The sequence below is a fragment of the Actinomycetota bacterium genome, assembly GCA_030017835.1.
Classification (GTDB): Bacteria; Actinomycetota; Aquicultoria; order UBA3085; family Oleimmundimicrobiaceae; genus Yes70-04.
Genome location: JASEGU010000011.1, coordinates 1 through 44,434, shown reverse-complemented (window position 1 = coordinate 44,434; position 44,434 = coordinate 1). Strand labels below are relative to the sequence as shown.

At 51.4% G+C, this 44,434-nt stretch carries 43 protein-coding genes, 1 tRNA gene and 1 pseudogene; 9 read left to right on the top strand and 36 right to left on the bottom strand.

Annotated elements, in window-relative coordinates; all coding sequences use genetic code 11:
- Together QMD53_04260 and QMD53_04255 are read left to right on the top strand one after the other, a co-directional pair.
- Positions 1 to 308, top strand: a 308-nt coding sequence (locus tag QMD53_04260) for a 2,3-bisphosphoglycerate-independent phosphoglycerate mutase (GenBank protein MDI6799871.1), incomplete at its 5' end; no start/stop codon positions are given.
- A 152-nt stretch (positions 309 to 460) separates the two neighbouring features.
- On the top strand, positions 461 to 1,171 hold the full coding sequence (locus QMD53_04255) for a hypothetical protein (protein MDI6799870.1): 711 nt from the start codon (positions 461 to 463) through the stop codon (positions 1,169 to 1,171).
- Between the two features lie 62 nt (positions 1,172 to 1,233).
- On the opposite strand, the gene QMD53_04250 is transcribed toward QMD53_04255, so the two are convergent.
- From QMD53_04250 to QMD53_04195, 12 genes are all read right to left on the bottom strand, one after another.
- On the bottom strand, positions 1,234 to 1,944 hold the full coding sequence (locus QMD53_04250) for a hypothetical protein (GenBank protein MDI6799869.1): 711 nt from the start codon (positions 1,942 to 1,944) through the stop codon (positions 1,234 to 1,236).
- A gap of 152 nt (positions 1,945 to 2,096) precedes the next feature.
- Positions 2,097 to 3,626: a 2,3-bisphosphoglycerate-independent phosphoglycerate mutase gene (gene gpmI / locus QMD53_04245; protein ID MDI6799868.1), complete on the bottom strand. Its 1,530-nt coding sequence runs from the start codon at positions 3,624 to 3,626 to the stop codon at positions 2,097 to 2,099.
- Positions 3,627 to 3,656: 30 nt separating this feature from the next.
- Positions 3,657 to 4,421 carry a triose-phosphate isomerase gene (gene tpiA / locus QMD53_04240; protein ID MDI6799867.1) on the bottom strand — a complete coding sequence of 255 codons (765 nt, stop codon included), beginning with the start codon at positions 4,419 to 4,421 and terminating at the stop codon, positions 3,657 to 3,659.
- 35 nt (positions 4,422 to 4,456) lie between these two features.
- Positions 4,457 to 5,644: a phosphoglycerate kinase gene (locus QMD53_04235; protein MDI6799866.1), complete on the bottom strand. Its 1,188-nt coding sequence runs from the start codon at positions 5,642 to 5,644 to the stop codon at positions 4,457 to 4,459.
- A 49-nt stretch (positions 5,645 to 5,693) separates the two neighbouring features.
- Positions 5,694 to 6,692, bottom strand: a complete 999-nt coding sequence (gene gap / locus QMD53_04230; protein ID MDI6799865.1) for a type I glyceraldehyde-3-phosphate dehydrogenase — start codon at positions 6,690 to 6,692, stop codon at positions 5,694 to 5,696.
- A gap of 43 nt (positions 6,693 to 6,735) precedes the next feature.
- Positions 6,736 to 7,668, bottom strand: a complete 933-nt coding sequence (gene whiA / locus QMD53_04225; protein MDI6799864.1) for a DNA-binding protein WhiA — start codon at positions 7,666 to 7,668, stop codon at positions 6,736 to 6,738.
- Positions 7,669 to 7,708: 40 nt separating this feature from the next.
- Positions 7,709 to 8,653 carry a YvcK family protein gene (locus tag QMD53_04220; GenBank protein MDI6799863.1) on the bottom strand — a complete coding sequence of 315 codons (945 nt, stop codon included), beginning with the start codon at positions 8,651 to 8,653 and terminating at the stop codon, positions 7,709 to 7,711.
- Positions 8,640 to 9,530, bottom strand: a complete 891-nt coding sequence (gene rapZ, locus QMD53_04215) for an RNase adapter RapZ (protein ID MDI6799862.1) — start codon at positions 9,528 to 9,530, stop codon at positions 8,640 to 8,642. The genes QMD53_04220 and rapZ overlap by 14 nt, the downstream gene beginning before the upstream one ends.
- 10 nt (positions 9,531 to 9,540) lie before the next feature.
- A complete protein-coding gene (locus QMD53_04210) occupies positions 9,541 to 9,894 on the bottom strand; it encodes a phage holin family protein (GenBank protein MDI6799861.1) in 354 nt (117 codons plus the stop codon).
- A gap of 60 nt (positions 9,895 to 9,954) precedes the next feature.
- Entirely contained in the window at positions 9,955 to 10,494 is a 540-nt protein-coding gene (locus QMD53_04205) for a methylated-DNA--[protein]-cysteine S-methyltransferase (protein ID MDI6799860.1), read from the bottom strand.
- Positions 10,487 to 12,334 (bottom strand): excinuclease ABC subunit UvrC, encoded by a 1,848-nt coding sequence (gene uvrC, locus QMD53_04200; protein MDI6799859.1) that lies wholly within the window; start codon positions 12,332 to 12,334, stop codon positions 10,487 to 10,489. The genes QMD53_04205 and uvrC overlap by 8 nt, the downstream gene beginning before the upstream one ends.
- Positions 12,335 to 12,453: 119 nt before the next feature.
- On the bottom strand, positions 12,454 to 12,741 hold the full coding sequence (locus QMD53_04195) for a YHS domain-containing protein (protein MDI6799858.1): 288 nt from the start codon (positions 12,739 to 12,741) through the stop codon (positions 12,454 to 12,456).
- A 201-nt stretch (positions 12,742 to 12,942) separates the two neighbouring features.
- Between QMD53_04195 and QMD53_04190 the strand changes: the two genes are divergently transcribed.
- The 3 genes from QMD53_04190 to QMD53_04180 all read left to right on the top strand — a co-directional run bounded on the left by QMD53_04190 (position 12,943) and on the right by QMD53_04180 (position 15,068).
- On the top strand, positions 12,943 to 13,299 hold the full coding sequence (locus QMD53_04190) for a hypothetical protein (GenBank protein MDI6799857.1): 357 nt from the start codon (positions 12,943 to 12,945) through the stop codon (positions 13,297 to 13,299).
- 91 nt (positions 13,300 to 13,390) lie between these two features.
- On the top strand, positions 13,391 to 14,077 hold the full coding sequence (locus QMD53_04185) for a response regulator transcription factor (GenBank protein MDI6799856.1): 687 nt from the start codon (positions 13,391 to 13,393) through the stop codon (positions 14,075 to 14,077).
- Entirely contained in the window at positions 14,070 to 15,068 is a 999-nt protein-coding gene (locus QMD53_04180) for a HAMP domain-containing sensor histidine kinase (protein MDI6799855.1), read from the top strand. The genes QMD53_04185 and QMD53_04180 overlap by 8 nt, the downstream gene beginning before the upstream one ends.
- An 18-nt stretch (positions 15,069 to 15,086) precedes the next feature.
- Here QMD53_04180 and QMD53_04175 read toward each other — a convergent pair whose 3' ends face one another.
- Positions 15,087 to 15,767: a cytochrome c biogenesis protein CcdA gene (locus QMD53_04175; GenBank protein ID MDI6799854.1), complete on the bottom strand. Its 681-nt coding sequence runs from the start codon at positions 15,765 to 15,767 to the stop codon at positions 15,087 to 15,089.
- Positions 15,768 to 15,879: 112 nt separating this feature from the next.
- On the opposite strand from QMD53_04175, the gene QMD53_04170 reads away from it, so the two are divergent.
- On the top strand, positions 15,880 to 16,506 hold the full coding sequence (locus QMD53_04170; protein ID MDI6799853.1) for a haloacid dehalogenase: 627 nt from the start codon (positions 15,880 to 15,882) through the stop codon (positions 16,504 to 16,506).
- A 12-nt stretch (positions 16,507 to 16,518) separates the two neighbouring features.
- Here the strand turns inward: QMD53_04170 and QMD53_04165 are convergent, their stop codons facing one another.
- Both QMD53_04165 and uvrA read right to left on the bottom strand, forming a co-directional pair.
- Positions 16,519 to 17,184 (bottom strand): AzlC family ABC transporter permease, encoded by a 666-nt coding sequence (locus tag QMD53_04165; GenBank protein MDI6799852.1) that lies wholly within the window; start codon positions 17,182 to 17,184, stop codon positions 16,519 to 16,521.
- A gap of 48 nt (positions 17,185 to 17,232) precedes the next feature.
- Positions 17,233 to 20,046 (bottom strand): excinuclease ABC subunit UvrA, encoded by a 2,814-nt coding sequence (gene uvrA, locus QMD53_04160; GenBank protein ID MDI6799851.1) that lies wholly within the window; start codon positions 20,044 to 20,046, stop codon positions 17,233 to 17,235.
- Positions 20,047 to 20,215: 169 nt separating this feature from the next.
- On the opposite strand from uvrA, the gene QMD53_04155 reads away from it, so the two are divergent.
- Positions 20,216 to 20,563: a hypothetical protein gene (locus tag QMD53_04155; GenBank protein ID MDI6799850.1), complete on the top strand. Its 348-nt coding sequence runs from the start codon at positions 20,216 to 20,218 to the stop codon at positions 20,561 to 20,563.
- Here QMD53_04155 and uvrB read toward each other — a convergent pair.
- The 7 genes from uvrB to QMD53_04120 all read right to left on the bottom strand — a co-directional run bounded on the left by uvrB (position 20,560) and on the right by QMD53_04120 (position 30,826).
- Positions 20,560 to 22,560: an excinuclease ABC subunit UvrB gene (uvrB, locus tag QMD53_04150; protein ID MDI6799849.1), complete on the bottom strand. Its 2,001-nt coding sequence runs from the start codon at positions 22,558 to 22,560 to the stop codon at positions 20,560 to 20,562. The genes QMD53_04155 and uvrB overlap by 4 nt on opposite strands.
- Positions 22,561 to 22,594: 34 nt before the next feature.
- A complete protein-coding gene (coaE, locus tag QMD53_04145) occupies positions 22,595 to 23,191 on the bottom strand; it encodes a dephospho-CoA kinase (GenBank protein ID MDI6799848.1) in 597 nt (198 codons plus the stop codon).
- A gap of 165 nt (positions 23,192 to 23,356) precedes the next feature.
- On the bottom strand, positions 23,357 to 24,694 hold the full coding sequence (gene rpsA / locus QMD53_04140) for a 30S ribosomal protein S1 (GenBank protein MDI6799847.1): 1,338 nt from the start codon (positions 24,692 to 24,694) through the stop codon (positions 23,357 to 23,359).
- Positions 24,695 to 24,809: 115 nt separating this feature from the next.
- The gene (gene polA / locus QMD53_04135; protein MDI6799846.1) at positions 24,810 to 27,416 is read right to left on the bottom strand and encodes a DNA polymerase I; all 2,607 of its coding nucleotides are present in this window, start codon (positions 27,414 to 27,416) and stop codon (positions 24,810 to 24,812) included.
- Between the two features lie 188 nt (positions 27,417 to 27,604).
- Entirely contained in the window at positions 27,605 to 27,844 is a 240-nt protein-coding gene (locus QMD53_04130; protein MDI6799845.1) for a hypothetical protein, read from the bottom strand.
- Positions 27,845 to 28,157: 313 nt separating this feature from the next.
- Positions 28,158 to 29,747, bottom strand: coding sequence for an FMN-binding glutamate synthase family protein (locus tag QMD53_04125; protein MDI6799844.1), 1,590 nt, complete (start codon positions 29,745 to 29,747; stop codon positions 28,158 to 28,160).
- A 92-nt stretch (positions 29,748 to 29,839) separates the two neighbouring features.
- Complete coding sequence (locus QMD53_04120) at positions 29,840 to 30,826, bottom strand: NrpR regulatory domain-containing protein (GenBank protein MDI6799843.1); 987 nt, start codon at positions 30,824 to 30,826, stop codon at positions 29,840 to 29,842.
- 159 nt (positions 30,827 to 30,985) lie between these two features.
- Here QMD53_04120 and QMD53_04115 point away from each other — a divergent pair, with 159 nt between their 5' ends.
- The gene (locus QMD53_04115) at positions 30,986 to 32,314 is read left to right on the top strand and encodes a glutamine synthetase family protein (protein ID MDI6799842.1); all 1,329 of its coding nucleotides are present in this window, start codon (positions 30,986 to 30,988) and stop codon (positions 32,312 to 32,314) included.
- A gap of 95 nt (positions 32,315 to 32,409) precedes the next feature.
- Positions 32,410 to 32,495, top strand: a tRNA-Leu gene (locus QMD53_04110).
- 83 nt (positions 32,496 to 32,578) lie between these two features.
- Here QMD53_04110 and pfkA read toward each other — a convergent pair.
- The 14 genes and pseudogenes from pfkA to QMD53_04040 all read right to left on the bottom strand — a co-directional run bounded on the left by pfkA (position 32,579) and on the right by QMD53_04040 (position 44,297).
- Positions 32,579 to 33,538, bottom strand: coding sequence for a 6-phosphofructokinase (gene pfkA / locus QMD53_04105; GenBank protein MDI6799841.1), 960 nt, complete (start codon positions 33,536 to 33,538; stop codon positions 32,579 to 32,581).
- Between the two features lie 25 nt (positions 33,539 to 33,563).
- Entirely contained in the window at positions 33,564 to 34,508 is a 945-nt protein-coding gene (locus QMD53_04100) for an acetyl-CoA carboxylase carboxyltransferase subunit alpha (GenBank protein ID MDI6799840.1), read from the bottom strand.
- Positions 34,509 to 34,519: 11 nt separating this feature from the next.
- Entirely contained in the window at positions 34,520 to 35,386 is an 867-nt protein-coding gene (gene accD, locus QMD53_04095) for an acetyl-CoA carboxylase, carboxyltransferase subunit beta (GenBank protein ID MDI6799839.1), read from the bottom strand.
- 27 nt (positions 35,387 to 35,413) lie between these two features.
- The gene (trpA, locus tag QMD53_04090) at positions 35,414 to 36,202 is read right to left on the bottom strand and encodes a tryptophan synthase subunit alpha (GenBank protein MDI6799838.1); all 789 of its coding nucleotides are present in this window, start codon (positions 36,200 to 36,202) and stop codon (positions 35,414 to 35,416) included.
- Positions 36,199 to 37,377, bottom strand: coding sequence for a tryptophan synthase subunit beta (gene trpB, locus QMD53_04085; GenBank protein ID MDI6799837.1), 1,179 nt, complete (start codon positions 37,375 to 37,377; stop codon positions 36,199 to 36,201). Before trpB ends, trpA begins: the two co-directional genes overlap by 4 nt.
- Positions 37,378 to 37,395: 18 nt before the next feature.
- Positions 37,396 to 38,025 carry a phosphoribosylanthranilate isomerase gene (locus QMD53_04080; protein ID MDI6799836.1) on the bottom strand — a complete coding sequence of 210 codons (630 nt, stop codon included), beginning with the start codon at positions 38,023 to 38,025 and terminating at the stop codon, positions 37,396 to 37,398.
- Between the two features lie 129 nt (positions 38,026 to 38,154).
- Positions 38,155 to 38,364 (bottom strand): annotated as a pseudogene (locus tag QMD53_04075) (TrpB-like pyridoxal-phosphate dependent enzyme).
- 4 nt (positions 38,365 to 38,368) lie between these two features.
- Positions 38,369 to 39,157, bottom strand: coding sequence for an indole-3-glycerol phosphate synthase TrpC (gene trpC, locus QMD53_04070; GenBank protein MDI6799835.1), 789 nt, complete (start codon positions 39,155 to 39,157; stop codon positions 38,369 to 38,371).
- A 3-nt stretch (positions 39,158 to 39,160) separates the two neighbouring features.
- Complete coding sequence (trpD, locus tag QMD53_04065; GenBank protein MDI6799834.1) at positions 39,161 to 40,192, bottom strand: anthranilate phosphoribosyltransferase; 1,032 nt, start codon at positions 40,190 to 40,192, stop codon at positions 39,161 to 39,163.
- A complete protein-coding gene (locus QMD53_04060) occupies positions 40,189 to 40,785 on the bottom strand; it encodes an aminodeoxychorismate/anthranilate synthase component II (GenBank protein ID MDI6799833.1) in 597 nt (198 codons plus the stop codon). The genes trpD and QMD53_04060 overlap by 4 nt, the downstream gene beginning before the upstream one ends.
- A gap of 24 nt (positions 40,786 to 40,809) precedes the next feature.
- A complete protein-coding gene (trpE, locus tag QMD53_04055; GenBank protein MDI6799832.1) occupies positions 40,810 to 42,285 on the bottom strand; it encodes an anthranilate synthase component I in 1,476 nt (491 codons plus the stop codon).
- A 520-nt stretch (positions 42,286 to 42,805) separates the two neighbouring features.
- Positions 42,806 to 43,015 carry a hypothetical protein gene (locus tag QMD53_04050; GenBank protein MDI6799831.1) on the bottom strand — a complete coding sequence of 70 codons (210 nt, stop codon included), beginning with the start codon at positions 43,013 to 43,015 and terminating at the stop codon, positions 42,806 to 42,808.
- Positions 43,016 to 43,020: 5 nt separating this feature from the next.
- Positions 43,021 to 43,332 carry a hypothetical protein gene (locus QMD53_04045; protein ID MDI6799830.1) on the bottom strand — a complete coding sequence of 104 codons (312 nt, stop codon included), beginning with the start codon at positions 43,330 to 43,332 and terminating at the stop codon, positions 43,021 to 43,023.
- 179 nt (positions 43,333 to 43,511) lie between these two features.
- On the bottom strand, positions 43,512 to 44,297 hold the full coding sequence (locus QMD53_04040; protein ID MDI6799829.1) for a prepilin peptidase: 786 nt from the start codon (positions 44,295 to 44,297) through the stop codon (positions 43,512 to 43,514).
- Positions 44,298 to 44,434 lie beyond the last annotated feature (137 nt).

Genomic DNA, 44,434 nt, shown 5'->3' with positions numbered 1-44,434 from the left:
CGGCCAAAAAGGCCATAGAGGTGGTCGACGACTCTTTTGGCCAGGTGGTCGAAGCGGTCAGAAAGGCTGGTGGCGAAGCGCTGATTTTGGCCGATCACGGCAACGCGGAGAAAATGATGGACTACGAGACCAAAGACCATTTCACCGCCCACACGACCAACCCCGTTCCGCTTATCTATGTGACCGATCGAAAGGTATCTCTTGCTCCGGGCGGCATCCTGGCCGATATTGCCCCAACTGTCTTGGATATTCTGCTCATCCCCAAATCTGCCGAGATGACCGGAGAGAGCCTGATTCGAACGGAATAAAGGCAATCATCCGGACACCCAAGCTTCGATGCGAAGCCAAGCCAAATTGGTTATGTAAATCCGATTAATTTAAATCATCAAAAAAGCTCTTGCACTAATCATGTAACTTTTGTTACAATTTCTCTACCCAGGCGATCCGGACCGGCGCCTTTGTGCCCAAGGACATTCCCACCGTCGATGGTATTCTGGTCAAGACCGACCAACTCATGCCAACCCTCGGCCTGCGTCTCTTTGGCCAGTTTGGCCTGGGCCACGTCGTGGCCGGCGCATTTGCCGCCATGTGGTCGACCATCGGTGGACTTCTCATGGCTTCGGCCGCCTCTTGGGGTCATGATCTCTACAAGCAGTACATAAATCCCAACGCTTCTGAGTTCATAAGGGTATTCGTTGGAAAATCGGCCGTTGTGGTGATGGCCGTCATCTCTCTGGCCATAGGTCTGGGCATCCCGGCTCTTCGCTTGGACAAGGCCTATCCGTCGTTGATAGCCCTCATGGTTACTTGGGCCTTTTCGGTATCGGCCAGCGCTTTCGTTCCCACCCTCATCTTGGGCAGGTGGTGGAGAAAGACCACCTTCAAGGGAGCCGTTGCCGGAATGCTTACCGGTGGTCTTGGTGCCAAGTTCTTCATTGGGATGAACATCTTAAAAGAGAGCAAGATCGTTGTCGCTGAGAGCCTATGGGGCAAGATGGGTGCTCTGACATTCCCGGTCATCTACACAATGCCTTTGGGCTTTGCTGCCATAATCATCTTCTCGATGCTTGATAAGGAAATTCCAAGCAATATCGAGGAGATTTGGGCAAGGGTTCACGGAACCGCTGCCGAAAGGGCGGAAAGGGCCATCGAGGCCAAGTATGAGCACTAATCACCGCACCCTAAAAAAACCTCCCGCGCGTACGCGCGGGAGGTTTTTTTAGGGTGCGGTGATTAGTGCTCATACTTGGCCTCGATGGCCCTTTCCGCCCTTTCGGCAGCGGTTCCGTGAACCCTTGCCCAAATCTCCTCGATATTGCTTGGAATTTCCTTATCAAGCATCGAGAAGATGATTATGGCAGCAAAGCCCAAAGGCATTGTGTAGATGACCGGGAATGTCAGAGCACCCATCTTGCCCCATAGGCTCTCAGCGACAACGATCTTGCTCTCTTTTAAGATGTTCATCCCAATGAAGAACTTGGCACCAAGACCACCGGTAAGCATTCCGGCAACGGCTCCCTTGAAGGTGGTCTTTCTCCACCACCTGCCCAAGATGAGGGTGGGAACGAAAGCGCTGGCCGATACCGAAAAGGCCCAAGTAACCATGAGGGCTATCAACGACGGATAGGCCTTGTCCAAGCGAAGAGCCGGGATGCCCAGACCTATGGCCAGAGAGATGACGGCCATCACCACAACGGCCGATTTTCCAACGAATACCCTTATGAACTCAGAAGCGTTGGGATTTATGTACTGCTTGTAGAGATCATGACCCCAAGAGGCGGCCGAAGCCATGAGAAGTCCACCGATGGTCGACCACATGGCGGCAAATGCGCCGGCCACGACGTGGCCCAGGCCAAACTGGCCAAAGAGACGCAGGCCGAGGGTTGGCATGAGTTGGTCGGTCTTGACCAGAATACCATCGACGGTGGGAATGTCCTTGGGCACAAAGGCGCCGGTCCGGATCGCCTGGGTAGAGAAATTGTAACAAAAGTTACATGATTAGTGCAAGAGCTTTTTTGATGATTTAAATTAATCGGATTTACATAACCAATTTGGCTTGGCTTCGCATCGAAGCTTGGGTGTCCGGATGATTGCCTTTATTCCGTTCGAATCAGGCTCTCTCCGGTCATCTCGGCAGATTTGGGGATGAGCAGAATATCCAAGACAGTTGGGGCAATATCGGCCAGGATGCCGCCCGGAGCAAGAGATACCTTTCGATCGGTCACATAGATAAGCGGAACGGGGTTGGTCGTGTGGGCGGTGAAATGGTCTTTGGTCTCGTAGTCCATCATTTTCTCCGCGTTGCCGTGATCGGCCAAAATCAGCGCTTCGCCACCAGCCTTTCTGACCGCTTCGACCACCTGGCCAAAAGAGTCGTCGACCACCTCTATGGCCTTTTTGGCCGCCTCGAAGACTCCGGTATGGCCGACCATGTCAGGATTGGCGAAATTCAATATGATCACATCATGTTCACCCTTCTCTATCTCGGCTACAGCCGTCTCGGCTACCTCAAGGGCGCTCATTTCAGGCTTTAGATCATAGGTCGCCACCTTAGGCGAAGGGATGAGAATGCGCTCTTCCCCCTCTTTGGGAGCCTCGACCCCGCCGTTGAAGAAGAAGGTAACATGGGCATACTTTTCGGTCTCAGCTATCCTGAGCTGTTTAAGCCCATTTTCGGCCAGAACATCGGCCAAAATATTCTTCGGGATGTGTATGGGAAAGGCAACCGGAAGATAGAATTCGGCGTCATACTGGGTCATGCAGACAAAGTGCGGCTTTGGAGGATATTCTCCCCTTGAAAAACCATCGAAATTAGGATCGGTTATGGCTCTTGTTATCTCCCTTGCTCGGTCGGGGCGAAAATTGAAGAATATGACCGCATCTTGGTCTTTGAGACCGGCGTATTCCTCTGCAACCAGGGTAGGTTTTACAAATTCGTCGCCTATACCCTTCTCATAAGACCTCTCTACAGCCAAAACGGCGCCTGGCGAATGCTCTCCTCTACCGTAAGCGATCGCCTCATAAGCTTGGCTTACTCTCTCCCATCTCTTGTCTCTGTCCATCCCATGGTAGCGGCCCGCGAGGCTCGCTATTTTGCCCACGCCCAAGGAACCCATCTTCTCTTCAAGCTTAGCAACATATTTGACGGCGCTCCTTGGCGGCGTATCTCGTCCATCCAAGAATAGATGGATCAAGACCTTGGGGACGCCTCTCATCTTGGCCAGTTTTAGAAGAGCATAGAGATGATCCTGATGGCTGTGGACCCCGCCATCGGAGAGGAGCCCCATTAAGTGAAGGGTCGAGGAGGCCCTTTTGACCCTATCCATCGCTTCAATGATGGCTTCGTTGTTGAAAAGGGAAGAATCGGAAATGGCCGTGTTTATCCGGCTGAAATCCTGATAAACTATGCGGCCCGCCCCGATGTTGAGGTGACCGACCTCGGAGTTTCCCATCTGTCCTTCTGGTAGACCGACTGACTTACCTGAAGCCCCGATGGTGGTGCTTGGGTATCTCTTAAGCATGAGGTCTATGTTTGGCGTATCGGCCGCCAAGATGGCATTGCCTTCTTTGTCGCCCGACACCCCCCAGCCATCCAAGATTATTATGGCAAGGGGCTTTGGGCGCAGATTACAATCTGTATCGACCAAAGCCGCCTCCTAATCCTCATCGAAGGCGATTATCGAGGTGAAGCTTTCGGCCTTGAGGCTAGCCCCGCCAACCAGGGCGCCGTCGATATTATCTTTGGCCATAAGCTCGGCGATATTCTCCGGTTTCACGCTGCCGCCATAAAGTATCCTGACCGCCTCCGAACTCTCCTTGCCAAAGGCCGCTTCGACCTCGCCCCTTATCATCTTGATCGCAGCCTCAGCCTGATCAGAGGTTGCGGTAAGACCGGTGCCGATCGCCCAGATAGGCTCGTAAGCTATGACCATCATTCCTATTTCATCAGGAGAGATTCCCTCAAGTCCCCTTTTGACCTGCTCCGATATGACCTTATCGGTCAAATTGGCTTTGCGCTGCTCCTCGCTCTCGCCGACGCAAAAAATGGGCAAAATGCCGGCCTTAAGGAGAGCCTTAGCCTTCTTGTTCACTATTTCATCGGTCTCACCAAAGAATTGTCTCCTTTCGGAGTGACCGACTATGCAGTATTTGACGCCCAAATCCTTGAGCATTAAGGGAGAGATCTCGCCGGTAAACGCGCCCTCCTCCTCGAAGTAGGCGTTCTGCGCCCCAAGAGAGATTTTGACAGATGGCGCAGACAAGATGTCGGAGACCGTCTTTAGAGCCGTAAAGGGCGGGCAGATGACTACCTCGGCCTCGCTCAAACCCTTGGTCAACTCAGATATCCTTTTCGCCAGGTGACTGGCTTGGGAGGTATCCTTATACATCTTCCAATTTCCGGCCATCATCGGTCTTCTCATGCAAGGTCTCCTTTGAAATCAAGTTAGTCGATATTTCAAACGCTGAGCAAAGCTTCCAGTCCGGGAAGCGGACTCCCTTCCAGAAGCTTCATCGAAGCTCCGCCTCCGGTCGAGACAAATGAGGCCTTCTCCTCGAGACCGAACTTTCGAAGCGCAGCATCGGAGTCGCCGCCGCCCACTATGGAGGTGGCACCCGAGCCCACCACGGCCGAAGCGACGGCTTTCGTGCCGGCGGAAAAGGCATCTATCTCAAAAACGCCCATCGGACCATTCCAGAATATCGTTTTGGCTTTGGCCAGATAATTACGGTATATTTCAATCGTCTTCGGCCCGATATCCAAACACATCCAACCCTCTGGAATCTCATCTACGCTCACGATGCGACTCTCGATATCGGCTGAGATCTCCTTGGCGATTACGACATCGACTGGGAGAAGGAGCTCAACCCCCTTATCCTCAGCCTTCTTCATCATCGTCAGGCAATGGTCGAGTTCGGAGTCCTGACAGATAGATTCTCCAATTGCCACCCCTTTGGCCTTGAGGAAGGAGAAGCAGATTCCCCCACCAGTCAAGATGGCATCGACTATATCGAGAAACTTGTCGATCACGCCGATTTTGTCAGATACTTTATTGCCTCCCAGCACGGCCATGAAAGGCTTTTCTGGTTTTTCAAGGAGTCTTGAGAGCTCCCTAACCTCCCTCTCCAAAAGAAAACCGGCGTAAGCCGGGAGAAAACTTGTCACGCCAACCGTCGAAGCATGAGAGCGATGAGCGGTTCCAAAGGCGTCATTTACGAAGATGTCGGCCATGCTGGCAAGTTTTCCTGCAAACTCAGGGTCGTTCTCCTTCTCGCCGGGATTGAAGCGGACGTTCTCCAAAAGGAGGATGTCGCCATCCTTCAAAGAGTCGGCCATCGCCTTGACTTCACTGGTTACGGTCTTATCCGCCCTCTTGACTTCTTTGCCCAAGAGCTCGGAGAGCCTTTTGGCTATTGGGTCAAGCCGGACAGCCTCGTCGACCTGTCCTTTGGGACGGCCAAGGTGTGAGACGAGCACCACCTTTGCCCCCTCATCAATTAGATAATTTATGGTAGGGAGAACCGCCCTTATCCTGGTATCATCGCTAACTTTGCGATCCAAGGTTAGTGGCACGTTGAAATCGACTCTGACCAGCGTCCTCTTGCCCTTGAGATCGACATCACGAATCGTCTTCTTGCTAAACATGAAGCATGACCCCCGCGCTCAATTGATTTCCCTATAAAGAGATTGCGATTTAACTGGAGATATAACCGATCAAATCGACGACCCGGCAGGAATAACCGAGCTCATTATCGTACCAGGAGAGAACCTTGACGGTCTTTCCATTGGCCATAGTGGAGAGGCCATCAACTATCGATGAGTAAGAGTTTCCGACGATATCTATCGAAACGATGGGGTCCTCGGTATAGTCGAGTATGCCCTCGAATCTTCCCTCGTCGGCCGCCTCTCTCAGGGCCGCGTTGACCTCTTCGACGGTGACCTCCTTCTCTAACTCGACGACCAGATCGACCAGAGAACCGTCTGGAACCGGCACCCTAATGGCCATGCCGTCCATCTTGCCCTTGAGCTCTGGGATAACCTCGCCGATCGCCTTGGCGGCCCCGGTCGAGGTCGGGATGATTGAGAGAGCAGCGGCTCTGGCCCTGCGAAGATCGGGATGGACCAGATCCAAGATGCTCTGATCGTTGGTATAAGCGTGGACAGTAGTCATAAAGCCCTTGGTGATTCCGAACTTATCGAGCAAGACCTTGGCCACGGGAGCCAAACAGTTGGTGGTGCAAGAGGCGTTGGAGATGATGTGGTGCTTTGCGGGATCGTATTTATCCTCGTTCACTCCGAGGACGATGGTGATGTCGGGATTCTTGGCTGGAGCGCTGATGATAACCTTCTTGGCTCCGGCGCTCAAATGCTTAGAGGCTCCGTCGCGATCGACGAAACGCCCCGTCGATTCGACAACCACCTCGACGCCCAGATCCTTCCAGGGAAGGTTTGCCGGATCCCTCTCAGCCAAGACCTTTATAACCTTATCATCGACTTTTATGGCGCCGTCCATGGCCTCGACTTCGGCATCGAAGATGCCTGATATAGAATCGTACCTCAAGAGATGGGCCAAGGTCTTGGTGTCGGACAAATCGTTTATGGCCATGATCTCAATATCCTCGTCGTAGAAGGCATCCCTAAATACGTTCCTTCCGATCCTGCCAAAACCGTTTATTCCAACTTTGATTGCCATGCTTAACTCCTCCTTAAATCGGTTTTATTTTTTAGTATCTATGCTATATGGCCAGCTTGCTGGCCAGGCTTTTAATCCTTCTGATCCTATGATAGACGGCCGATTTGCTGAGTTTTGGCTCGCAGAGCTCGCCAAGTTCGCTCAAGTTTGCTTCCGGAAACTCCACCCTCTTTGAGGCTATCTGAGCGAGGGCATGGGGTATATTATTCAGCCCCACCTCCTTGTCTATCAATTCTATATCCTTAATCTGTTTGACGGTCGCCCAGGCCGATCTCTTCAGGTTGGCCGTATCGCAATTTACCAGGCGATTGACCGAATTTTTGACATCTTTTACGACCCTAAAATCTTCCAGTTTAAGCAGGGTGTCGTGGGCTCCTACCAGAGCCAGCAGCCTGGATAGGTCCTCGCTCCCCTTAATATATATCATATAATTCTTCCTTCTTGAGCTAAGTTTGGCATTTATCTCAAACCGATTGAAGAGACTCAAAAGATCGTTTGCCAGCTCAAAGTTGTCGGTATTTAGCTCGAAATGGTAACCTTTGGCGGGATCTCCCATCGAGCCGCCGCCCAAAAAGGCCCCTCTCAAATATGAGGCGGCGCAGCAATCCCTCTTCACCAGCCTGCATAGGAAACTCGGCACTATTAACATCTTATCGTCTAAGATACCTATTTCATTTAGGGCCTGGTTCAGCTTGGGTTGATTGGGAGCGTAGATGAGGTAGTCGTGCCCCCGCTTGAAGGAGGATTTTCTGACCGCCACCTCGTGTTCTAAGCCAAAGAGCTCATCTATAAGCTTGACCGTCTTTCTGGCGGTTGCGGCGTCCTGGCAGGCGCTATGGATGGCGAATCTGCCTTGGCCCAGGATGTGAAAGGATCCATCCAATTTTAAGATTGCGGAGAGCTCGGCCTTTTTACAGCAGGCTTTGGGAGAGATTATTCTGGCAAGTTCGTGCTTTATATCCGAAGAAAAAGACATATCGCCCCTGTTTATTCGGTTCTAACTCGAGCAAGACCAATTATAACAAAGATCGCAATAGCTGACAGAGCTTTGCCGGATCGTGATGACAACTTGTCTCGTCATCGGCCAAATCGGCCAGATGAAGCTCTATCCCAAGGCCCGTTATGGCTGGCCTGGAGCCCACCTCGACCGGAATCTGGCCATCGCTCATCATCTTGTCATGACTCAGGTTGACCAGCATGTGATCGAACGGATTTTCGCCTACATGGGCCAAGATGGCTTCTAGATGATCGCTGGCCGTATAGCCCGTCGTCTCGCCCTTTTGGGCGACCATGTTGCAGACGAAGATCTTTTCGCCCCGGCTCTCCTTTATGGCCTCATATATCCCGTCGACCAGAAGGTTGGGGATTATACTGGTATAAAGACTGCCCGGTCCAACTATCACCTGATCGGCTGAGATTATCGCCTCTACCGCTTCCAAGTTGGCAGGCGGCGATTTCGGTTCGAGTTGGACCCAGTCTATGCCGCCCCGCTCAAGTGGTTTGGCTATTTTGGATTGGCCCTCTATCAGGCGACCATTCTTCACCTTGGCGACCAAAACCACATCGGAGTCGGTCGATGGTAAAACCCGGCCCCGGATATTTAAGATGGAGCTGAGCTCCTTTAGGGCCTGGATGAAGTCGCCTCTGATTTCGGTGAGCCCGGCCAGAATCAGATTCCCAAGATTGTGGCCAGCAAGCTCACCCTTTTCGAAACGGTGCTGGAGAATATCGAAGATCAGCTCCTCCTCGGCGGAGAGAGCAACTAAGCAATTTCGTATGTCGCCGGGGGGAAGGATCCCAAGATCCCTTCGTATCCGGCCGGAGCTGCCCCCATCATCTGCCACACTAACAACGGCCGCTATATCCGAGGCGTAGAGTTTTGCGGCCCTTAGGACATTGGGAAGTCCGGTCCCGCCGCCGATGGCCGCGACCGCCCATCCCTTATGATTACCTCTTTGCATCATGCGAAGAGAAGTCCTTTCCAATATCGCGATGCATTAGAGTCGAGTTGAAGCCCCGCTTTTGTAGAAATTTTTTGGTCTCCTCGGCCAGGACTACGGAGCGGTGAGTCCCGCCCGTGCAACCGAGAGCGATGACGAAGTGGGTCTTGCCCTCATCGATATATTTGGGGATCAAGAAGTCCAGAAGGCCCAAAAACTTGTTCAAGAAGACTTTGGTCTCCGGCCTCTTTAAGACGAACTCTCTGACCGGGGCCTCCTCCCCCGTGTGCATCTTTAGATCCTCGATATAATGAGGATTTGGCAAAAATCTTACGTCCATTATTATATCGACGTCGTGCGGGATGCCGTATTTATAGCCGAAGGAGATGACCGTTATAAGGAGGCTCTTATCTGCCTTATCCCCCAGAAATGAGCTCCTGATCTTATCCTTGAGTTCGCCGACCCGCATGCCTGAGGTATCGATAACCATGTCGGCCCGGCCTTTGACATCTTCAAGGATCGACCTCTCCTTCGCGATACCCTCGATGACTTGTCCGCTAACCGATAGGGGATGGCGGCGGCGCGTCTCTTTGAAACGCCTGATGAGTTCGTCGTCAGAGGCTTCGAGAAAGAGGATCTGATAGCTTACGGCCTTATCATCCAGCTCATTTAGAGCCGCAAAGAGATCTTCAAAGAGGCCGCCTAGTCTTACGTCGATGACCAGAGCCACCTTCTTGACCTTGCTTCCGGGCAGACTGAATAGTTCGACCATCTTTAAAATAAGACTGGGAGGCAAATTGTCGATGCAGAAGTAGCCCATATCCTCAAAGCACTTCACGGCCTCAGACTTCCCGGCTCCCGAAAATCCCGTAATTATCGTGAAATCGAGATATTCCATATTATACCTTTTAGTCTCCGCCGCCAGAAGCGATGACGTTTGCCAGGCTTATCAGAAACGAGCCTATTAGAGCCGAGATAAAATTATCGATGGCAAAACCCTGAATGACTCTGGAGACTAAAATTAGCATGAAGGCGTTGATGACGAAGTTGAAGAGACCGAACGTGATGATGGTTACGGGAAAAGCGAAGAAGGCCAAGATGGGCCGGATGACCGCATTGACCACCGCAAGAACCAAGGCGACCAGAAGGGCTAAGAGAAAACCGTCCACCGTCATTCCACCCTCGATTTTGATGCCGGGTAGAAAATAGGAGACTGCGAGTATGGCCAAGGCCACTATTATCAAGCGACTTAAGAATCTCAAGATCGATCATCCTCCTTTTGGTCTTCGAATACGAGCCTACTTAAATTCATTATCCTAGCTTTATGGCCGAACGTCTAGGTGAACGTTCTCGAGTTCTAGGAGCTTCTCTTTAATGCCGGCGGGTCCGCTAAAGCCCCCAAGCCCGCCTCCCGTGGCAACCACCCTGTGACAGGGGATGATCGCCAAAAGCTGGTTTTTGGCAAGAGCATTTCCAACCGCCCTGAATGCTTTGGGCCGGCCAGAGATTCCGGCAAGCTCCTTGTAGGTCATCATCTCTCCGTAAGGTATCTGGCAGGCCGAAAGGAGAACCTCCTCTTCAAATCGGCCAAAACCCTCGAGATCTAAACTTAAATTAAACTCGACCCTTTGGCCCAAGAAATAATCGATGAGATCGGCCCGAAGCACAAGAACCTCGTCGGGTATCCTGCTCGACCGACTCTCTAAGCCCAAAATTTTGTACCCATCGGCCAAGTTGAGAGCGATTTCATCCTCGCTCAAGGTGGGCAAGATGTGGCGCTTTACGTTGACCCCTTTAAAGATTATCGCTCCAAAACCCCACTTGGATTGGTATATAAGCGCCTTGAGCCCGCTCTCATCCATCCAGTTTCACCTTCCTTAAGTGTTCGAAGAGATCTTTAGCAAGTGACCTTGAGAGAACCTTCTCCAGATCGGGGAGCTCTGCCTTTAGAATATTCTCTGGCGTCTTGAAAAAGGAGAGAAGGAGCCTTTTCCTTGCCGGACCAATCTTGGGTAGCTCGTCCAAGGCCGAGGAGAGCATCGAGGCACTCCGCAGGTTAGCTTGATAACTCAAGGCGAAACGGTGGGCTTCGTCCCTTACCCTCATCAGAAGATTCAAAGCCGGATCATCCTTGGCAAGACTGATCGGTCTTGCTGAGCCGCGTCTATATATCTCCTCCTCCCGCTTGGCCAGAGCGATGAGCTCGACACCGGTCATTTCCAGGTCCTTTAGAACCCTGTCGGCCACCGTGAGCTGAGGCAACCCTCCATCTATCAAGACGAGATCGGGCAGCTTGGCAAAGCTGCTGAAGGGATCGGTCTTGGTTTTAGCGTGCCTTTTAAAGCGTCTCCTTAAGACCTCTTCGATCATGGCAACATCGTTCATGCCTCCCTGGTAAGCCATCTTAAACCTTCGGTAATCCTCTTTGAGGGGTAGGCCGTCCTCAAAAACGATCATCGAGGCTACCGAGTCTCTCCCCATCAGGGTCGATATATCATAAGCTTCGATCCTCTGTGGGATCCACTCCAGCTTCAAAAGATCTTTGAGTCCCTCCAAGGGGTTGCTCTCCCCCTCCTCTCTGGCCTTTATGGTCTGAAAGCTCAAAGAGTGAGCGGCGTTTTTTTTGGCCAACTCAACCAGCCTCCTATTCTTGCCCCTCTGAGGTTGGATGATCTGGACCTTCCTCTTTGCCCTCTTCTTTAGCCAGGCCTCTATCAAATCCTTCTCGTCAACCTGACCACCAATGAAGATCTTTCTCGGCAGCGAATCGATCTGACCGTAGAACTGTTTGATGAAAGAGGAGGCGACCTGCTCCTCGTCGATACCTCCCAGATTCAAGACGTGGCTGTCGGAACCGATCAGCTTGCCACCTCTCACGTAAAGGACGGAAGCGACGGCAAGGCGCCTCTCCTTTGCTATGGCTATATAATCGTTATCTTCGCTCTTGGGCGAGATCATCTTCTGCCCCTCAAGGACATGCTCTATCGCCCTTATCTTATCCCTGCACAAGGCCGCCCTCTCGTATTCCTGACGGGCTGCGGCCTCATCCATCTCCTTTTTGAGAGACGAGGCCACCTTGGCGTAGCGCCCCTCCAAAAATGAGACCAATTCCAAGACCAAGAGATCATAACCTTCTTTGGAGATCGCCCCAATGCAGGGTGAAGAGCACATTTTCAAGTAGTGATAGAGACAAGGCGAAGAATCCTTTTTGGCCTTGTTGAACTTGGCCTTGGAACACGTCCTAAGGGGGAATATCTTTCTCAAGACATCCAAGGTCTCCCTCATGGCGTGGGCCTTGGTGAAGGGGCCAAAGTATTTATGGCCCGCCCTTTTTTCCCCTCTTATTACCGTGACTTTGGGGTAATCCTCACTTAAGGATATGGCGATGAAGGGATAGGTCTTGTCGTCTCGCAGACTCACGTTGAACTTGGGTTTGTGCCTCTTTATCAGGTTGGCTTCCAGGATGAGGGCTTCCATTTCACTATCGGTCATGAGAAAGTCAAGCGAGGCTATCTTCGAGACGAGTTTTGCCGTCTTTGCCGATTGACCCGTCGTCTTTTGAAAGTAGGATCTGATTCTTTTCTTTAACGACAGGGCCTTGCCTATATAGATCGGCCTTCCCTTTTCGTCTTTGAATATGTATGCGCCGGGTCCGTCCGGCAGATTTTTTAACTCGTCTTCCAGATTGGTCGGTATAGACATCTTACAAAAATTATATCATAGAGACCAAAATAAACCCCAGTTAAATGGGGTTTATTTTGGTCTCAAATCCATTTTCCAACATTCGCCCCTCGATGCCTTAATCAAGCACCTGGCGGGCACTATTTATCCTTGCGGTTCATGGCGCTCCCACATTCCGGACAATCGCCACCTTCATCCCCCTCGACCTCATGACCTGCGGGACAGGTGTAGATAATCGGCTTTTCGGCCGCCCCATAGGAGAGCTCGGCCTCCTTGCTCACGTATTTGCCGGGATCGGCTTTGAACTCATCCAAGCAGGCCTTGCTGTAAAAATGATAATCTGTCCCCTCGTGCTGATGATGAAGACTCTCCCCCGTCTCAAGATCCATGCCGCAGACGGCGTCCTTCTTGTTCTCTTTGTCTTTCATTATCTCTTCCTCCCATAACAGCCTTCAAAATTTGTATAACCGGTTGATCGGCAGGGTTTTAAAAGGGTAATACCCTTAAATATCAATATAGCCCAAGTTTGGGCGGCCATCAAATATCGCTTTTGTCGCCAAGTTTCTCAGGAAATTCTCAGGAAACTTGGCTATCATTTGCCTAATGACACGATGAAGGAGGTGTGCCCGATGAACGAGGAAGAAAAGAAGACAAGCATCCCCTCAAGCGAGGTGACCGATAATGATGGCAAAAGGGTGAGCGCCATAGTGGTTCCAAAATATCTGGCCGTTTTGAGCGTCATCTTTATGACTACCATGCTACTTTTTGGAGCCGCTCTCGTTTTTGGGGGAGGCATTAGCGGTGGTTTCGAAAGAAGAGCTCTGCCATATTCCGAGCGATTTGAAATGATGGGCAGAAAGAGCTTTAAGGGCAAGCTCGAGCGGGGCTATTACTGCCCCAAATATGACGATAGGCAAAACGTTGCTCCCAATGACGGCGACTTTGTCTGTCCCAACTGCTCTGAACAGGCTGAAATAAAGCCATAAGCTTTCGGTTTCTTTTGAAAAGACCTATAATCTTAAGCGGTCGCCCATTTTTGATATATGGGCGACCGCTTAAAACTTTCGAGGATGAAGGATGAGAGTACTGCTGGTGGAAGATGAAAAGAAGATAGCCACCGCCCTGAAGAAGGGCCTGGAGCAGGAGGCCTTCGCCGTAGATCTCGCCTTTGGCGGCGACGACGGTTTCAGCCTTGCCCTAACCCAGCCATACGATCTCGTCATCTTGGACAGGATGCTCCCCGGCCGCCATGATGGAACAGAAATACTTAAAGAGATGCGACTTAAAGGGATAAATGCGCCGGTCATCTTCCTTACAGCCAAGGATAAGATAGGCGACCGGGTCGAGGGGCTCAATCTGGGAGCAGACGACTACCTGGTCAAACCGTTCGCCTTCGAGGAGCTTTTGGCCAGGATGAGGGCGCTGCTCCGCCGCCCCAAGGAGAACCTGGGCCCAATCCTAAAGTATCAGAACCTCACTTTAGATAGCGGCAACCGGGCGGCCCAAAGGGATGGACGCGAGCTCAACTTGACCGCAACCGAGTTTGCCCTTTTGGAATACATGATGAGAAACTCAGAGAAAGTACTGAGCAAAGACGAGATAATCTCACGCGTCTGGGATTACGACGCCGATATCCTCTGGAACACCGTCGAAGTCTACATCGGTTATCTCAGAAAGAAGGTTGACCGCCCTTTCAGCGGCCCACCCCTCATCCATACTAAGCGGGGCTTCGGTTATTACTTGGGGGTAAAGAGAGATGTTTAAACGGGCCGTAATAAAGCAGACCGCAATATATTTGCTGATAGTGATGGGAATAAGTCTCTTCTTCAGCCTCAGCATCTACCGCATATCTTCTAGCGTGCTCGTAAGAAACTTTCGCTGCCAGGCCGCCGTGGTCGAAGGACTTGAGGGCGGGGTCATGGGTCATCATAGAATGATCTCGATGATGGAGGATAACGTGGCCGAGACAAGGATGAGGCTCATCATCAGCCTCCTCTATGCAAATCTATTCATCCTCTTCTCTGCGGGCATCGGCAGTTATTATTTGGCCCTCTCCACCCTGAGGCCAATCGAGGAGGCCCACGAAGCTCAGATTCGCTTCTCGGCCGACGCCTCTCACGAACTCCGTTCACCGCTGGCCGCAATGAAGACCGAGATCGAGGTGGCTTTAAGGGATCCCGCCTTCGGAGGTGAAGAGGCTCGAGCCTTATTGCAGAGCAATCTTGAGGAGATAGACAAGTTGACCGAACTATCCGAGGGCCTTTTGAAACTGGCCGAAGCTCCTTTTAGGGGAATGGACAAGGAGAACCTCATCTTGAGCGACCTTACCAGAGAAGCTCTAGAATATTTGAAAATATCTGCCAAGAACAAGGGGATCAGGGTCGATTCAAAGATCGACGACTCTCTTATCGTGCGCGGCAACCGAGCGAGTTTGATCGAACTTATGATCATAGTCCTAGATAACGCCATCAAATATAGCGGCGGCAGAAAGACCGTCCACATCAAGGCAGAAAAGGATGGTCCAAGGGTCAAGATAACCATAAGAGACGAGGGCATAGGCATGAGCGAGGAGGCGGCTTTGAGGATATTCGATCGCTTCTATCGAACCGACCCGTCCAGATCCAAGGACGGGGTCCATGGCTACGGCCTTGGGCTCTCGATTGCAAAAAAGATAGTCGATATACACCAGGGAAAGATATCGGTCAAGAGCGCCCCGTCGAAAGGTTCCACCTTCACCATCGAGCTCCCCTCTTAATTCTACAAGAGACGCAGTCTAAAAACTCAATATGTACAACTTTCCCAGCATAAAGAGGAGACCCACGACTATCAGGATGAGACCGCTCACCACTCTGACCTGTCTCATCAAGCCCTTGTATTTGGCAAAGAGCCGCAAGAAACCGTTTATCGCATAGGCCGATGCAATGAGGGGCATACCAAGACCCAAGGAATAGATGAAGAGGAGGACCGAGCCCAAGAGGACCGACTTGGTCGAGCCGGCCAAAATCAGCACCGATGAGAGGATCGGACCGATGCAGGGGGTCCAGCCTACAGCAAAGATAATCCCCATGACGACGGGAGCAAATATCCCGCCAAGTTTGGGAATGAGGGGTCTTTTCTCGCTCTCTAAGAATGATATCTTCAAGACGCCGATCATGTTTAGGCCGAAGATGATGAGGACGACTCCTCCAAAGATCATTATCTCTCGCCTTGCGGTCGCTATGAGTCCGCCAATCAGGCTGGCGGTCGCTCCCAGAAGCGTAAAGACGATCGAAAAACCGAGAACGAAGAGGATGGTTCTGCTCTGGATGAAGAGGCGGCTCTCCCTCTCCTCCTTAAGTTCTTCAAAGGAGATGCCGGAGATAAACGAAATATATCCGGGTATCAGCGGAAGGAAGCAAGGAGACAGGAAGGTTGCTATGCCGGCCAGAAAGACTGATATGAACGATACTCTCACTCTATGCGCCTCCTTATGCTACCCTATGATAATAGACCGCTTTTAAGAGATTGAAAATAGGCTGAAACAGACCAAGCAGCGCGATCAACCATTTTTGCAAGGAGGGTTTAGGGTGGACAAGGAGCTTGTTAGAATGGCTGAGGAGATAAGAGCAAATTTCGATGCCAAAGAAGAGGCCAGGGAGAAGGCACTGGCCTCATCCCGTTCGGCTATAAAGAGCGCGACGGGGGCGGTCAGGGCCATCCATAAGCGCGAGTACAAAATGGCGGAAGAGTTGCTGGCTGAAGCCAGAAGGAATCTCGACCAGAGCAAGCAGCGCCTCGCCTCATACCCAGACATCTATCATGCCGGTTTTATCCACGACTCCTCCAAAGAATATGCCGAAGCGGCCATAACCGAATCTTTAATACTAGGCAAACCCTTCCCGTCGCCTTCCGATTTGAATGTGGAGTATGCCGCCTATCTGTCTGGCATGGGTGAGGCCATCGGCGAGCTTCGCAGAAACGCCCTGGACTCTCTGGGGGCCGATGAGACGGCCCGGGCTGAAGAACTCTTAAATATGATGGACGACCTATACTATTTCTTGGCCTCCTTCACATACCCTGACGCCATCTCCCCCGGCCTTAGGCGCATCGTCGATGTGGCAAGATCGATAATGGAAAAGACCAGAGGCGATATCGTGACAGCGCTGGGCCAGAGGCGACTTAGGGATGCCATCGGTGACACCAAGAAAGAATAGAATAAATAGATTCTATAGCATCATCAGCCGGCCGATCAGCCAGAAAGCGACGAGGCCGAGTGATAAGGATATGGCAAATGACTTCGTCTTGAATGAAAGGAAGGCAAATAGGGCCGTAAGAAGATGATTTAGCTCCTTGATGCAGAGGACAAGGAGGGCTACGAACATGGCGGTCAGGGCGAAGCTTGCAAGATCGATATCGACCACAATCCAACCGCCGGCTAGTGCCCCGGCCACGTTGCCCGATATCCAGAAGAAGTGGGAGATGACGTTGAGAAGAAGGGCGTTTTCATAACCCCAGCCTCCCCTCTCAAACCGGTTATGATTGACCGCGAAGGTCTCGTCGGTAACCCCGTGCGAGAATAGAATGACCTCGGATATGTCCAAATCATTTAGATAGTCGGCCAGAGCCGAACTCATCAGAATGTGGCGCAAGTTTATGATACCGGTCGCAAGTATGATCGAGAATGGAGGCACCTTTGCCCCGATGAGAGAGATGGCTATGAACTGGGCGCCTCCGGCGAAGACTATGAGCGACATTGCGCCCATGGCAAGCGGGCTTATGCCAACTTTCTGGCCAAGCATACCGCAGGCCAGGCCGAGCGGGATGTAACCGAGGCCGATGGGCAGGGCCGCTTTGAAGGATTCTAAAAACCGGTAAGTCTTCCTGTTCTCCATATCCAAATGTTTCTCCCGTCTAGGTTGAAAACTCTATGCGGCCCCGCTCTAGAGTAACTGCTTTAAGAATCTTCCTGTATAAGAGGCCTTGTTCTTCACAACCTCTTCGGGGGTTCCGGTCGCTATCACGTAGCCGCCCTCCTCGCCGCCTTCCGGTCCGAGGTCGATCAGGTGATCGGCCGTCTTGATGACGTCGAGTTGATGCTCTATGACCAGAACTGAATTTCCTTCATCGACCAGACGGGTCAGTATTGTGAGCAGCTTCTCGATGTCGGCAAGATGGAGACCTGTCGTCGGCTCATCCAATATATAGAGGGTCTTTCCGGTCGCCCGCTTGGAGAGCTCGGCCGAGAGCTTTATCCTCTGAGCTTCGCCACCCGAAAGGGTTATGGCCGACTGGCCGAGTTTTATGTAGCCCAAACCGACATCGAAGAGAGTCTGAAGGCGCCTTTGAATCTTGGGAATATTTTCGAAGAAGGTGAGGGCCTCCTCGACCGACATCTCCAAGACATCGGCGATATTCTTGCCCTTAAAATGGACTTGAAGAGTCTCTCGATTGTAACGCTTGCCCTTACAGACCTCACAAGGGATATAGACGTCGGGAAGGAAGTGCATCTCCACCTTGATCGTCCCGTCGCCCCGGCAGGCTTCGCAACGACCGCCGGTCACATTGAAACTGAAGCGCCCCTGTTTGTAGCCTCGGAGTTTGGCCTCTTTGGTCTGGGAGAACAAAAACCTTATCTCATCGAAAACTTTAGTGTAGGTGGCCGGGTTGGAGCGGGGCGTCCGGCCGATTGGAGATTGGTCGATGTTTACCACCTTGTCAATCAGTTCTAAGCCGTCTATCCCGTCGTGGGCGCCGACCCTCTCCCTTGAATTGTAGAAATGGGCCCTAAGTCCGCTATGGAGCACGTCGGAAATCAGGGTGCTTTTGCCGGAACCGGAGACCCCGGTCACGCAGACGAAGAGACCGAGCGGTATCGCAACATCGATCCCCTTGAGGTTATGTTCTTTGGCGCCTCTGATTGTAAGCGTTCGGTCCGGCTCAACCCTCCTTCTCTCTTTGGGGACCTCTATCTTAAGCTCACCGCTCAAGAACTTGGCCGTTAGCGAATCCTTGGATTTCATCACCTGCTCTAAGGGGCCGGCGGCCACGACGCGCCCACCGTGGGCGCCGGCCCCAGGTCCGATGTCGATGATGAAGTCGGCCGCCCTTATTGTATCCTCATCGTGCTCGATGACGATGACGGTGTTCCCAAGTTCTTTTAGGTTCTTGAGCGTCTCGATCAGCTTGACGTTATCTCGTTGGTGGAGACCGATGCTCGGCTCATCCAAGATATATAAGACCCCGACTAAACCCGAGCCGATCTGGGTGGCCAGTCTTATCCTCTGGGCCTCGCCGCCGGCCAAAGTCGCGGCCGGACGGTCGATGGTGATATAGCCGAGTCCCACATCGACCAGAAATTTGAGCCGAGCCTCGATCTCCTTTATCAGACCGGCTCCAATCGCCTTTTCGCGCTCGCCGATCTTTGTGCAAGCCCAAAAGACCAGGGCATCTTTGGCCGATTTTTTGGTGAACTCATATATGTTTACCCCGCCGAAGGTTACCGCCAAACTTTCGGGCTTAAGGCGGGCTCCGCCGCAAGATACGCAAGGCATCTCCCTCATGTATTGCTCGATTTTTTCGCGCGAGTAGTCGGAGTCTGATTCCTTGTAGCGCCTCTCAAGATTACTTATGACCCCTTCGAAGGCCGAGCGATAGACCCTCTTTTGGCCCCTCTGATTGCGGTAGGTTATCTCGACCCTCTCTCCTTCACTGCCGAAGAAGAGTATCCCTTTCTCGTGCTCGGAAAGTCTTAAAAAGGGTTTGTCCATATCTATATCAAACCTTTCGGCAACCGAGCGGATCATGGAGGGATAGAAGTTCATCTTGCCATTGTAGAAAGGGGCGATCGCCCCCTCGTTTAGACTCAAGGAGGGATCGGGAACGACGAGACTTGGGTCGACCACCTTGGTCGAACCGAGCCCGGTGCAGACCTTGCAGGCTCCATAGGGACTGTTAAATGAGAACATCCTGGGCGAGAGCTCGTCGAAACTTATCTCACACTTCAAGCAGGCAAACTTCTGGCTATAGGTCGTCTCGTCGCCGTCTTCTTTGAGGATGGTTACGAGTCCATCTGAAAGTTCGAGGGCCGTCTCGATGGAATCGGCAAGCCTTCTCTCTATCCCCTCCTTCATCACCAGACGATCGACCACCACCTCTATGCTATGACCTACGTATTTATCCAGTCTGATCTCACTTGCAAGCTCAAGGACCTCACCATCCACCCTGACCCTGGAGAAGCCCCGCCCCCGAAGATCCTCGAATATCTTGCCATGCTCGCCCTTTTTGCCTCGAATCACCGGGGCGAGTAGAAAGAATTTTGCGCCGGCCTCAAGTCTCAATATCTGCTCGATTATCTGCTCAGGACTCTGACGGGAGATGGGCGCTCCGCAGATGTGACAGCTCGGCAGACCGATCCTCGCATAGAGAACCCTCAAGTAATCGTAGATTTCGGTTATGGTTCCCACGGTGGAGCGGGGATTTCTGCTCGTCGATTTCTGATCGATGGCGACGGCCGGAGATAGGCCTTCGATGTGGTCGAGGTCAGGCTTCTGCATCTGGCCGAGAAACTGGCGAGCGTAAGCAGAAAGGGATTCGACATAACGCCGCTGCCCCTCGGCATAGATGGTATCCATGGCGAGCGAAGACTTGCCCGAGCCCGAAAGGCCGGTTATAACGATCAATCTATCCCTTGGTATATCAAGATTTATACTCTTTAGGTTATGCTCTCTAGCTCCCCTAATAATTATCTTTTCCAGCAAACTTAGATCATCCTTTCAGATAAGATTATACAATGAGGGTAAAGTCGAGAGCACGCCGCAGCCCCAAAAAAATTCCTCATCTTTAGCTGCACCGATTTGACTCGAAAAAGCTCGGGTGTTAGAACTGATTACATCTTAAATCATCCAAAGAAAGCGGGTCTTATCGATGTCGCTTGTTTCACCCTCTGCAAGCCTCGTAATCGCCCTGGCCGGACTGGCCATACTCTTTAGGTTTTTTCAGCGGCAAGTACGTAAAGAGATACATCAAGATCACCCAGGTAGTCGGATTCATTCTGACCGGTCTCTTTCTGGGGGACTCATTTTTTGGGATATTGAAACCGGGCGCACTCAATGCCCTCGAGATAATCAGCTGGTTCGCCTTGGGCTTCTGGCCTTAAACGCCGTAGCTGGAACGACATTGATATATGAATTATTCGGTCCAGCTTCGACCAAGTGGGCCATCTTCAAGGCGGGCGAGGTTCCAGAGGAACTTAAACATTGGGCGCAGCTTTAGTCCTTTTTAACCGCCTCTTTGAGAGAGGCTATTTCATCCCTTATGGCGGCCGCGTCCTCGAATCTGAGCTCTTCAGCGGCCAGGCGCATCTCTTCTTCCAGAGCCATCATTACCCTCATAAGTTCATCTTTGGGCAGTTTAAACTCGCCCCTTTTCCGCTCCTTCTTTGCAGCCGCCTTGGACGAAAGCTGATGCCCTTTGGCAACATCTAATATATCCAAGACGGCCTTCCTGATCGATTGCGGTTCGATCCGGTTCTTTAAATTATATTCCGACTGAAGCTTTCTCCTTCTGTTGGTCTCGTTTATGGCCCGCTCCATCGAGGGGGTTACGCTCTCGGCATACATTATCACTTGGCCCCCAACATTTCTGGCCGAGCGACCGATGGTCTGGATCAGTGAGCGTTCGCTTCGCAAGAACCCCTCCTTATCGGCATCAAGGATAGCCACCAGTGATACCTCCGGTAAGTCGAGCCCCTCCCGAAGAAGGTTGATGCCGACCAGTACGTCGAACTTGCCGCCCCTCAAATCGGTGATTATCTCAATGCGCTCGATGGTGTCGATGTCTGAATGTAGATAGCGGACCTTAATTCCGGCATTTGCTAGATAATCGGTCAGATCCTCGGCCATCTTCTTGGTCAAGGTGGTCACCAGGACCCTCTCCTCTTTGTCTACCCGCTTTCCGATCTCGGTCATAAGATCGTCTATCTGATGGCTGGTCGGTCTGACTAAAACCTCTGGGTCAATTAGACCAGTCGGGCGAATTATCTGTTCAACTACATTGGATGAGACGCTTATCTCGTAATCACCCGGGGTAGCGCTGACGAAGACCGCTTTATCTGTCAGAGCCTCAAATTCGTCGAATTTTAAGGGCCGGTTGTCCAGAGCTGAAGGAAGCCGAAAACCGTGCTCGACCAGAGTCTCCTTGCGAGAGCGGTCGCCATGATACATGGCCCTAATCTGAGGGATGGAGATATGGGATTCGTCGATTATCATCAAGAGCTCTTTAGGAAAGTAGTGTATCAGGGTATCGGGCGGATCGCCGATGGCTTTGCCGGTGAAGTGACGAGAGTAATTCTCGATCCCACTGCAATAACCGACTTCACGAAGCATCTCCAGATCAAAACTCGTCCTCATCTTTAGCCGCTGGGCTTCAAGGAGCTTGCCCCCATCCTCCAGTTCTTTGAGCCTGACCTTTAGCTCGGCTTCGATCGAACTTAGGCCCGCTTTAAGCCTCTTGGAATTGGTCATGAAATGGGTGGCCGGATAGATGGTCACCCTCTTGGGCCTTTCGATTATCTCACCGGTAAGAGGATTGATCTTAAGGATCTTTTCTACCTCATCGCCGAAGATCTCGATGCGCAAAGCTTCCTTGCCGAAGGCCGGGAATATCTCGACCGTATCCCCCCTCACCCTAAAGAGACCCCTTGCGAATTCGTAGTCGTTCCTCTTGTACTGGATCTCGATCAAGCGAAGAAGAAGCTGATCTAGATCTATTTGACCGCCTGCCTCGATGACGAGCATTTGGGATTGATACTCCTCGGGCGAGCCGAGGTTGTAGATGCAAGAGACCGAAGCCACGACTATAACGTCTTCTCTTAGGAGAAGCGAGCTCGTAGTCGCGTGACGAAGTCGATCGATCTCGTCATTTATCGAGAGATCCTTCTCGATATAGGTATCTGTGTGAGGGATATAGGCTTCCGGCTGATAGTAGTCGTAGTAGCTTACGAAGTATTCCACCGCGCTCTTTGGAAAGAGCTCCTTAAACTCGCCGTAGAGCTGTGCGGCCAAGGTCTTGTTGGGGGCTATGATCAGGGTTGGCCGCTTGATTTTGGCCACCAGGTGGGCCATGGTGAAGGTCTTTCCGCTGCCGGTAACTCCAAGGAGCGTTTGGTAGCGATCACCCCGCAATATGCCTTGGTATAGCTCATCGATGGCTTTGGGCTGATCGCCGGCTGGCGCAAAGGGAGCATCTATCTCAAATATCTCTTCGCTCATCTCCTGATATTATTCTTATTTTTGAAGTCTTGATTCAAATGACACCCGCCTCGGCCAAGACCTCGTCCACCTTGTCTCTGAGCCGACCCAGACTACCGTGGTTTATGATGATGAAGTTTGCGCGCGCGGCCAGTTCTTCGGCCGGAGTCTGGGCCTCCATCCTGATTCTCGCCTCGCCTTCAGTTAAGCCCTTCTCCAGCATGAGACGACCCAGCCTTACCTCATCTTTCGCCCAAACAAGTATAACCCTATCGACCAAGAAATAGATGGGGGTATCTATGAGAAGCGGCGCATCTATGACTATCAGCTGATCGGGCGAATGCGTCTTGTTCTCTTTGACGAGCTCTTTTATCTTGGCAATAATCGAAGGGTGAGTGATCTCGTTGAGATCTCTTTTAGCGATCTCATCGGTAAATATTATCGAGCCCAAGGCCTTCCTGTTGAGGCTGCAGTCCTCATTTATCACGCTCTTTCCGAAGCGGTCTGCGATCCGATTTAAAATGGGTGAACCGGGGCTCATGAGTTCGCGAGCCACCTCATCGGCGTCGATTACAAAGGCGCCTTTCTCGGCTATCATCTTGGAGACGGTGCTCTTGCCCGCGCCCGTTCCCCCCGTTACACCAATGATCATACAATCAACTCCACTAGCTTAAGTGGGTAAAGTTAAAAAACATTTTAACATATAAGGCCGGTCGCTTGAGACCGGCCTTATATGTTAAAATCTGATTCAATATTCCAATCTCACTTAATCGAAGTGGTCGTCTTGCTCATCGTTGCGCAAAACTCTTGCCCCAGATCAATCCTCTTTCTGGCCCCGCTCCTCCTTCATCTGCTTCAAGGCCTCTTCCAGTGAGCCGGGAAGCGGCTTTTTCTCCTCCGCATCCTTCGCCATTTCATGACTATCCTCAAGGATGGTGGAAGGGGCCTCTTCTTCAGGACTCGCATCCTGCTGACCAGCCTCTTCTTCCTTGTGTGCGAGCGGAGCCGACTCCTCTTCAACCTCGGCCACCTTGGATAAAACCTCTTCTTTAGGGGCGGCTTCGGCCTCGGCCATCTCTTCTTTGGCTTCGGTCTCGGGCGCAGCCGTCTTTAGGCTGAGGGAGATTTTCCTCTTCTTGAGATCTATATCGACCACCTTGGCGCTGACTTCCTGACCAATTGCAAGAACCTCTTCGGGCGTCTCGACGTGGGCTTCCGAAATCTCGGAGATGTGAATCATGCCCTCCAGATCATCACCAAAAGCGACGAAGACTCCGAAGGGAAGCATTTTGACAACCTTGCCGGAGACAATATCCCCCTTGGAGAGGCCGACAACCTTCTCTTGCCAGGGATCGGCAGTGGTCTGCTTGAGACCGAGCGATATCCTTACCCGCTCGCGATCGATATCAATGACTTGGACATCGACTTTATCACCGATCTCTACCACTTCTGAGGGGTGATTTACGTGCTCCCATGATAGCTCGGAGATATGGATCAGACCATCCAGACCGCCAAGATCGACAAAGGCACCGAAATTGACGATCGATGATACCTGGCCGGAAACCATTTGGCCCTTCTCCAGTTTGGCCAGAAGCTCTTCGCGATCCTTTTGCCTGGAATTCTCCAAGATTGCCTTGCGCGACAGGACTACGTTGTTCCTCTTCCTGTCCATCTCAATGATCTTGCACTCAAGCTCTTGGCCCAGGTACGCAGTAAGGTCCCTCACCCGTCCATGCTCGACGAGCGAGGCCGGAAGAAATCCTCTAAGACCGATGTCCAGGATCAGGCCGCCTTTGACGACCTCTATGACGACGCCGGTTATCTTCTCCTCATCCTTTGCGGCCTTGGTTATCTTATCCCAAGTCCTCTCGTACTTGGCCCGCTTCTTGGATAAGATGAGCCGTCCCTCGGAATCCTCCTTGGTCAGGACCATCGCCTCAACCTCATCGCCGACCGAAAGGATCTCACTTGGAACAACGTCTTTCTTTATGGAGAGCTCTTTTAAGGGGATTACGCCTTCGGATTTGTAGCCGATATCGACCAGGACTTCGTTGTTGTCTACTCTAACTACCGTCCCTGTTATCAGGTCTCCTTCGGTGAAGAATTTGATGGTGCTATCATAATCGGGGATCATCACCCCGTTCTCATCAAGCATCATTCCACTATCATCAAGCAAACTTGCCGTCTCACTTTCAATCATTAACCAACAAACCTCCCAAAAAAATTTTGAACGTTAAACACTTCTGCAAACATGAGGGAAAATCCTCTTTTTATTTGGCACTTCTCCAATTATGACCCATTTTTATCTCAGCTTCCAGTCCGACTTTCAAATTGCAGACGCCCTCCATGATCCGCTTGACCATCTCACTGACGGAAACGGCCTCGACGGGAGGGACCTCAAAGACCAGTTCGTCATGGACTTGAAGGATCATTTTGGTCTCCATCTTCCGCTCAATCAACTCATTCGATATTCTAATCATGGCAATCTTTATTATGTCGGCCGCAGCTCCCTGGATGGGAAAGTTTATGGCCAACCTCTCCCCAAAACTCCTCACCTTAAAATCTGAGCTCGCGAGCTCGGGAAGACGTCTTACGCGCCCAAAGATCGTCCTGACATGCCCCTCATTATAAGCTTTCTTCAACTCGTCGTCGATATATCGCTTGACCGAGGCATACCTCTCAAAATACTCATCTATATAGCGGGCGGCCTCCTCCCTCTCGATCTTTAGCTGTTCGGAGAGGCCGAAGGGACTTAAGCCATAGACTATCCCAAAATTGACCGCTTTGGCCGCCCGCCTCATATCCCGAGTGACCTCAGCCTCGGAGACCGAGAAGACTTGAGAGGCTGTGAAGGTATGGATATCTTCCCCTCGACCAAAGGCGTCTATTAGGTTGGCATCTTCCGAGAGGTGAGCTAGAATCCTCAGCTCAATCTGGGAATAGTCTGCCACAAGGAGCTTATCCTCAACCTTGCTCGGGATGAAGGCCTCCCTGATCTTTTGGCCGACTTCGGTCCTGACCGGAATATTCTGCAAGTTAGGGTTGCTGCTGGAGAGGCGCCCCGTTGCCGTGACCGTCTGGTTGAAGGTAGTATGGAGACGACCGGTCGTCTTATCAACGAGCCTAGGCAGAGGAAGAACATAGGTCGAAAGTAACTTGTATGCCTCCCTATACTGCAGAATCTTATCGATTATGGGATGAGCTCCCAAGAGGGAGACAAGGACGGATGAGTCGGTCGAATAACCGGTCTTGGTCCTCTTGTTACAATCCAGCCCGAGCCTTTCGAAGAGAACCTCGCCAAGCTGCTTGGAGGAGTTGAGGTTGAACTCCTCGCCAGCAAGAGAGAATATTTCGGCCTTAAGACCAGCAAGTTCGGCCTCAAGCTCTGCTGCAAGCTGCTTCAAAAAGGTCAGGTCGAGGCCGACGCCAACCATCTCCATGTCGGCCAAGACCGAAGTCAAGGGGAGCTCTACCTCATCGAAGAGGGGGCTCAATGAGAGTCGATCAAGCCTTTCTTTGAGAACCAAAGAGAGCTCATTCATGATGGATGCGGCAAAGGCCGCCTCGTCCTCTTCGCCTCCATCTTGGCCCAAAAACTCCCCCGTGAGCGCAGAGAGTGAGTAGTCGTTCCTTAGGGAGTCTATCAGGTAGGCGGCTACCATTACGTCGAAGCTGACTCCATTCAGCTCTATGCCAAGCTTAGCAAGGCACCTCTTCTCCCTCTTTGCGTCGTATGTTGCTTTCTTTATATCCTTCGATTCGAGAAGTGGTTTTAATCCGATGATGGAAGCCTCACCTATTAAGTAGACTTGACCGGAGCTGAAGGATACATTCATCCTTGGTCCCGTAGAGAATATGCCGCCATCGTGATCGTCACCGGCCATGATGAAGGAGAAGGCGCGAGATTCCTCTATCCTCTTTACCAAAGCGGATAGCTCGCTTGCCTCCTGAACCTCAATCACTTTTGGCCGATTGCTTGCGACTCTGTCCCCCTTGCCCAACTCCGCCTTTAACCTAGAGAAACGCGGTATTAAAGTCATAAATTCCATTCGCTCAAGAAAGACCCTTAGCTCATCGTCGCCCCAGCTTCCAAGACCCACCAAGGATGGCCGCTCGCTCAAGGGGAGCTCATCATCTAAGGTGGCAAGCTTCTTGCTTAAGAGGGCGATCTCTTTCTCATCAACGAGCTTCTCTTTCAGTTTGGCGGAAGAGATCTCGCTTAAACGCTCAAAGATCTCTTCCAGGCTGCCAAATTCGCTTACCAATTTTTGGGCCGTCTTTTCACCGATTCCAGCCACGCCCGGAATATTATCGGAGGAGTCCCCTTTGAGACCCAGGTAATCGACCATCCTCTCCGGCGGCACCCCGAAACGGTCGATAACGGCCGCTCGGTCGAAGACCTGGATTTCAGTCAGACCCTTCTTGGAGCTCAATAGATTTATCCCTTCCCCAACGAGCTGCATGACGTCTTTGTCGTTGGTCACTATGTAGACAAGATCGCCGGCCTGCTTCGACTCTTTGGCCAAGGTGGCCAGGATATCATCGGCCTCTTCGCCCTCGATCTCGATGACCGGAATCTTGAGAACCTTAAGCATCTCTTTGATGAGTGGAAATTGACTCTTCAGTTCATCGGGGGCTTCGGGCCGATGCGCCTTGTACTCGGCATACTCGCTCGCCCGTTTGGATTTACCCAGATCGAAAGCGGCTATGACTTGATCTGGCTTGTAGTCTTTTATCAGTTTGATGAGCATGGTGGCAAAACCATAGGCGGCATTGGTCGGTTGACCAGTCGAAGTCATCATGGAGGGTGGAAGAGCAAAGAAGGCGCGACAGACTAGGTTATTGCCATCCAAAAGTATTATTCTCTTCTTGCTCAAAAGTTACAGCTCCAATATCTCTTCAAATTTATCGCTTTCTCAAGTTTAATCTATCCAGTCTCTCTTTTGAAGAAGAGTTTTTCTTTGGTCGATTCAAAGGGGGCAGATATTCTCCCCTTCTCCCCAAAAAGAGCGGTCTTTAGAGTATTGGAAGATAGGTTCCAAGCTCGTACTCTGTAACTTGAGCTTTATAATTGTTCCACTCTACTTTTTTTGTTCTCAATGAAGGCTTCAAAGAGGTGGTCGCCAAGGGCTCTCTTTAAAAAGTCGCTAGATTCGGCTAGCTTAATGGCCTCGGAAAGATCGGATGGGAGCGACGTTATGCCGGCGCCCGCCCTCTCTTGATCGGTCATGTGGTAGATATTGTTGGTCACTTGGTCGGGAAGTTCATAGCCCTTCTCGATCCCCTCAAGACCGGCCGCAAGCATGACGGCAAAAGCCAGATAGGGATGGAGCCCGGGATGGAGCCGCCAAAGCCCCAGGAAGAGCAGCCCCTAGCGATAAGGGGCAGACCGTTTGCGGCCGCAAATTTGACCGCCTCCGACACATCCTTTGTGGAGGCGGGTTGGAGAACGAGGTCGGGCATTATATTGAAGAAGATCCCCTCGAACCATGAAGGAAGTTCGCCTAAATCTCTGCGATAGAGCTCTCTCTCCTCTTCGTTGTAGTCGAAATATTGATGGCCGCAAGGTTCAAAACCTTGCGGCCATTTTGAGTTGGCTCTAAGAGGAAGTTAGATCGTTAACCCTCTATTATCTTCATAGCCTCATCACGATATGACTCCATAACGTAAGGGATGCCGCTTATCTTGGCGGCCTCCTTAGTTAGAGCCATTAGGTCATTTCTTTTGATGCTCGAGATCTTGAAGTTGCGGCTGCCCGACATGAGCTGCTGCAATCCGACTTTGATCTTGTCCGAGAAGGTATAGACAGCAATGGCGCCAAGCGGCATTTCGTCTATCTCTTTGCCGTATTTAGCCTTGAGAGTCTCATAGCATACAAATATCTCTTCGACGCTGCTGCCGAATTTAGAGACGGTGTTTGGAAGCGACTCCTCTTTGAGCCATGTACCGATGTTTTTGCCGACAAAGCCCGGTATCATAAGAGCTCGGCCCATACAGACCGCCTTGGTGTGAGGCGATCCCATGGCCAGCACCTTAAAGACGTGATCCTCGGTCGAGAATCCGCCGGCGATGGCTATATCCGGGATATATTCTCCCCTCTCAGCCAGTTTGGTGCAGAGTTCGTTGGTCATAGCCTGCAGATAAAAGGTGGGAACGCCCCACTCCTCCATCATCCGCCAGGGGCTCATACCGGTTCCGCCCGGAGCACCATCGATGGTCAGAAGATCTATCTTGGCTTTGGAAGACCATTTGAGAGCCATAGCCAGTTCTCTCATAGTATAAGCCCCTGTCTTTAAGGTTACCCTCTTGGCTCCGAGAGATTTCAGCCTCTCGACCGCCGCGTAGAATTCCTCCTCGTCGACAAAACCAAGACGTGAATGCCTCTCGAACTGACGAAGAGCGCCGTCATTGAAAGCGGCTTGGTTTTCGGGGAGCGAAGGATCTGGGGTGACCAAGTATCCCCTCTTCTGAAGCTCAAGAGCTCGTTCTAAGCTGTTCACCTTGATCTCGCCGCCGATGCATTTTGCCCCTTGGCCCCACTTGAGTTCTATGGTCTCGACTCCCAGTTTATCCAAAACGTATTCGGCAACACCGAGGCGGGTATCCTCGACGTTTAGTTGGACCAGGATGTCACCATAACCATCATGATAGCGACGGTAGGCCTCGACACGCCTCTCCATATCGGGCGACTTGGTCATCTTGCCGTGTTTGTTTCTTTCGAGACCTGGATCGATTCCGCAGACGTTCTCGCCGCAAACTAGCGAGATGCCGCTTATGGCCGCTCCAGCCGCGAAATGCTCCCAGTTCTTGCGAGCTATCTCAGTCGAACCCAAAGCTCCTGTGAAGATCGGCACTCGCATCTTAACCTTATTCTCGTAACCGAACTCGGTCTCAGTATCGACCAATGGAAAGAGGGTATTGTCGGGGTTTCCAACCTCGCCTTCGGGCAGGCCTTCGGCGCCAAGAGCATAGCCATGAATGTTTAAATGAGAGTAGTCGACCGGATAATCCTTGTCACCGCCGGCTGTAACGTCGCCAAAGGGACCAGGATAAATGACTTCCCGTCCGCGGAAAGAGGCCTTGAAGACCTCGCAGTTTCCCTTGCACCCATCTATGCAACGAGTACATAGACCGGAGCCCGGGGTTACGCTCTTAGACCTATTGGAGGTCTCGGTCGCGTCGTTGCCGTTGGGTCTTTGCAAATTCATTAAAAGATCCTCCTGTGTTGATCGTCGATTCTACGGATGAAAACGAAAACCTTAAACTATCCCCCTTCCTTTAGGTTTTTTTATTAATTTCATCAAAACAGATCCCAGAAGCTTCCAAGATCCGTAAATTCCACCATCGTTGACATGGCCCGGCTTTTGGTCTCTATCCCAGCCTCTTCGACAGCGGCCAAAGGATTAAGACCTCCGGCCACGACTATCCCGATGCTATCCATCATGACGGGCGTCTCCAAGACCGGTTGATTGGGACGGCCGATGACCATGGTTCCATCGATGCCGACGCTCATAAGTTCGTCGAGAACCCCGTCCAGGCTATCTGCCGCAGCGGCCGAAACCTCGCGAAAGCCGGCTAGTATCTTGCCGAACCCGGTCTTAGCCGCCTCTCTAACCGAGGTCATCCTGCTCTTAATGAATATTTCCAGGGGATCCAAGGAAGAACCCTCATAGTTTATGAGGTCGGTGAACCTGTTGGGAGCCCCCTCTTTCATCTCCAAGATGGCTCCAAAACGGCTGCGAACCGGTATCCCCCTCTTAAAGAGAAGGCCGTTTAGGGTGACGCTGCAGACGGTCCCAAAACCGACCGCATCGGTCGGCACCTCCAGGCTACCGACCTTCTCGCCTTCAAAGGCAACCATGACCAGTTCGCTCATGCATAATTTGGCCGAAAAGACATCCTTCATTACATCTAAAGCCTCTTCGAACTGGTCGGCCGGGATCAAGGAGACGTTAAGGATTATCTTGCCGACTCGCTCTTTCAGATCGAAATCGGTCAAGTAAGACAGGCGGTCTATCTTGCTTATTATCATGCCTACCTTATCTGAAACCAGGGCATTCTTCAGTTCCTCTAGGCCTTTTTCGGTTATGACTCGACCCTGCTTCCCCTCGACCCTGGTCAGCTTGCGCTCGTCCATTATCTTTAGGTGATAACGCACGGCCCTCTCGGTAAGATCGATGCCGAGCTCCTTCAGGCGGCCAGATATGCGACTCGCCCCAATCAGTTCGTCCTCTTCACTCAAGATCTTGAGTATGGCTTGGGTCTTTCTCTCTATATCTTTGCTCACGTCGATCCCATTTCTACGGCAAACGGTTACCGTATTGCTTTATGCTGATAATTGGGTATATCCTAGCAGTCTTGGACCTTGGAATCAACATAAAATTCTTTCAAAGGGCACCGCGTTGTTTTAAAATGTTGATGACAATAGAAGCATAAGGAGGAAGTGTTGGGAGAACTTAGTAAAGAAGAGGTCATTGAGAAGATAACATCGAACAAGATAAAGTTCGTCCGCCTTTGGTTCACGGACGTGTTGGGTCTTCTGAAAAGCTTTGCTATAACCATAGATGAGCTCGATACTGCCATGACAGAAGGGATGGGTTTTGACGGCTCCTCCATTCAAGGATTTGCTCGCATTGAGGAGAGCGACATGATAGCCATGCCCGATCCGAGTACGCTACAGATACTCCCTTGGAGATCCAATGGGCAACTCGTGGCCACCATGTTCTGCGACATCTTAAACCCCGATGGCTCCTTCTACAATTGCGACCCTAGATACGTTTTGAAGAGAAACCTCGCCCGCGCAAAAGAGATGGGTTACACCTTCTACATCGGGCCTGAGCTCGAGTACTACTACTTTAAAGACTCTAAATCTACCGAGGTCTTGGATAGGGGGACCTATTTCGACCTGACCCCCTTGGATCTGGCGGTCGACCTGAGACGCGATACCGTATTGACACTTGAAAAATTCGGTATTCAGGTTGAATACAGCCACCATGAGGTCGGACCGAGCCAGCATGAGATAGACCTTAGATACACCGAAGCCCTCAAGATGGCAGACAACGTCATGATATACCGTCTGGTCGTAAAGGAAGTGGCCGAGCTGCACAACGTCTATGCCACCTTCATGCCCAAGCCAATGTATGGGGAGGCCGGAAGCGGCATGCATACCCACCAGTCTCTCTTTGTCGGAGATCGTAACGCCTTCCATGATCCAAGCGACGAATACCATCTCTCCAAGGTTGCCAAGTCCTATATCGCGGGCATCTTGAAGCACGCCAAAGAGATCTGCGCCGTCACCAACCAATGGGTCAACTCTTACAAACGCTTGGTCCCCGGCTATGAGGCTCCCGTCTACATCTGTTGGGCTCACCGCAACCGCTCGGCACTTGTCAGGGTGCCGATGTATAAGCCGGGCAAAGAGGCGGCCACCCGCATCGAGCTCCGCTCGCCCGACCCCGCCTGCAACCCCTATCTCGCCTTTGCCGTCATGCTCGCCGCCGGCCTTGAGGGGATAGAGAAGGGATATGAGCTGAGCGATCAGGTCACAAACAACATCTACGAGATGGATGAAGGAGAGAGAAAGAGGGCCGGCATCGAGTCGCTCCCCGAAGACCTCTACGAAGCCTTAAAAGAGATGGAGGGGAGCGAGCTCTTGAAGAAAGCACTCGGTGATGAGGTCTTCAGCTGGTTCCTCAAGAATAAGCGGATGGAGTGGAACGATCACAGGGCCAGGGTCACCCCTTACGAGATGGAGAAATATCTGCCCATCCTGTAATCCTTAATAAGACCGGTCGGATTGAGCTGGCCCAAGTTCCAGACTTAAACCGATTGACCGGCTTTTCAGCCTCCTCTATAATTGCTAAAGCACGGGCCGAAGTGGCGGAATTGGCATACGCGCACGACTCAAACTCGTGTGGGCTTCGCTCATGTGGGTTCGACTCCCACCTTCGGCACCATTTATTTAAGACCAGCTTAAAAAGGATAAAGGCCTCGCGCCTAGGCGCGAGGCCTTTATTGATCTCGCCTTAATAAATGCCGCTTAGAGGGATAATATCTTGACCAACTGATAGATTTTGTCGTCAAGTTCTGGTTTATTCAAGACAACCTCTTCCAGGTCGACAAGCTTCATCTCTCTGCCAGATAAACCAACCATCTTATCGCTCTCTTTGGCCTTTAGGGCGATTACTGCCTCATGGCCAAGCCTTGAGGCCAAATTGCGATCGAATGCCGTCGGCGCCCCACCCCTCTGGATGTGGCCGAGGACCGTCACCCTGACATCTAGATTGTTCTGATATTTTATCTGGGTGGCTATCTCATTTATATTGCCGGCCCCCTCAGCCACCACTATCAGGTTGTGTTTCTTGCCCCGCTTCTGGCCATATTTGATATTTTTACATATTTCGTCTATGGTCCAGGGTCTCTCTGGAATGATGACCGAATCGCCGCCACCGGCCAAGGCCGCCGAGAGCGCGATCATGCCGGAATTCCTCCCCATCACCTGGACCAGAAAGACGCGATCGTGAGATGAGGCAGTATCCCTTATTTTGGATATGGCATCGACGGCGGTATTTGCGGCGGTATCGAAACCTATGCAATAGTCGGTGCCAAAGACATCATTATCGATGCTGGCCGGAACGCCGATGGTCGGAATGGAGTATTTGGAGAAGATGTGGGCTCCGGTGAGTGAACCATTGCCGCCGATCACGATCAAGGCATCTATGTCGAGTCTCTTTATGGTTTCGACCGCTTCCTTCTGTCCGGAGAGGGTGGTGAATTCAGGAACGCGGGCTGTGCCCAGAAAGGTTCCTCCCCGATCGACCATGCCGCCGACGGAGGAGAGATCGAGCTCTTGAAAGTCGGCCTTTATTAAGCCGCTGAATCCATCCAGAAAACCAATTACTTCAAGCTTTTTATAGATTGCGGTTCTCACCACGGCCCTTACGGCCGCGTTCATGCCGGGAGCATCCCCGCCGCTGGTCAAAACGCCTATCTTTTTCATATCACTCTCCAAGTGGTCGTTTAGACTATTCTTCGGCAAATCGGCCGATTTTTCTTAGCCTTTCGTACCTACTTTGAAGAATCTGGTCGGGACTTAGGGAATCCAATTCGCTAAAGGCTTGGATCAAGGTCTTCTTTGTCTCGCTTGCCACGAAGTTGTGATCTCTGTGCGCCCCACCCAAGGGCTCAGGTATGACACCGTCGACAATGCCGAATTCGACCATCCAATCGGAGGTTATCTTCAAGACCTCGGCCGCCTCTTTGGCCCTGGTCTCATCGTGCCAGAGGATGGAGGCGCAGCCCTCCGGGGTTATCACGGAATAATAGGAGTTCTCCATCATGTAGATGCGATCGCCGACACCAATGGCCAGGGCGCCGCCGCTTCCGGCCTCGCCGATTATGATGACGACTATTGGAACAGAGAGGCTGCTCATCCTCATGATGTTTTCGGCAATGGCGGCCGCCTGGCCACGCTCCTCGGCCTCGACGCCTGGATAAGCTCCTTGAATGTCGATGAAAGAGACTATGGGTAGAGAGAACTTCTCGGCCAGATCCATCAGGCGAAGGGCCTTACGATAACCTTCTGGATGAGGCATGCCAAAGTTCCTCTCCATATTCTCCTTAATATTCCGGCCCTTCTGATTCCCTATTACCATGACGCCTCTTCCATCCAGTCTGGCTGGACCGCCGACGATGGCCGCATCGTCGTAATAGAGGCGGTCTCCATGAAACTCCATGAAATCGGCAAAGATCGTCTCGATATAATCGAAGGTGCGGGGACGATTAGGGTGGCGAGCTATCTGGACCTTCTCGAAGGGAGCAAGGTTGGAATAGACCTTCTTTTTGAGCCTCTCAATCTTCTGCTCAAGCTCCTCTATCTCCTTGGCAATCTCCTGATTTTCGAGTGAAGAGGATCTCTTCAGCTCCTCCAGCCTTATTTCCAGTTCAACTACGGGTTTTTCAAAATCCATCATGAACCTCTTCAACTTTGATCACCCAAGAAGAAGGCCAGCAATTTCGATATAACCTCTTTGAGGTTCTTTCGTTCTACAACCATGTCTATGTGGCCATATTCCAGCATGAACTCCGCCGTCTGAAAGCCTTTGGGAAGCTTTTGACCAATCGTCTTCTCGATGACCCTGGCTCCGGTGAAACCGACGAGTGACCTCGGCTCGGCGATTATAACATCCCCAAGGGAAGCGAAGCTCGCCATAACACCACCCATCGTCGGATTGGTGAGGACCGAGATGAAGGGGAGCTTTGTCTCTTTAAATCTAGCTATGGCAGCCGATGTCTTGGCCATCTGCATGAGAGAGAAGATCCCCTCCTGCATGCGAGCACCTCCCGATGAAGATATTGCGATGAAGGGAAGTCCTTCGCCTCTGGCAACCTCTATAGCCCTGGTGACCTTCTCGCCGACAACCGACCCCATGCTGCCGCCGATGAACCTAAAATCCATGACGGCGAGCACCACCTTTTTACCGTTTATGCTGCCTCTGGCCGTGATGACGGCCTCGGTTAAAGATGTCTTGATTTTTGATCTCTCTATGCTCTCCGCATAGGGCTTTTCGGAGTCGAATTTCAAGGGATCGATGGAGGTCATGCTAAAATCCAGCTCATCGTATTTGGAATCATCTACGAGGAGGCTCAAGCGCTGGATGGCCGTTATGGGATAGGGGTAATTGCACTTGGGACAGACCCAAAGATTGTTCTGAAGCTCCTTCTGATAGATTATCTCAGAGCAGTGAGCGCATTTGGACCAGACTCCGTCGGGAACGGCCCTCTTCCGAGAGACCCGGCTTACCTGGTTATATTTCTCTTTTTTTTGAAACCATTCCGATATAGGCATATTAATATGACCGACTCAAAGGGAGCATCAGCCCCCGATAGCCGCCTTCATCGCTTGAATAAACTCGTAAATCTTATCATATTCTATACCAGAGTGGTCAATCAAATCTATAAGAGCACTTCCGACGATCACCCCATCGGAGAGCTTGGCGGCGTTCTTGGCCGCCTCGGGGCTGGATATCCCAAAGCCGACCGCAAGCGGTTTTTCGGTCTTTGTGCGGATGCGCGTTAAGAAGGCGGCAAGATCCTTTGAGACCTCGCTCCTTGCCCCAGTAACCCCTGTCAGCGAAAGGCAGTAGATGAAGCCCTTGGAGGCCTCGGCTATTAAGGATATCCTATCGCCCGGGCTTGTCGGTGCGACCAAAAAGATGGTATCCAAATAATTGGCTTCGGCAATCTTTTTCCAGTCGGCCGCCTCTTCAACCGGCAAATCCGGAATTATCACGCCTGCGATACCGATCTCCTTGGCCGCCGTCGCAAAGCGCTCCTCGCCATAACGGTAGATGATATTGTAATAAGTCATTATGATTAGAGGAGTTGTTATCTTTTTGGTAAGCCTTCCTGCCATGGCCAATATATCGTCTGTATCTACGCCGTTTTTGAGGGCGACCTCATAGGCCCTCTGAATAGTTGGGCCGTCGGCTAGAGGATCAGAGTAAGGGATGCCGATCTCGATCATATCGGCTCCATTTTCGCTCAAGCCCCCTATCAGCCTTTCAGAGACCTCAAGGCTGGGATAGCCGCCAACAACGAAGGGGATGAGGGCTTTTTTGTTTGCCTTATTAAGTTCGCAAAAGACCTCTTCTATTCGGCTCAAATCTTTATCTCCAATTCTTTTACCACCGTATCCAAGTCCTTATCTCCTCGGCCCGAAAGGTTCACCACGACAAGCCCGCCCTTTGCCTCGCTACCTAACTTCTCGAGGTAGGCCAAAGCATGTGAGCTCTCAAGAGCGGGGATTATCCCCTCCATCCGACAGAGGAGCTTGAAGGCAGAAAGGGCCTCTTTATCCGTGATCGAGCCGTACTCGACTAGGGCCTCATCTTTGAGATAGCTATGCTCAGGGCCGACGCCCGGATAGTCGAGACCAGCCGAGATCGAATGGGCCTCTATTATCTGGCCGTACTCATCCGATAGGACGTAGCTTTTGGAGCCGTGCAAAACCCCAACCGATCCTTCTGCCAAGGGAGCTCCATGCTTTCCGCTCTCAAGGCCAAGACCTGCCGCTTCGACACCGATGAGTTTTATATCGCCCCCGATGAAGGGATAGAAGGCGCCGATGGCGTTGCTCCCTCCACCGACGCAGGCGATCAAGTAATCGGGCAGTCTTTCTTTAGCCTTTAGAATCTGTTCCTTTATCTCGCGTCCAATAACGGTCTGAAAATCGCGCACCATCATTGGGTAGGGATGGGGCCCGGCGACCGAGCCGATTATGTAAAAGGTATTTTGAACATTTGTCACCCAATCACGAATCGCCTCATTCATGGCGTCTTTGAGCGTCCGACTGCCCGAGGTGACCGGATAGACCTCGGCTCCTAAAAGCTTCATCCGAAGAACGTTTGGAGCTTGCCGCCTAATATCCTCCTGCCCCATGTAGATTCGGCAGTCCATCCCAAAGAGGGCGGCTACGGTGGCGGCGGCTACGCCATGCTGACCGGCACCGGTTTCGGCGATGACCCGCCTCTTCCCCATCCTCTTGGCGAGCAACGCCTGGCCGATGGTGTTGTTGATCTTATGGGCCCCGGTGTGACAGAGATCTTCCCTCTTCAAGAAGACTTCGAACCCATAGCGATCTGAAAGCCTTTGAGCGAAGTAGAGCGGGGTTGGGCGACCCGCATAATCCCTTAGGTAAAATTCAACCTCAGCAAGAAAATCGGGATCATCCTTGAAGCGAGCATAAGCCTCTTCGAGCTCGATGAGGGCGGCCATCAAGGTCTCGGGAACGAACTTGCCTCCAAATTCTCCAAAATATCCCTTTTCGTCAGGTAACATTTTTTTGCGGGACCGCCTTCAATCGCAAGGCCGGCCCTTGGCTCTCCTTATGAATTTTTCAATCTTAGGGCCGTCTTTTCTGCCCGGGGCGGCTTCGACCCCGCTTGAGACATCGACAGCAAAGGGGTGGGCCGCTTGGATCGCTTCGGCGACGTTTTGCGGGTTTAGTCCACCCGAAAGGATGAGCGGCCTCATCGAGGAGGCCTTAACTTCCCTGGCTATTTGCCAATCGAAGGTAAGCCCGCTTCCGCCTGCCCTCCCCTCAACATAAGTGTCAAGAAGAACGCCGTCTACCCCATAACCCCTTAAGGTCTCAAATTTGAAGTCGGCTGAGACCTTAAAGGCCTTGATGACCTTGTAGGCCCCCTTGAAAGCCGAGCAATAGACGGCTCTCTCCTTGCCATGAAACTGCAAACTGTCCAGACCGCACTCCTTGGCAATTTTCTGAACGGCTTGGGCCCCTTCATCCACAAAGACCCCGACCTTGGAGACAAAGGGAGGAAGCTCCATTATTATCTCCCTTGCAACGTTGGGCTCAATGCGCCTTGGGCTCGTCGCAAATACGAATCCCAGTGCATCCGCTCCATATTCGACCGCCATCAGAGCGTCATCCAGATTGGTGATCCCACATATCTTTACCCTTACCAAATTTAATCCTTCTTAAAGTTTGAGGTTGGCCTCAAAATCAGGGAGCTCAGCTAAGGCTTCCTCTATCTTCTCTTTAGGATAGGCGTAATCCTCTAAGCTTCCGCCAAGATAGCTATCGTAGGCGGCCATAACCTCATCTGGTATCTCTATCCAGCGCTCCTGGCTCACCTCTTGTTTGATTATCTCCATCGGGAAGATGGGAAGGAGGTCTTTTGGTCCGATCGGCTTGCCTGTCGCGGGGTTTAGCGGCGGAAGAAGAGGGGCGGGCAGGTCGGGCTGGATGTTATACCAAGCCGTCGGCATCTCCTTCTCGCTCAAAAAGATCTTGTTTTCGTTCATCTCTTCAACTTCTTTTAATGGTCTCTTTGAATAGCTCATCTATCTTTAGCCCGATATCGCCGCTTCGCATCAGAGCCTCCCCGATCAAGACGGCATCGACCTTGGCTTCTTCGAGGCTCAAAATATCTTCTCTGCTCTTTACTCCGCTTTCGGCCACAACAATTTTATCAGATGTTATCAGTTTATTGAGCGCAAACGTGGTCTCAATATCGACCTTGAAGGTATTCAAATCGCGGTTGTTGATGCCGATCACCTGAGCTCCGAGCTCAAAAGCTCTTTTCAGCTCATCCTCGCTGTGAACCTCGACCAAGGTGGCAAGCCCAATCTCCTCTGCAATCTGGATAAATCTTTTTAATTCGTCATCCTTTAAGACGGCCGCAATAAGAAGGATGGCGTCGGCCCCAAAGACCTTTGACTCGTAGATTTGATACTCATCGATGATAAAGTCTTTGCGAAGTATGGGAAGTGAAACGGCCCTTTTGACCAAGCTTAAATAATCAAGATTGCCCAAAAAATGCTTCTCTTCAGTGATCACTGAGATAGCAGAGGCTCCGGCCGCCTCATAAATCTTCGCGATTTTTTTAGCGTCAAAATCATCCCTTATGATTCCGGCTGAGGGGGAAGCCTTCTTTATCTCGGCGACCAGGCTCAAACCAGGAGCCCTAAGGCTCCCTTTAAAATCGCGGCTAGGGCCGGCCTGGGCCGCCCTGGCCTTCATCTCTTGGAGAGAATGGCGGCTCTTTGTCTCCATTAGTTCAGCTCTTTTGCCCGCGATGATTTTATCCAAGATCATGATCTAGCTCTGCCCCTCGTGTTTATTCTCATCGCTAAAGGCGATGAGTTGATCCAATTTTTCTTTAGCGCGTCCTAAATCGACCGATTCAGCCGCAAGAGCTAGGGCCGCCTTTAGATCCTTGGCCTTTTTACCGACCAGGATGGCCCCGGCCGCGTTCAAGAGGGCAATATCCCTCTTTGCGCCCTTCTTGCCAGATAAGATATCTAAGGTGATCTTCGCATTCTTCTTAGCGTCGCCGCCCAAGATATCTTCAATCTTGACCCTCCTTAGCCCCAGATCTTCTGGCTCTATGTGGTAGCTCTTTATTTTACCCCCTTTGAGCTCGGTTATCCGGCTCTTGCCCAAGGTTGAAAGCTCATCTAAGCCGCCCGCCCCATGGACGACCAAAACATGGCGGCCGTCCAGCTCGCGGAGAACCTCGGCGAAGACCTCGGTCAACCCCTCCTCATAGACCCCGATTATCTGGGCTTTGGCCCCGGCCGGATTGACCAGGGGTCCCAGCATATTGAAGACCGTGCGAATCCCAATCGCCCTTCTGACCGGCATCACATACTTCATGGCCGGGTGAAGTGACGGAGCGAACATGAAGCCGATCCCCACCTCGTCTATGCATCTTGCAACCCCCTCTGGCTTAAGGGAGATATTTACCCCTAAGGCTTCCAAGAGATCTGCGCTCCCAGAGGCACTCGAGATGCTGCGATTACCATGCTTGGCGATGGTCACCCCGGCCCCGGCCGCGATGAAGGCTGCTGTCGTCGAGATGTTAAAGGTTCCGCTGCAATCGCCGCCGGTGCCACAGGTATCCACCAATAATTTCGCGCTTGGGGTCACCCTCTCGACCTTATCCATCATCACTCCGGCAAAGCCGGCGATCTCGGCCGCTGTCTCCCCCTTCATCCTAAGAGCGGTCAAGAAGGCCCCGATCTGACCATCTGCCGCTTGACCGCTCATGATCTCCTCCATCACCGCCCTTGCCTCATCGAAGCCGAGATCCTTATGAGAAACGAGCTTCTTGATCGCTTCGCCTATCATCTCTCCTCCTTCTGATCGAACTTACCATAGTCCATGTCTAAAAAATTCTTAAGTATCCTTTTCCCCTCGGTCGTCAGGATGGATTCGGGGTGGAATTGGATGCCCTCCAAGATGTGCTCTTTGTGCCTAACGCCCATTATGACCCCATCGGCCGTCCTGGCCGAGATCTCAAAAACCTCTGGCAAAGACTTCCTCTCGGCGATGAGCGAGTGGTAGCGGGTGGCCGTGAAGGGATTTGGAATATCTACAAATACGCCCTTGCCGTCGTGGTAAATCTCGCTCGTCTTGCCATGAACTGGAACCTCGCCCCTTATGATCTTTCCGCCCAGCGCCTGGACTATCGCCTGATGGCCCAAGCAGACGCCTAGAATCGGAATCCTTCCCATAAATTCCTTGATGAGATCCATCGAGATGCCGGCCTCGCTCGGCGTGCAGGGGCCGGGCGAGATGACTATGTGACCTGGGGCCATCTTTTTGATCTCGCTCAAAGCTATCTTGTCATTTCTTGCAACTTCGATCGTTGCTCCAAGCTCGCCAAGATATTGGACCAGATTGTAGGTGAAGGAGTCGTAATTATCTATAACGAGTATCATTATCAGACCTCATTCCATAAATGCTCACAAAAGACCTTCTTTGGCCATAGAGACGGCCTTTAACATGCCTTTAGCTTTATTTTTTGTCTCCTCGTATTCGCTCTCGGCCTTTGAATCGTAAACGATACCCGCTCCGACCTGTACATATGCCTTCTCCTCGTGAATGAGGATCGTGCGAATGGTTATGGCCGAGTCAAGATCGCCAAGGTAGCTGAAGTAGCCGATTGCCCCAGCGTATGTGCCTCTTCTAACCTTCTCCAGCTCATCGATTACTTCCATCGCCCTGATCTTGGGAGCGCCAGAGACGGTGCCGGCCGGAAAGACCGAAGCGATGGCGTCAAAAGCGCTCTTTCCCTCCTTGAGCTGACCCGTAACGGTCGTAACTATATGCATCACGTGAGAGTATCTCTCTACGGTCATGAAATCCTCCACTTCTACGCTGCCCGCCTTGGCCACCCGTCCGATGTCGTTCCGTCCAAGATCCACAAGCATAAGGTGCTCGGCCCGCTCCTTGGGGTCACCCAGAAGATTGGTCTCGAGCTCCAAGTCTTCGGCCGCGTCTCTTCCCCTCGGCTTGGTCCCCGCGATTGGACAGGTTGAGACGCTTTGCCCGGTCACCTTGACCAACGATTCGGGAGAGGAGCCGATGATCTTTGAGGCACCAAGCTTCAAATAATACATATAGGGTGATGGATTTATTATCCTTAGCGCCCGGTAGATATCGAAGGGATCGCCATCGAATTTGGTCGAGAAGCGCTGAGAGAGGACCACTTGAAGCAGATCGCCCGCCCTGATGTACTCCTTGGCTCTCTCGACCATGGCCAAAAAATCGTCCCTTTCGATGTTTGATGTCACCTTGGAGCCCCCGGCGATCTTGGGCTTTAATCCACCGCGAGGATAAGAGCCATCTATCTTTTTTACGAGCGTGTCTATCTTTAAGCCAGCGTCCTCGTAAGCGGCCTTTGCATCCCCATTTATGTGGGCATTTGCCACAACCTTTATCCTGTGAGCCAGATGGTCGAAGATCAGGATGGTGTCGGTAAAGAAGAAGACCATATCATTGAGGCCGAGATCATCTTTGGAAGATATCTTAATATCCTCGAAATTTTCCACCATGTCGTAGGCGATGTAACCGACGGCTCCCCCAAAGAATGGCGGAAGCCCCTCAATCTTGGCGGGGTTGTAGGTCGAAATTATTTCTTCGATTGCAGAGAGAGGATTTTTTAGCTTGAGCTCCTTCTTACCAGAAGCGTCCTCTACCCAGACCGACTTGCCCTTTGCCCACACCCTAAGATAGGGGTCAGAGCCTAAAAATGAGTAGCGGCCGAACCTCTCCCCTTTTTCGGCGCTCTCCAAAAGAAAGGCGTAATCGCTCCCCGCTTCGATTTTTCGAAAGGCCGAGACGGGCGTCTCGGTATCGGCGATGAGATCTCTATAGACCGGTATCAGATTATGATCTTTTGAGACTCTTTTGAACTCTTCAAAATTTGGATAGTACACGTATAAAACCTCCAGAAATAAAAAAATCTTCCACCTCTAATCAAGAGGCGAAAGATTATCTTCCGCGGTGCCACTCAAATTCCCCATATCAACGGGGCACTCATTCAAACGCTCCAGATCAGCTCCTTTTACGCTTGGTCCCTTTTAACGGCGGGGCCTCCGGCTAGGCTAATCTCCACCTTTTGGATTTCACTTCGCGCCCAAGAAGTCCATTCACTTAAATCCTTTGGCGTCGGTTTTCAGCTACCCCGACTCTCTTATTGCCAACTATGTTTAAGCTACTAATCTTCCTCATCGGCTTTGAATATTGATTTAAGATAGATTATCAAAAAAATAATGCTTAGTCAACGATTATCTCTTTGAGCCTCATTAAAACAGGTTCGTTGGCTTATGCCGCTTTTAAGATGAGCCTTTATTTGCTTCAGCGGAAAAATGATTTTAGTCCTTAATTTGAGCGGAGGCATCTTTGCGAGATCACCCAAGTAGCTCTCATGCGCGACTCCGGTCTCTTACAATCCCGTTATTTGCTCTTCTTTTTACAGACCTTCTTGCCCTTTCGCTTTCCCAGAAAGTAGGCAAAAAGGGTCATCTCAAGAAAGGCCATCAAGATCACGGTGATGAGAGATGTCCTGGCAGCGTCGCTCTCCTTGACCTTTTTGGAGACCTCTTTACCTATCTCATCCAACCTCTTTTGAAGATCACCCTTTGAGATGCTTTGCTCATCAACCAAATTGATCACTTAGCCTTTTTTATAAATATGATACCCATTATCAAAAAGACTGCCCCTACTATCGAATAAGAGACGGGATATGACCCTGTCAAATCGACCAAAACCAAAAAGGCGGCGATGGAAAGAAATGCCGCAGCAAAAGAGAGGGAAATTGCCGCCATTAAGCTGGAGAAGAGCTTGGACTTGGCTTCCATTATCGGCTCGATAACATTCTCGTCGACCAATGACCTCAGTTCCTGAGCCAGATAGGTCTTGACTAAATCCAATGCTTCCAATAGCGTCGAGATGATGCCGCCGTAATTGATATTATCAAACACCTTTATTCCCCACCTCTATTCCTAATCGATTATTCGGCCACTACCTTAAGGAATATTATATACCTTATTGCAAATTTTTTCCTAAAGGACCCGGATTCGAACGATTTGACAGAGCCAGAAATCGTTTTTTGACAAAGCATCACAAAATAAATTCGAATTATACAAATTTAAGCCAACCGCTAACCGAAGGCAAGGGAGACATAAAAACCGTAGATAAAGGGGCCAAGGAATAGGGTCAGCGCTCCGCCAAGGGCAAGTGAGGGGCCGAAGGGTATAAGTTCGCGCTTGCCTCTGCCCCCAAAGTATATGAGAAAGAGGCCAATGAGTGAGCCGAAGAAGAAACCCAAAAATAGAGCAATCCAGATGTAGCGGCCAAGATAGAGCCCCATGAAGGCGGCAAGTTTTATGTCCCCTGCGCCCATCGCCTCCTGCCTAAAGATCTTTTCGCCGGCCAGCGCCACAAAGTATAAAAAGAGACCGCCCGAAAAAAGACCGATGAGCGACTCTAGCGGTGAGTTAAGACCAATGAGTGGAAATTTAAGCGGATAAATAAAAGAGGCGGCGGTAAAGATGAGTGAGACCAAAAGGGCCGGATAAATTATCTTATTTGGGATTATCATCTCACGCAAGTCAATGAAGGCAACGATGATTAGGACTCCCAAAAAGAAGATGGAGGGCGCAAGCTCAAGGCTAAGTCCAAATTTATAAAATGAGGCGGCAAATAGAGTGGCCGTCAAGAGTTCCACGGCTGGATAGACGGGCGATATCTTCTGACCGCAAGAGCGGCAGCGCCCTTTGAGGATGAGGTAACTTATTAGCGGGATATTGTCGTAAGGCTTTATGGGCTGATCGCAATTTGGGCACTTGGAGGCGGGGGCGACTATTGACTCGCCCCTTGGTAAGCGACTGATCACCACGTTGAAGAAGCTTCCGATTATGAGGCCGAAGATGAAAACGATTGCCAAAGCTAGGGGCTGCATCTATAAGCCTTTCTGACGTGATTTGCTAAAGCGCAAAGAAAATTATAACAGTTTTGAAAGTGGGAAGAGTCAAGCCCACAAAGTTCTGTAAATGGTGTCCTCCTGAGATAAGAGTCATTCAG

What these genes read in the sequence shown, in the direction of transcription:
- tpiA (MDI6799867.1), bottom strand. Translation starts at nt 4,421, where the DNA reads ATGAGAAGACCGATGATGGCCGGAAATTGGAAGATGTATAAGGATACC.
- QMD53_04235 (MDI6799866.1), bottom strand. Translation starts at nt 5,644, where the DNA reads ATGTTTAGCAAGAAGACGATTCGTGATGTCGATCTCAAGGGCAAGAGG.
- gap (MDI6799865.1), bottom strand. Translation starts at nt 6,692, where the DNA reads ATGGCAATCAAAGTTGGAATAAACGGTTTTGGCAGGATCGGAAGGAAC.
- whiA (MDI6799864.1), bottom strand. Translation starts at nt 7,668, where the DNA reads ATGTCTTTTTCTTCGGATATAAAGCACGAACTTGCCAGAATAATCTCT.
- QMD53_04220 (MDI6799863.1), bottom strand. Translation starts at nt 8,653, where the DNA reads ATGCAAAGAGGTAATCATAAGGGATGGGCGGTCGCGGCCATCGGCGGC.
- rapZ (MDI6799862.1), bottom strand. Translation starts at nt 9,530, where the DNA reads ATGGAATATCTCGATTTCACGATAATTACGGGATTTTCGGGAGCCGGG.
- QMD53_04205 (MDI6799860.1), bottom strand. Translation starts at nt 10,494, where the DNA reads ATGGATGAGAGCGGGCTCAAGGCGCTTATATACCAATCCAAGTGGGGT.
- uvrC (MDI6799859.1), bottom strand. Translation starts at nt 12,334, where the DNA reads ATGTCTATACCGACCAATCTGGAAGACGAGTTAAAAAATCTGCCGGAC.
- QMD53_04195 (MDI6799858.1), bottom strand. Translation starts at nt 12,741, where the DNA reads ATGAAAGACAAAGAGAACAAGAAGGACGCCGTCTGCGGCATGGATCTT.
- QMD53_04190 (MDI6799857.1), top strand. Translation starts at nt 12,943, where the DNA reads ATGAACGAGGAAGAAAAGAAGACAAGCATCCCCTCAAGCGAGGTGACC.
- QMD53_04185 (MDI6799856.1), top strand. Translation starts at nt 13,391, where the DNA reads ATGAGAGTACTGCTGGTGGAAGATGAAAAGAAGATAGCCACCGCCCTG.
- QMD53_04180 (MDI6799855.1), top strand. Translation starts at nt 14,070, where the DNA reads ATGTTTAAACGGGCCGTAATAAAGCAGACCGCAATATATTTGCTGATA.
- QMD53_04165 (MDI6799852.1), bottom strand. Translation starts at nt 17,184, where the DNA reads ATGGAGAACAGGAAGACTTACCGGTTTTTAGAATCCTTCAAAGCGGCC.
- QMD53_04155 (MDI6799850.1), top strand. Translation starts at nt 20,216, where the DNA reads ATGTCGCTTGTTTCACCCTCTGCAAGCCTCGTAATCGCCCTGGCCGGA.
- uvrB (MDI6799849.1), bottom strand. Translation starts at nt 22,560, where the DNA reads ATGAGCGAAGAGATATTTGAGATAGATGCTCCCTTTGCGCCAGCCGGC.
- coaE (MDI6799848.1), bottom strand. Translation starts at nt 23,191, where the DNA reads ATGATCATTGGTGTAACGGGGGGAACGGGCGCGGGCAAGAGCACCGTC.
- rpsA (MDI6799847.1), bottom strand. Translation starts at nt 24,694, where the DNA reads ATGCTTGATGAGAACGGGGTGATGATCCCCGATTATGATAGCACCATC.
- QMD53_04130 (MDI6799845.1), bottom strand. Translation starts at nt 27,844, where the DNA reads ATGCTTGCGGCCGGTCTTGAGGGGATCGAGAAGGGCTATGAACTTCCC.
- QMD53_04125 (MDI6799844.1), bottom strand. Translation starts at nt 29,747, where the DNA reads ATGAATTTGCAAAGACCCAACGGCAACGACGCGACCGAGACCTCCAAT.
- pfkA (MDI6799841.1), bottom strand. Translation starts at nt 33,538, where the DNA reads ATGAAAAAGATAGGCGTTTTGACCAGCGGCGGGGATGCTCCCGGCATG.
- QMD53_04100 (MDI6799840.1), bottom strand. Translation starts at nt 34,508, where the DNA reads ATGGATTTTGAAAAACCCGTAGTTGAACTGGAAATAAGGCTGGAGGAG.
- accD (MDI6799839.1), bottom strand. Translation starts at nt 35,386, where the DNA reads ATGCCTATATCGGAATGGTTTCAAAAAAAAGAGAAATATAACCAGGTA.
- trpB (MDI6799837.1), bottom strand. Translation starts at nt 37,377, where the DNA reads ATGTTACCTGACGAAAAGGGATATTTTGGAGAATTTGGAGGCAAGTTC.
- trpC (MDI6799835.1), bottom strand. Translation starts at nt 39,157, where the DNA reads ATGATCTTGGATAAAATCATCGCGGGCAAAAGAGCTGAACTAATGGAG.
- trpD (MDI6799834.1), bottom strand. Translation starts at nt 40,192, where the DNA reads ATGATAGGCGAAGCGATCAAGAAGCTCGTTTCTCATAAGGATCTCGGC.
- QMD53_04060 (MDI6799833.1), bottom strand. Translation starts at nt 40,785, where the DNA reads ATGATACTCGTTATAGATAATTACGACTCCTTCACCTACAATCTGGTC.